At 73.0% G+C, this 56,254-nt stretch carries 50 protein-coding genes and 1 pseudogene (2 of these 51 only partly in view); 25 read left to right on the top strand and 26 right to left on the bottom strand.

All coding sequences use genetic code 11. The features are described 5' to 3' along the window. Positions 1-668 carry the 5' portion of a Uma2 family endonuclease gene (locus ACFY2L_RS29320; protein WP_390823893.1) on the bottom strand. Its footprint begins 82 nt before the window's first position, so 668 of the gene's 750 nt are visible here — the first part of the coding sequence; its start codon is at positions 666-668; its stop codon lies off the left edge, out of view. 269 nt (positions 669-937) lie between these two features. On the opposite strand from ACFY2L_RS29320, the gene ACFY2L_RS29315 reads away from it, so the two are divergent. The 3 genes from ACFY2L_RS29315 to ACFY2L_RS29305 are packed head-to-tail and all read left to right on the top strand — an operon-like array spanning position 938 to position 2,871. Further along, positions 938-1,489: an RNA polymerase sigma factor gene (locus tag ACFY2L_RS29315; protein ID WP_390660482.1), complete on the top strand. Its 552-nt coding sequence runs from the start codon at positions 938-940 to the stop codon at positions 1,487-1,489. After that, on the top strand, positions 1,486-2,553 hold the full coding sequence (locus ACFY2L_RS29310; protein WP_390660481.1) for a hypothetical protein: 1,068 nt from the start codon (positions 1,486-1,488) through the stop codon (positions 2,551-2,553). The genes ACFY2L_RS29315 and ACFY2L_RS29310 overlap by 4 nt, the downstream gene beginning before the upstream one ends. 3 nt (positions 2,554-2,556) lie before the next feature. Beyond that, positions 2,557-2,871, top strand: coding sequence for a GntR family transcriptional regulator (locus ACFY2L_RS29305; RefSeq protein WP_390660480.1), 315 nt, complete (start codon positions 2,557-2,559; stop codon positions 2,869-2,871). 60 nt (positions 2,872-2,931) lie between these two features. Here the strand turns inward: ACFY2L_RS29305 and ACFY2L_RS29300 are convergent, their stop codons facing one another. The 3 genes from ACFY2L_RS29300 to ACFY2L_RS29290 all read right to left on the bottom strand — a co-directional run bounded on the left by ACFY2L_RS29300 (position 2,932) and on the right by ACFY2L_RS29290 (position 4,809). After that, a complete protein-coding gene (locus ACFY2L_RS29300; protein WP_390823892.1) occupies positions 2,932-3,612 on the bottom strand; it encodes a hypothetical protein in 681 nt (226 codons plus the stop codon). A 170-nt stretch (positions 3,613-3,782) separates the two neighbouring features. Then, positions 3,783-3,986 (bottom strand): DUF397 domain-containing protein, encoded by a 204-nt coding sequence (locus ACFY2L_RS29295; RefSeq protein ID WP_390660478.1) that lies wholly within the window; start codon positions 3,984-3,986, stop codon positions 3,783-3,785. Beyond that, a complete protein-coding gene (locus tag ACFY2L_RS29290; RefSeq protein ID WP_390660477.1) occupies positions 3,976-4,809 on the bottom strand; it encodes a Scr1 family TA system antitoxin-like transcriptional regulator in 834 nt (277 codons plus the stop codon). The genes ACFY2L_RS29295 and ACFY2L_RS29290 overlap by 11 nt, the downstream gene beginning before the upstream one ends. A gap of 121 nt (positions 4,810-4,930) precedes the next feature. On the opposite strand from ACFY2L_RS29290, the gene ACFY2L_RS29285 reads away from it, so the two are divergent. Continuing rightward, positions 4,931-5,152 (top strand): hypothetical protein, encoded by a 222-nt coding sequence (locus ACFY2L_RS29285; RefSeq protein WP_390660476.1) that lies wholly within the window; start codon positions 4,931-4,933, stop codon positions 5,150-5,152. 185 nt (positions 5,153-5,337) lie between these two features. Here ACFY2L_RS29285 and ACFY2L_RS29280 read toward each other — a convergent pair whose 3' ends face one another. Beyond that, positions 5,338-6,003 carry a methyltransferase domain-containing protein gene (locus tag ACFY2L_RS29280; RefSeq protein WP_390660475.1) on the bottom strand — a complete coding sequence of 222 codons (666 nt, stop codon included), beginning with the start codon at positions 6,001-6,003 and terminating at the stop codon, positions 5,338-5,340. Next, positions 6,000-8,366, bottom strand: a complete 2,367-nt coding sequence (locus ACFY2L_RS29275; protein WP_390823891.1) for a WD40 repeat domain-containing protein — start codon at positions 8,364-8,366, stop codon at positions 6,000-6,002. The genes ACFY2L_RS29280 and ACFY2L_RS29275 overlap by 4 nt, the downstream gene beginning before the upstream one ends. Before the next feature lie 187 nt (positions 8,367-8,553). On the opposite strand from ACFY2L_RS29275, the gene ACFY2L_RS29270 reads away from it, so the two are divergent. From ACFY2L_RS29270 to ACFY2L_RS29255, 4 genes are all read left to right on the top strand, one after another. After that, positions 8,554-9,681 carry an NADH:flavin oxidoreductase gene (locus ACFY2L_RS29270; RefSeq protein ID WP_390660473.1) on the top strand — a complete coding sequence of 376 codons (1,128 nt, stop codon included), beginning with the start codon at positions 8,554-8,556 and terminating at the stop codon, positions 9,679-9,681. Between the two features lie 28 nt (positions 9,682-9,709). Next, positions 9,710-10,564 (top strand): metallophosphoesterase family protein, encoded by an 855-nt coding sequence (locus tag ACFY2L_RS29265; RefSeq protein ID WP_390823890.1) that lies wholly within the window; start codon positions 9,710-9,712, stop codon positions 10,562-10,564. 130 nt (positions 10,565-10,694) lie between these two features. Continuing rightward, positions 10,695-12,167, top strand: coding sequence for an MFS transporter (locus ACFY2L_RS29260; RefSeq protein ID WP_390823889.1), 1,473 nt, complete (start codon positions 10,695-10,697; stop codon positions 12,165-12,167). 116 nt (positions 12,168-12,283) lie between these two features. After that, positions 12,284-13,810 carry a carboxylesterase/lipase family protein gene (locus ACFY2L_RS29255; protein WP_390660470.1) on the top strand — a complete coding sequence of 509 codons (1,527 nt, stop codon included), beginning with the start codon at positions 12,284-12,286 and terminating at the stop codon, positions 13,808-13,810. A gap of 63 nt (positions 13,811-13,873) precedes the next feature. On the opposite strand, the gene ACFY2L_RS29250 is transcribed toward ACFY2L_RS29255, so the two are convergent. Further along, positions 13,874-14,440 (bottom strand): hypothetical protein, encoded by a 567-nt coding sequence (locus ACFY2L_RS29250; protein WP_390660469.1) that lies wholly within the window; start codon positions 14,438-14,440, stop codon positions 13,874-13,876. Positions 14,441-14,619: 179 nt separating this feature from the next. Here ACFY2L_RS29250 and ACFY2L_RS29245 point away from each other — a divergent pair, with 179 nt between their 5' ends. Continuing rightward, positions 14,620-16,101, top strand: coding sequence for a subtype B tannase (locus ACFY2L_RS29245; protein WP_390823911.1), 1,482 nt, complete (start codon positions 14,620-14,622; stop codon positions 16,099-16,101). Between the two features lie 87 nt (positions 16,102-16,188). Here the strand turns inward: ACFY2L_RS29245 and ACFY2L_RS29240 are convergent, their stop codons facing one another. The 3 genes from ACFY2L_RS29240 to ACFY2L_RS29230 are packed head-to-tail and all read right to left on the bottom strand — an operon-like array spanning position 16,189 to position 19,476. Next, positions 16,189-17,589 carry a PTS transporter subunit EIIC gene (locus tag ACFY2L_RS29240; RefSeq protein ID WP_390823888.1) on the bottom strand — a complete coding sequence of 467 codons (1,401 nt, stop codon included), beginning with the start codon at positions 17,587-17,589 and terminating at the stop codon, positions 16,189-16,191. Positions 17,590-17,605: 16 nt separating this feature from the next. Continuing rightward, complete coding sequence (murQ, locus tag ACFY2L_RS29235; RefSeq protein WP_390660467.1) at positions 17,606-18,529, bottom strand: N-acetylmuramic acid 6-phosphate etherase; 924 nt, start codon at positions 18,527-18,529, stop codon at positions 17,606-17,608. A gap of 38 nt (positions 18,530-18,567) precedes the next feature. Beyond that, on the bottom strand, positions 18,568-19,476 hold the full coding sequence (locus tag ACFY2L_RS29230; protein ID WP_390660466.1) for a MurR/RpiR family transcriptional regulator: 909 nt from the start codon (positions 19,474-19,476) through the stop codon (positions 18,568-18,570). Between the two features lie 54 nt (positions 19,477-19,530). On the opposite strand from ACFY2L_RS29230, the gene ACFY2L_RS29225 reads away from it, so the two are divergent. Further along, positions 19,531-19,926: a hypothetical protein gene (locus ACFY2L_RS29225; RefSeq protein WP_390660465.1), complete on the top strand. Its 396-nt coding sequence runs from the start codon at positions 19,531-19,533 to the stop codon at positions 19,924-19,926. Between the two features lie 7 nt (positions 19,927-19,933). Next, a complete protein-coding gene (locus ACFY2L_RS29220; protein ID WP_390823887.1) occupies positions 19,934-20,215 on the top strand; it encodes a DUF4031 domain-containing protein in 282 nt (93 codons plus the stop codon). Here the strand turns inward: ACFY2L_RS29220 and ACFY2L_RS29215 are convergent. The 3 genes and pseudogenes from ACFY2L_RS29215 to ACFY2L_RS29205 form a co-directional block, all read right to left on the bottom strand. Next, positions 20,205-20,969: a hypothetical protein gene (locus ACFY2L_RS29215; protein ID WP_390823886.1), complete on the bottom strand. Its 765-nt coding sequence runs from the start codon at positions 20,967-20,969 to the stop codon at positions 20,205-20,207. The two genes, ACFY2L_RS29220 and ACFY2L_RS29215, sit on opposite strands and share 11 nt — an antisense overlap. A 142-nt stretch (positions 20,970-21,111) precedes the next feature. Beyond that, positions 21,112-21,591, bottom strand: a pseudogene (locus ACFY2L_RS29210) (GNAT family N-acetyltransferase); the annotation flags it as partial. Between the two features lie 5 nt (positions 21,592-21,596). Continuing rightward, positions 21,597-22,244, bottom strand: coding sequence for a hypothetical protein (locus ACFY2L_RS29205; protein WP_390823885.1), 648 nt, complete (start codon positions 22,242-22,244; stop codon positions 21,597-21,599). Between the two features lie 127 nt (positions 22,245-22,371). On the opposite strand from ACFY2L_RS29205, the gene ACFY2L_RS29200 reads away from it, so the two are divergent. Then, positions 22,372-23,064, top strand: coding sequence for a copper homeostasis protein CutC (locus tag ACFY2L_RS29200; protein WP_390660460.1), 693 nt, complete (start codon positions 22,372-22,374; stop codon positions 23,062-23,064). Positions 23,065-23,206: 142 nt separating this feature from the next. Here the strand turns inward: ACFY2L_RS29200 and ACFY2L_RS29195 are convergent, their stop codons facing one another. Then, positions 23,207-25,330 (bottom strand): HelD family protein, encoded by a 2,124-nt coding sequence (locus ACFY2L_RS29195; protein ID WP_390823916.1) that lies wholly within the window; start codon positions 25,328-25,330, stop codon positions 23,207-23,209. Between the two features lie 240 nt (positions 25,331-25,570). On the opposite strand from ACFY2L_RS29195, the gene ACFY2L_RS29190 reads away from it, so the two are divergent. The 3 genes from ACFY2L_RS29190 to ACFY2L_RS29180 are packed head-to-tail and all read left to right on the top strand — an operon-like array spanning position 25,571 to position 28,027. After that, positions 25,571-26,146 (top strand): IS607 family transposase, encoded by a 576-nt coding sequence (locus ACFY2L_RS29190; protein ID WP_390823884.1) that lies wholly within the window; start codon positions 25,571-25,573, stop codon positions 26,144-26,146. Then, positions 26,139-27,848: an IS200/IS605 family accessory protein TnpB-related protein gene (locus tag ACFY2L_RS29185; RefSeq protein ID WP_390660459.1), complete on the top strand. Its 1,710-nt coding sequence runs from the start codon at positions 26,139-26,141 to the stop codon at positions 27,846-27,848. The genes ACFY2L_RS29190 and ACFY2L_RS29185 overlap by 8 nt, the downstream gene beginning before the upstream one ends. Further along, on the top strand, positions 27,845-28,027 hold the full coding sequence (locus tag ACFY2L_RS29180) for a hypothetical protein (RefSeq protein ID WP_390660458.1): 183 nt from the start codon (positions 27,845-27,847) through the stop codon (positions 28,025-28,027). Before ACFY2L_RS29185 ends, ACFY2L_RS29180 begins: the two co-directional genes overlap by 4 nt. Positions 28,028-28,031: 4 nt before the next feature. Here the strand turns inward: ACFY2L_RS29180 and ACFY2L_RS29175 are convergent, their stop codons facing one another. Further along, positions 28,032-29,675: a DNA repair helicase XPB gene (locus ACFY2L_RS29175; RefSeq protein ID WP_390660457.1), complete on the bottom strand. Its 1,644-nt coding sequence runs from the start codon at positions 29,673-29,675 to the stop codon at positions 28,032-28,034. Positions 29,676-29,805: 130 nt separating this feature from the next. Here ACFY2L_RS29175 and ACFY2L_RS29170 point away from each other — a divergent pair, with 130 nt between their 5' ends. Next, entirely contained in the window at positions 29,806-30,351 is a 546-nt protein-coding gene (locus ACFY2L_RS29170; protein WP_390660456.1) for a hypothetical protein, read from the top strand. 231 nt (positions 30,352-30,582) lie between these two features. Here the strand turns inward: ACFY2L_RS29170 and ACFY2L_RS29165 are convergent, their stop codons facing one another. Beyond that, a complete protein-coding gene (locus ACFY2L_RS29165) occupies positions 30,583-33,246 on the bottom strand; it encodes a helicase-associated domain-containing protein (protein ID WP_390823883.1) in 2,664 nt (887 codons plus the stop codon). A gap of 111 nt (positions 33,247-33,357) precedes the next feature. On the opposite strand from ACFY2L_RS29165, the gene ACFY2L_RS29160 reads away from it, so the two are divergent. Both ACFY2L_RS29160 and ACFY2L_RS29155 read left to right on the top strand, forming a co-directional pair. Next, positions 33,358-34,365 (top strand): hypothetical protein, encoded by a 1,008-nt coding sequence (locus ACFY2L_RS29160; protein ID WP_390823882.1) that lies wholly within the window; start codon positions 33,358-33,360, stop codon positions 34,363-34,365. A gap of 50 nt (positions 34,366-34,415) precedes the next feature. Next, positions 34,416-35,054, top strand: a complete 639-nt coding sequence (locus ACFY2L_RS29155) for an HAD family hydrolase (RefSeq protein WP_390660453.1) — start codon at positions 34,416-34,418, stop codon at positions 35,052-35,054. Here ACFY2L_RS29155 and ACFY2L_RS29150 read toward each other — a convergent pair. Continuing rightward, complete coding sequence (locus tag ACFY2L_RS29150) at positions 35,024-35,281, bottom strand: hypothetical protein (RefSeq protein ID WP_390823881.1); 258 nt, start codon at positions 35,279-35,281, stop codon at positions 35,024-35,026. The two genes, ACFY2L_RS29155 and ACFY2L_RS29150, sit on opposite strands and share 31 nt — an antisense overlap. Before the next feature lie 179 nt (positions 35,282-35,460). Here ACFY2L_RS29150 and ACFY2L_RS29145 point away from each other — a divergent pair, with 179 nt between their 5' ends. After that, entirely contained in the window at positions 35,461-35,844 is a 384-nt protein-coding gene (locus ACFY2L_RS29145) for a cold-shock protein (RefSeq protein WP_390660451.1), read from the top strand. Between the two features lie 3 nt (positions 35,845-35,847). Here ACFY2L_RS29145 and ACFY2L_RS29140 read toward each other — a convergent pair whose 3' ends face one another. From ACFY2L_RS29140 to ACFY2L_RS29125, 4 genes are all read right to left on the bottom strand, one after another. Further along, positions 35,848-36,702: a 1,4-dihydroxy-6-naphthoate synthase gene (locus tag ACFY2L_RS29140; RefSeq protein ID WP_390660450.1), complete on the bottom strand. Its 855-nt coding sequence runs from the start codon at positions 36,700-36,702 to the stop codon at positions 35,848-35,850. Further along, on the bottom strand, positions 36,689-37,396 hold the full coding sequence (locus ACFY2L_RS29135; protein WP_390660449.1) for a futalosine hydrolase: 708 nt from the start codon (positions 37,394-37,396) through the stop codon (positions 36,689-36,691). Before ACFY2L_RS29135 ends, ACFY2L_RS29140 begins: the two co-directional genes overlap by 14 nt. A gap of 23 nt (positions 37,397-37,419) precedes the next feature. After that, on the bottom strand, positions 37,420-37,932 hold the full coding sequence (locus tag ACFY2L_RS29130) for a DUF2771 domain-containing protein (RefSeq protein ID WP_390660448.1): 513 nt from the start codon (positions 37,930-37,932) through the stop codon (positions 37,420-37,422). A gap of 75 nt (positions 37,933-38,007) precedes the next feature. After that, positions 38,008-39,441 carry an MFS transporter gene (locus tag ACFY2L_RS29125; protein WP_390660447.1) on the bottom strand — a complete coding sequence of 478 codons (1,434 nt, stop codon included), beginning with the start codon at positions 39,439-39,441 and terminating at the stop codon, positions 38,008-38,010. 325 nt (positions 39,442-39,766) lie between these two features. Here ACFY2L_RS29125 and ACFY2L_RS29120 point away from each other — a divergent pair, with 325 nt between their 5' ends. Together ACFY2L_RS29120 and ACFY2L_RS29115 are read left to right on the top strand one after the other, a co-directional pair. After that, positions 39,767-40,693: a DUF3027 domain-containing protein gene (locus ACFY2L_RS29120; protein WP_390660446.1), complete on the top strand. Its 927-nt coding sequence runs from the start codon at positions 39,767-39,769 to the stop codon at positions 40,691-40,693. Between the two features lie 704 nt (positions 40,694-41,397). After that, the gene (locus ACFY2L_RS29115) at positions 41,398-44,523 is read left to right on the top strand and encodes a sacsin N-terminal ATP-binding-like domain-containing protein (protein ID WP_390823880.1); all 3,126 of its coding nucleotides are present in this window, start codon (positions 41,398-41,400) and stop codon (positions 44,521-44,523) included. Positions 44,524-44,722: 199 nt separating this feature from the next. On the opposite strand, the gene ACFY2L_RS29110 is transcribed toward ACFY2L_RS29115, so the two are convergent. From ACFY2L_RS29110 to ACFY2L_RS29100, 3 genes are read right to left on the bottom strand one after another with little or no spacing between them, the layout of a single operon-like run. Further along, positions 44,723-45,079: a DUF6086 family protein gene (locus ACFY2L_RS29110; protein ID WP_390660444.1), complete on the bottom strand. Its 357-nt coding sequence runs from the start codon at positions 45,077-45,079 to the stop codon at positions 44,723-44,725. Positions 45,080-45,082: 3 nt separating this feature from the next. Beyond that, positions 45,083-45,313: a hypothetical protein gene (locus ACFY2L_RS29105; RefSeq protein WP_390660443.1), complete on the bottom strand. Its 231-nt coding sequence runs from the start codon at positions 45,311-45,313 to the stop codon at positions 45,083-45,085. After that, positions 45,310-48,774, bottom strand: a complete 3,465-nt coding sequence (locus ACFY2L_RS29100) for a colicin E3/pyocin S6 family cytotoxin (protein ID WP_390823879.1) — start codon at positions 48,772-48,774, stop codon at positions 45,310-45,312. Before ACFY2L_RS29100 ends, ACFY2L_RS29105 begins: the two co-directional genes overlap by 4 nt. 473 nt (positions 48,775-49,247) lie before the next feature. Between ACFY2L_RS29100 and ACFY2L_RS29095 the strand changes: the two genes are divergently transcribed. From ACFY2L_RS29095 to ACFY2L_RS29080, 4 genes are all read left to right on the top strand, one after another. Further along, positions 49,248-49,754 carry a hypothetical protein gene (locus ACFY2L_RS29095; RefSeq protein ID WP_390823878.1) on the top strand — a complete coding sequence of 169 codons (507 nt, stop codon included), beginning with the start codon at positions 49,248-49,250 and terminating at the stop codon, positions 49,752-49,754. Positions 49,755-49,827: 73 nt separating this feature from the next. After that, positions 49,828-51,402 carry an FG-GAP-like repeat-containing protein gene (locus ACFY2L_RS29090; RefSeq protein WP_390660440.1) on the top strand — a complete coding sequence of 525 codons (1,575 nt, stop codon included), beginning with the start codon at positions 49,828-49,830 and terminating at the stop codon, positions 51,400-51,402. Positions 51,403-51,595: 193 nt separating this feature from the next. Continuing rightward, positions 51,596-52,522 (top strand): hypothetical protein, encoded by a 927-nt coding sequence (locus ACFY2L_RS29085; protein WP_390660439.1) that lies wholly within the window; start codon positions 51,596-51,598, stop codon positions 52,520-52,522. A 153-nt stretch (positions 52,523-52,675) separates the two neighbouring features. After that, entirely contained in the window at positions 52,676-53,476 is an 801-nt protein-coding gene (locus tag ACFY2L_RS29080; protein ID WP_390823877.1) for a hypothetical protein, read from the top strand. A gap of 13 nt (positions 53,477-53,489) precedes the next feature. Here the strand turns inward: ACFY2L_RS29080 and ACFY2L_RS29075 are convergent, their stop codons facing one another. Beyond that, entirely contained in the window at positions 53,490-55,856 is a 2,367-nt protein-coding gene (locus tag ACFY2L_RS29075; protein ID WP_390823876.1) for a cation-translocating P-type ATPase, read from the bottom strand. Positions 55,857-55,961: 105 nt separating this feature from the next. Further along, on the bottom strand, positions 55,962-56,254 hold the 3' portion of the coding sequence (locus ACFY2L_RS29070) for a DUF2530 domain-containing protein (protein WP_390823875.1). It continues 22 nt past the right edge of the window; 293 of the gene's 315 nt are visible here — the last part of the coding sequence; its start codon lies beyond the right edge, outside the window; its stop codon occupies positions 55,962-55,964.

Below are 56,254 nucleotides of genomic sequence, written 5' to 3'. Positions count from 1 at the left end.
TAGGAGTCGCACTGCTGATGGCGGCCGCCCTTGGGCTCGCTGTGGACGACGACCGTGTTGTTGTCGCGGTCGATGAGCAGGTAGACGGGAATCTCGGCCACGGCGTATCCGAGGGGCGTGTCGATGCGGTCGCGCTGGTCGGTGTCCCGGTCATGGGAGGTGATCTCGACGGCCATGAGGGCGCCGTGGGTATCAGACCATGGCGTCGCCTCCTCCGTCAGACGGCGGTGGAGGAGGGCGGCCGGGCTGTGAACGGGGGTGGGCAGGCCTGCGGTGAGGGCGGCGAGGAGCGTCTCCTCGGTGGCCCCGCGCGCGAACCACTCCTCCACCAGCGGCGCGAGGCGCACGCATTCGGCGGCGGACAGAGACGGGACGGGGACCGTGCGACCGAGAGCGGCGAGAAGGATGTGGGCGCGGGAACGGGTCGGGCGGCCGGCCGGGGCCGGTGGCTGGTCCGGCTGTGGTACGTGACCTCGTACGAACGTCACCCACCAGCCGTCGTCACGTGCCGTACGGGACCACCACGATCGGGTGATCCAGCGTGAGTCGCCGTCGCCCGCCGTCGCCCGCTCCCGACCCCGCCTCAGATGCCCCGCCGCCTGGATCCTGTTGAGCGCGGTCCGCAGCGCGCACTGCCCGTACGGCAGCGTCTTGGCCAGCGTCTTCACGCAGATGTCGGCACCGTCGGGCAGCCGGCCGACGTACGCGGCGACGGCGCCTGTCGGGGGCTGTTTGCGCCATCCGCACCGTAGACGTCCGTGACTTTCCGTCGCAACTCGGTCGCTGAAAGTCAACTCCAAGGGCGGGCGGGTGGGTTGAGAGCCACCACCCGTTCCTTGCAAAGAGGGCTCGGGGCTGGACGCTTGAGCTTCGGGCTGTAATCGGGAGCGGGGTGGGGACACAAACAGGGTGCGAGCGTCAGCGGAAGGGAGACCCTGTGGGTGAGGTCGCGAGTGAGTGGTCGCGCTTCGAGGCGGAGTACCGGGTCTCGTACCAGGCAGTGGTCAGGTACCTGACGCGCAGACTCCCCCAGGCTTTGGTCGACGATGCCACCTCCGAGGTCTTCGTCATCGCCTGGGAGCGTTGGCCGACGAGACGCGGCACCGCCCTGCCGTGGCTGTACGGCATCGCCCGCAGGGTGGTCGCCAACGCGCGCCGCTCTCAGGGGCGGGCGGACCGACTGGCCGACCGGTTACGCAGAGAAGAGGGGGCCTCCACCGACGCGCCGGGTGCGGACAGCGAGGTACTCGAACGCATGGGCGCCGCCCGCATCCTCGCACGGCTGCCGGAGCCAGACCGCGAGGTGCTGATGCTCGTCTCCTGGGACGGCCTCGACGCGCGTGAGGCGGCCCAGGCGCTCGGATGCAGCAAGGCCGCCTTCGCCGTACGTCTGCACAGGGCGCGGCGGAGACTGGAGCAGGAACTGACCAAGGAAGCGCCTGCGGTTACCGGCCATCGCCCTGTGACGGCGGAAAGGACTGCGACGTGAAACAAGACGTGGAACGGGTCCGGGAAATCCTGACCACGGACAATGACCCGGCAGGCCTTGTCGGCTGCGGGCAAGTCGCCCTGACGCCGCGAGCGGAGTACACCCTCGATGCTCTGCGGCAGACCCCGCACACGAGGCCCGCACTGCTGGGTCGCCGTCGACTCCTTGTGGGTGCAGCCATCGTAGGCGGGGCGGCAGTGGCTGTGGGCGGCCGTGAGTTCCCCCCAGCGAAGGACGTACCCGCACCGGTCGCCTACACACCCCCCGTGCTGACCCTGCGTCCCGTCGAGAGCCGCTCGACCCGCGCGTTCCTCCTGGCCTTCGCCGAGCGCGTCGAGGCGCTCCGGCCGGAAGCAGCGCAGGGCACCTACCAGTACACGAAGAGCTGGGGCTGGTGGCTCAACACCGCCGGAGACGTTCCGGGAGGCGTCGCGAGCGCCGCCGTTCCCACCGTGACCGAGTCCTGGGTCGCCGAAGACCATTCGGGACGGCGGCGCAGTGCGTACGGCGAACCGCTCTTCCCCGACTCCGCGCAGCGCAAGGACGCAGAGGACGCGGGCCTGGTAGCCGGCACAGGCGTGAAGGACAGGACGTACGGGGCAGGCAAGTTCCCCTTCCCGGAGGGCGGCGCCTGGGCATCCGTCGCTCCGTTTTCCACCGACGTCCGGGCCCTCGCCCGGCAGTTGTCGAAGGTGAGCTGGGACGGCGGGATGATTGTCTACGGCGTGCACGATGCGCTCGGGTACGCGGCAAGGTCCGGCCCGGTGGAGCCTGGGCTGCGCGCCGCCGCACTGCGTGTGCTCGCCGACTTCGCCGACGTGACCGTGGCCGCCACCACGACCTGGCAGGGGCGGCACGCAGTCGCCGTGTCGCAGAGCGAGACGCTGGACGGCAGTACACAGCGTGAATCGGTGCTGTTCGACCCGGAGACAGGCTACCCGGTGGGCACGGAGTCGGCCCTGTTCGGAGACGCGCGACGGCTTCAGGTGTCCGTACCCGCCACCCTTGCTGTGACCGAGATACTGGAGCGAGCCGCTGTGCCGACGATCGACGGGAGGCCCTGAGCCGTGCCGGAGCGGAAATACGACAGGCCCACACGCCTGAAGACGATCGAGTTGCCCGGGTCCACGGCGAGCGACGCGAACCAGGCGCACGAGGACTTTGTCGGCCACATCCGGGCCGGCCTGGCGGAACGCCGCTACGTCTTCGGGGACATCCTGCCGACGGTCTCCGACGTTCGGGACCAGTACGGCCTGCCGGAGGATGACATCCACCGGGCGATCCGGGAGTTGCGCAACGATGGACTGCTCCAACTCCACGACAGTTACCGGGACACGTACTTCCTCGACCCCGGCCCGGACGCCGGCGAGGCCCGCGCCTGACGCCGTGACGGCTGAGCGCCCTGGTCCACGACCAGAGCGCTCGGTCTCGTCGAACTCTGCCTACTGACGGCAGGCCCGGAAGCTGCTGGCCTTGTTGTCGTGGAACGAGTCCACCTGGCTCACCTTCGTCCACGGCTGCTCCCGCCACAGACTGGACGTGAACCAGCCGTCGTAGACCGTGACGATCATTCCCACGTCATCGCGGTCCGGGGTGGTGTTCACCCAGCCGGTGGTCTTGTTGTCGAAGCCGTAGTCGCTGAACCGGATGCCATTGTTGCAGTGCGCGTGGTTCCACTGGAGCCGGCGTCCTCCGAATGCCGAGTACTGGTAGAAGCAGTACCAGCGGTTGTCGTCGGCACCGGCTGGGCAGTTCTCCCAGTCGACCCGCAACTGAGCGGCATCCGTTTCGTTCACTCCCGCGGCCTTCAAAGCCACGGCACTCGAGGCCGGAGCCTTGGTCTCCCCGGGGAGCGGGAAGACCATGGTCGGCTCGCCGCCGCTCCACGAGATCTCGTTGGCGCTGATCTGCACGCCCCCGTTGCCAGTCTCGGTGAGCGTCGCGTCGATCTCCGCCTGCAGCTCCTGCTTCTCGTCGAGCGACAGGGCCCTGATCTCGGGACGGCTGTCGCTCGCCGCGATCGTGGGAAGGACGGGACGCTCCTGGGCCTGGGCTGCCGTACCACCTGTGATCAGTGTGGCGAGGAGGACGACGGTCCCCGCGACTGTCGTTGAGGTGTGCATCGGACGTCGGTTGTGCACCATGAGACTGGCGGAAAGCGGCGGTATGCATCGAATGGAGGAATCGTTCCTTCCGATTCGCCGGTCGTCTCTTCGGTGCGGGATGGCCGGCGGCGGCTGGATCGAGTGCATGCAGAACACGCGACTGAGTCGCATGTTTGACAACCAGTCCGCTAGTTCGAATTGGCTGATACCAGATGTTCGATGAAGGCCGTCCAGGCCTCCGGCTGGAACGCGAGCTTCGGGCCGTGCGGTGCCTTGGAGTCGCGGACGGGGACGAGGGTGGGGTGGCCGAGGGCGACTTCCAGGCAGTCACCGCCCTGGCCGCCGCTGTAGCTCGACTTGTGCCAGGCGCTCAGGTCGTTGTCACGCGTCATGCTCGTAATCCTGCGCCACGGACTTGAGGAGGGCCAGCGAATCCTGCGGCGAAAGTGCCGCAGCCTGGAGGAGGTTGAACATCAGGGTGTGGTGGGCGACGGTGGCGGGGTCGTCCAGCAGCTTGCCCATGTTCGGTGCCTCCACGAAGGAGAGCGGAGGTGCGTCCTCGAACTCCATGAGCTTGAGGGGACCATCCATCGCCGCATGCGCCCCGGCCTCGAATGGCAGCACCTGCACGATGATCCGCCGCTTGTGGGCGAGGTCCAGCACATGACGGATGGCCTCTGCCATGACCGCCCTGCCGCCGACCACTCTGCGGAGCACCGCCTCGTCAAGGATCGCCCACAACAACGGCGTTGTTGGATCGCCGAGGAGGTGCGCTCGTTCGAGTCGGGTGACCACCAGCTCATCGATCTCAGCGTCCTGAGCTGTCGGCTTGTACGCCCGGAAGACCGCCTCTGCGTACGCCCTCGTCTGCAACAGACCTGGAATCAGGAGCTGCGCGTACTGCCTGATCGCCGTGGCGACCGCCTCCGCCTCAGCCGCCTCCGCGAAGTGGTCCGGGTACTTCGACTTGGCCAGGGCCCTGCAGTTGCGTTCGAAGAAGCCGTTCGTGCTCAGGATCTCGTCTATCTGGACGGCGTATTCGAGGTGCAGGCGTCGGGTCCCGGCCTCCAGCTGGCCGATGAACGAGCCGCTCACGAACAGGGGCTCGCCCAGTTCGGCCTGGCTCAGGCCGGCCTTCTCCCTGGCGTGCCGCAGTTCCGCGCCCAGCAGGGCGCGCGGCGACGACGACGGATCGAGGTCCTTCGGTCCTGGCATGGCAACTCCCTGTCACACAAGCGGGATTGTTGGTGTGCCGTCTCTGTCCAGGTTAGAGGGGTGGCGGACACGCTGTGTGGGTAATGGAAACACTCAGCGTGGAGGGAAAGGTGCGATGGAGATGACTATGGGTGACCGGCCCGCGCGGACGGCCCAGGAGGCCCTGGACCAGTTGCGGGAGGCCCTGCGCGAGGCGGGGATCGGGTTGCCGTCCCTGCGGATCGATCCGATCTCGGCCGCGCAGGGGCACCCGTTCGCGCTGATCGACCTGGGCCGCTGCAACCTGGGCGTCGCCTCGCAGCTCGCGGCGGCGCTGAGGCGGACGGGCGGTGACGCCGGATGACGTACGCGCTCGACGCCAGGACCGGGCGGATCGGCGAGGTCATGGGGCAGGTGGGCGGCCGGGTGCAGCTGCGGCCCGTGGGCGGCGGCCGGGAGTGGGACTGCCGGCCGGAGGACCTCGGCGAGGTGTCGTCCGACGCCCTGCTGCGGGAGCGGGTGCGGTCGCTGAACCGGGGTGCCCGTCTCTCAGGCGTAATGGGAGCCGACGGCCGGCTGGCCCGTGTAGTTGGGGCCGGCCGCGGGGTCGGCGCCGACGTAGGTGAAGGGGAGACGGACGGTCCGGCCGCCCCGGAGGGTGAGCAGGTGGTGCCGTGAGTCGTAGGTGAATCCCGCTGCCCGCAGCGCGGACACGGCCGGCCGTCCCGCCGCCGAGCCGTCGGCGCGCCGGATCGAGTCCGGGTCGAAGTGGGCGAGCAGGAGGCCGTCCCCGGCCAGCCAGGAGGCGGCCCTGGTGAGGAGGCCGAGCTGGTCGCCCACGTAGTGCAGCCCGTGGACGCAGGTGATCAGGTCGTACGTCCGGGTCGGCGTCCAGGCCGAGACCGAGGCGACGACCTCCTCCAGGGCGGGCGGGGCCGGCAGGGGGACCAGGGGACCCACCAGGTCCACGGCGGTGAGGACCGCGTCGGCGGGCAGGGCCGGGGCCGCCTCCCGCAGGGCGCGGCCCTCCCCGCTGCACAGGTCCAGCCAGGCCGGTGCGCCGGGGCGGTCCGTCAGCCAGGCGAGGGGGTCGATCCCCAGCTCGCGGGCGTAGCTGTTCACGCCGGTGAGGCCGCGTTCGCGGTTCATGGTGTTGTTGGCGACGACGGAGGACCCTTCCAGCTCGGTCACGGAGACCAGCGCCCGCTTCGTCATACCGCCCCGCCCGGGGAGGCGGGGACCAGGACGGAGACCTCCCGGCCGTGGCCGACCACCAGCCGGCCGTCCGCCGTGGCCAGGACGGCGTGGACGGGGGCGGGGAAGGTGAGGGCGGAGGCGGTCCCGGCGCCGGCCGTCAGGTCGTGGACGGAGAGGGTCTCGGTGCCGTCGGCGGTGATCAGAAGGGTGCCGCCGTCGAGCACCGTCGCCGTCATGCCGCGTATCGCTCCGGCGGGTGCGGGCAGCGGCTCGCCGAGCTGCCGGTGCGTGCGCAGGCTCCAGACGCGGATCGTCGCGTCCCGGCCCGCGGTGACCGCCACGGGGTGTCCGTCCACCACGGTGGTGGTCACCGAGGTCACCCAGTCGGTGTGGCCGGTGAGGGGCTCGCCGATCTGCCGGCCGGTGGTGAGGTCCCACAGCCGCACGGTCTTGTCCCAGCTGCCGGTGACCGCGACCGCGCGCCCGTCCGCGGCCGCGGTGGCGAGGGCGGTGATGCGGCTGGTGTGGCCGGTGAGGGGCAGGCCCAGGGGCTCGCCGGTGGTGAGGTCCCACACCCGCGCGGTGCCGTCCGAGCCGCCGGTCACCGCGACGCCCCACCCGTCGACCCGTGCGGTGGCCAGGGCCAGGATCCGGCCGCTGGGCAGGGCGACGGGCTCACCGGCCGCCCGGCCGGAGACCGGGTCCCAGCGGTGCAGCGTGCCGTCCGGGGCGGCGGTCACCACGACGGGGGAGCCGCCGTCGGCCTCGGCCGCCGCCATCAGGGCGGCCTCGGCGGCGACCGGTTCGCCGATCGGTGATCCGGTGGCCGCGTCCCAGGTGCGGACCGTTCCGTCGGCGCCCGCGGTGACCACGACGGGCCTGCCGCGGAGGGTGGTCGCGGCCACGGCCGCGATCGCTGCGTCATGCCCGCCGGCGGCGGGGAGCGGCGGGCCGCCGGTCTGCGCGAGATCCCAGACGCGCAGGGTGTGGTCGGCGCCGGCGGTGACGGCGACCGGCCGCCCGTCCACGACCGCCGTCGCCACGTCCCACACCTGAGCGGTGTGCCCGTCCAGCGGCTCGCCGACGGGGGTGCCGGTGGCGACGTCCCACACGCGCACGGTCCGGTCCAGGCCGGTGGTCACGGCCCGCACCTGTCCGCCGTCCGTCGTCATCGCGGCGGCCGCCCTGATCCGGTCCGTGTGTCCCGCGAGCCGCTCGCCCTGCGGCACGTCCGTGGCCGCGTCGCGCAGCCGCACGGCGTGGTCCGCGTCGGCGGTGAGCCGTATCGCCCGGCCCGCCACGAGAACCGGCCCCGGGAGAGCCGTCCCGCCGGGGTTCGTGACCGCGGCGCCGGTCGGGTCCAGGGCGGCGGCGGGATGGACGAGCTGCCAGGTCCAGTCCTGTTGCCCGTCGACGTCCCGGGGCCGGCGGATCCGCTGCCCGCGCAGGGCGGCGGTCGTCACGACCCACCCGTCTCCGTCGGTCCGGCAGGTCTCGCCCCGAGCGCCGCGGTCCCACAGCCGCAGCGCGCCGTCGGGCTGCCGCACAAGGCCGACCGGCCGTCCGTCCACCTCCGCGACCTGGGATACGGGGACCACCTCACCGGACCGCCGTCCGCAGGCGGCGGCCAGTTCGCCGGCCACGGCCACCGCCGTCTCCCCGTCGAGGAAGCCGGCCAGTCCGACGGCGTGGAACGCGACGGCGACCAGTCGTCCGCCGACCATGACCGCCGCACCCTCCGTCGCCCCGTCCGCCGAGCCGTCCGGCGGGTCCGAGGGTCCCGGTTCGCCGAGCACCTCTCCGGCCAGGTTCCAGGTCCTCACCGCACCCTCGGCCTCGGCGCGCACGGCGACCGGCTCGTCATGGCGGCCGACGACGATCCGGGCCGGCAGCGCCGAGCCGATCTCGGCACCCGTGGCCACGCTCCACAGCCGCAGGGTCCGGTCGCCCTCCAGGGTCAGCAGCACCGCGCCGAGGCCGTCCAGTTCCGCCGTCTCCACGACGCGGACGCACTCACCGGCCGGGAGTCCCCTCGCCGGGTCGAGCAGGAGCACCCGCTTCTGGCGGCCGAGCCGCTCCAGCAGCAGGGCGACCGCACGGCCGTCCACCGCGGCCGTGGCGATGTGCTCCACCTCGGCGGTCGTCGACGTCCACGCGTCCGCGCGGCAGACCAGCGGGGTATGGAGCTGCCGGCCGGTGACCAGGTCCCAGGTGCGTACCGTGTGGTCCCGGCTGCCCGTCACGGCCACCGCGCGGCCGTCGACGACGGCGGTGGCGACGGCCGTCACCCAGCCCTCGTGACCGGTCAGCGTCCGCAGCAGGCGCGGATCCTCCGGCGCGCCGCCCGTCCTCCATGCCGTCGTCCACCTCGCATCAGCCATGCCCGGAACGCTAACCGGCCCCACTGACAACGCTCCTGGCACCTGGGCGTGTCCGGGATCACAGGGGATCCCCGGGCCGGGCCCGGAATGGCGCGGACGCCGGAGGAGTTCTCGTACAGAAGCGCTTTATGCATGTGCACATACCATCCGGTTTCACATACCGCCGTCACTTCACGAGGAGCCCCACGTGAGCCTCTCCCAGCCCGCTCCCTCCCGCGCCGCCGAGATCCTGTCCCGGCCGGTCTCCCTCAACGGCCTCACCGTCCCGAACCGCATCGCGATGGCGCCCATGACGCGCATGTTCTCGCCGGGCGGCATCCCGGGTGAGGACGTCGTGTCGTACTACGCGCGGCGCGCCGCCGCCGGTGTCGGGCTCATCGTCACCGAGGGGACGTACGTCGGACACGCGTCGGCCGGACAGAGCGACCGGGTGCCCCGGTTCCACGGCGAGGAGCAGCTCGCCGGATGGGCGAAGGTCGCCGACGCCGTGCACGCGGCGGGCGGGACGATCATGCCCCAGCTGTGGCACATCGGGATGGTGCGCAAGCAGGGTGAGCCGCCGTACGCGGACGCCCCGGCCGTCGGCCCCTCCGGCCTGCGGATCGACGGCACCGAGGGCACCGGCAAGGCGATGACCCAGAGCGACCTGGACGACGTCGTCGGCGCGTTCGCCGAGGCCGCGGCCGCCGCCGAGCGCATCGGCTTCGACGGTGTCGAGATCCACGGCGCCCACGGCTACCTCGTCGACCAGTTCCTCTGGGCGGGCACCAACCGCCGTACCGACGCCTACGGCGGCGACCCGGTCGCCCGGACGAAGTTCGCCGCCGAGATCGTCGCGGCCGTCCGCGCGGCCGTCTCGCCGGAGTTCCCGGTCGTCTTCCGGTACTCGCAGTGGAAGCAGGAGGCGTACGACGCCCGGCTCGCCGAGACCCCGGAGGAGCTGGAGGCCATCCTCACGCCGCTCGCCGCCGCCGGCGTCGACGCCTTCCACGCCTCCACCCGCCGTTACTGGCTGCCGGAGTTCGACGGCTCCGACCTCAACCTCGCGGGCTGGACGAAGAAGCTCACCGGGAAGCCCACCATCACCGTCGGCTCGGTCGGCCTGGACGGCGACTTCATCAAGGGCTTCATGGGCGAGGGCTCCGAGGTCAAGGGCATCGACGACCTCCTCGACCGCCTGGAGCGCGACGAGTTCGACCTGGTGGCCGTCGGCCGTGCGCTGTTGCAGGACCCCGAGTGGGCCGCGAAGGTCCTCGCCGGTCGCACCGACGAGCTGAAGCCGTACGACGCCGCCGCGCTGAAGACCCTCAGCTGAGCGCCAACGCGCGGGTGTGGTCCGGGAGATGAGGATCCTTCATCTCTCGGACACCCACATCGAACCGGCCGGCGCCTCGGCCGGCCGTGGTGCCGACGCGACCGCCTCCCTGCGGCTGATGCTCGCCGAGCTCCGTCACCAGCGGGACGTGGACGCGGTCGTCGTCACCGGCGACCTCGCCGACGACGGATCGGCGGAGGCGTACACGACGGTGCGCGAGCTGATCGGCGGCTTCGGGCGCTCCCTCGGCGCGCCGGTCTTCTACACCACCGGCGACCACGACGAGCGCGGCGCCTTCACCGAGGTGCTGGGCAGCGGGCACCCGGAGGCGTCCCGTGAACTGCCCGGCGCCGAGCGGGCCGCCGTCAGCACCGTGGCCGGATGGCGGTTCGTCACGCTCGACTCGCTGGTGCCGGGGGAGGTGTACGGCCGTCTGGGCGCGGGCCGGCTGGACTGGCTGCGGGAGGTGCTGGGCACCCCGTCCGGGCACGGGACGGTCCTCGCCCTCCACCACCCCCCGATCAGTCATCCCGTCTCGGCCACCCAGCAGGTCTTCGGACTGCGCGACGCGGGTGGGCTGGCGGAGGCGATCCGGGGGAGTGACGTACGGGTGGTGCTGGCCGGGCACTTCCATCTCCAGCTCTGCGGATTCCTGGCGTCGGTGCCGGTGTGGGTGACGCCCGGGGTCGTCAACCGCGTCGACCTGACCGCCGCGCCCGGCACGGAGAGGGCCGTGCGCGGGGCGTCGGCGTCGCTGGTGGAGCTGGGCGGGGAGGGCGGGCCGCTGTTCCACACCGTCCACGCCCGCGATCCGCGGGCCCACGAGACGGTCTACGAACTGGACGAGGAGCGGACCCGGCAGCTCATCGAGCTGCGCGGCTGACCATCCGCGGGCCTGGGGCCGCCCAGGCCGTCACGGACGCCGGGATTTCGATTGCTTAACTCAATCAATCTGCATAAGCTTGCTTGAGTCAAGCAGTTCCACTCCCCGCGCATCCGACGGAGGCCCTGCCATGTCCGACGCCCTTGCCCGACCCGCCGCGCCGGGGACCACGGCCCCGCCGAGGTCGAACGCCGTGGTGGCGGTGCTGGCCCTGGCCGGGATCGTCGTCTCGCTGATGCAGACCCTGGTCATCCCGATCGTCCCCGAGCTGCCGAGACTGCTCGACGCGCCCGCCTCCGACACCGCCTGGGCGGTCACCGCCACCCTGCTCGCCGCGGCCGTGGCCACCCCGGTCGTGGGACGGCTCGGGGACATGGCCGGCAAGCGGCGGATGCTGGTGGCCAGCATCCTGATGCTGATCTCGGGCTCGGTGGTCTGCGCCCTCGCCGACTCCCTCGTCCCGATGATCGCCGGCCGCGCCCTGCAGGGCCTCGCGGCGGCCGTGGTGCCGCTGGGCATCAGCATCCTGCGGGACGTCGTCCCCGCCGAGAAGCTCGCCGGCTCGACGGCCGTGATGAGCGCCTCCCTGGGCGTCGGCGGTGCGCTCGGCCTGCCCGCCGCCGCGTTCATCGCGGACAACTGGGACTGGCACATCCTGTTCTGGACCTCCGCCGTCCTCGGCGTGGCCTCCCTCCTCCTCGTCCTGGTGGCCGTCCCCGAGTCGGGGACCCGCACCGGCGGCCGCTTCGACCTCGTCGGCTCGCTCGGCCTCTCGGCCGGACTGGTCGCCCTGCTGCTCGCCGTGTCCAAGGGCGCCGACTGGGGCTGGACCTCCGGCACCACCGTGGGCCTCGCCGCCGCGGCCGTCGTGATCCTGCCGGCCTGGGGATGGTGGGAGCTGAGGGCGAATCAGCCGCTGGTCGACCTGCGCACCACCGCGAAGAAGCAGGTCCTGTTCACCAACCTCGCCTCGATCGCCCTCGGCTTCTCGATGTTCGCGATGTCCCTGGTCCTGCCCCAGCTCCTCCAGTTGCCGGAGCGGACCGGCTACGGCCTGGGCAGGTCGATGCTCACCGTCGGCCTGGTGCTGGCCCCGCAGGGCCTGGTGATGATGGCCATGTCCGCCGTGTCCGCCGGGCTCACCAGGGCCAAGGGCCCCAAGGTCACCCTGATGGCCGGCGCGCTGATCGTCGCCGCGGGCTACGCGCTGAACATCGTGCTCATGAGCGAGGTCTGGCACCTCGTCCTGGTGTCCTGCGTCATCGGCGCCGGCGTCGGCTTCACCTACGGCGCCATGCCCGCCCTGATCATGGGCGCGGTGGACCCCTCCCAGACGGGCGCCGCGAACAGCCTCAACACCCTGATGCGGTCCCTGGGCACCTCCTTCGCCAGCGCCGTCGCCGGCGTCATCCTCGCCCGGATGACCACCGACTTCGGCGGCTACGCCCTCCCCTCGGAGAACGGCTTCAAGATCGTCATGGCCCTCGGCGCCGGAGCGGCCCTCGTCGCCTTCCTCCTCGCCGGCTTCGTCCCGAAGCGCGGGGCCGCCGCGCGGCATCCGGTGGCGGAAGGGGCCGAGGAGGCCGCCCCGGTCCAGACGTGAGCACCAACCGACCTGCTGGAGGCGGCTGTCACCCACACGAGGGGTGACGGCCGCCTCCGGCACTTTCCCCGGGCACCGCCCGTTCCACGAACAGCCAGCGAATACAGGAGTGATCGATGACGACAGCCGAGGCAGCCCTCGTCGTGCGCACCACCGCCGGAGCCGTACGCGGCCGCCGTGAGGACGGTCTGACGGTCTTCCGGGGGATCCCGTTCGCCGCGCCCCCGGTGGGAGAGGCCCGCTTCCAGGCCCCGCGCCCGCCCCGGGCGTGGGACGGCGTCCGTGACGCCCACGCCTTCGGCCCGCCGCCCCCGCAGGAAGCCGGCATCCAGGGGCGCACGGGCGTGCTCGACGCCGCCACGGGCGACGACTGGCTGACGGTGAACGTCTGGACTCCGGACCCCGACGACCAGGCCCGCCGCCCGGTCATGGTGTGGATATACGGCGGCGCGTACAAGCTGGGCCACTCCGGCAGCCCGGGCTACGACGCCCGGCACCTCGCCCGCGCCGGTGACCTGGTCGTCGTCACCCTCAACTACCGCGTCGGCGTGGAGGGGTTCGCGCGCATCGAGGGGGCGCCCGCGAACCGGGGGCTGCTCGACCAGGTGGCCGCGCTGGAGTGGGTGCGGGACAACATCGCGGCGTTCGGCGGGGATCCTGGGCAGGTCACGGTGTTCGGCGAGTCGGCGGGCGCCGGTTCGGTGGCGGCGCTGCTGGCGATGCCCGCCGCGCGGGGCCTGTTCGGGCGGGCGATCGCGCAGAGCGTGCCCGGCACGTTCTTCTCCGACGAACTGGCCCGCGACCTCGCGACCGCGATCGCCACGGAGGCGGGCCTGCGTCCGACGGCCGCCGACCTGGCGGCGGTGGACCCGCGCAAGCTGCCCGAGGCCGGGGCGGCGCTGAGCGCGAAGATGGCGCAGCGGGTGGACCGCTGGGGCCGGGTGGCGCCGACGGTCACGCCCTTCTCCCCGGTGGTGGACGGCGAGGTGCTGCCGACGACCCCCTGGCGGGCGCTGACGGAGGGCGCCGGGCGCGACATCGACCTCCTGACCGGCCACAACGCCCAGGAGTTCCGCCTGTTCCTGGCCCTGGGCGGCACCCTCGGCAGGATCACCGACGAGCAGGCGGCCGCCGTCCTGCGCCTGTTCTCCCCGAGCGGCGAGGACGCGTACCGCGCGGCCTACCCGGACGCGGACGCCGGCGAGCTGTTCGAACGGGTGCAGTCGGACTGGCTGTTCCACATACCCTCCCTGCACCTGGCGGAGGCGCAGGTGGCGGGCGGCGGCCGGGCCCATGTCTACGAACTGACCTGGCAGGCACCGGGCATGGGCGGCACTCTGGGCGCCTGCCACGGCCTGGACATCCCGCTGCTGTTCGGTACGTACGACGCGGATCTGGGGAACCTGCTGTTCGCGGGAGCGGAGGTGACGGCGGAGGCACGCGCGCTGACCTCCCAGTTCCAGACGTCCTGGGCGTCCTTCGCGCGGACCGGCGACCCGGGCTGGCCGGCGTACGACACGGACGGACGGCTGGTGCGGGTCCTGGACGCGGAGCCGAGGACGACCGCCTACCCGGAGGAGACGTCCCGCCGCCTCTGGGAGGGCTACGACTTCCCGCCGCTGCCGTTGCTCGGCGAGGACTAGGACCACGGCGCCGGAGAGGGCCAGGGAGGACCAGGGAGGACCAGGGAGGCCGCGGGCCGCGGGTCAGAGATTGCCGAGGGGTTCGATGTCGACCTTCACCGGGGTGCCCCAGATCCGCAGCACCTCGTAGTCGGTGAACTCGTGCACGAGCCGGTAGGCCATGGCCGGCCGGGACCCGCGGCGCAGGGCGGCGAGATACAGCTCGGCCTCGCGCCGGTCCCGCCGGGGTGTACCGCACAGCTGCCACTCCTGGCCGTTCCACAGCTCCGCCAGCCAGCGCTGCTGGGGCTGGGGCCGGTCGCCCCGGGTGCCGTAGCGGGAGGGGGCGGTGGAGGGCGCGCTCTGGGGGGCCGGGCCGTTGTACTCGGCCCGCCGTGCCGCCCGCCGCCGCGTCTCGCACAGCAGGCACAGATCAGGGGCGGCCTCGTCGACGGGCCCCTGCGGATGTTCGGCGCACCGGGTGGTGGGCGCGGCACTGGCCACGCTCTCGTCCAGCAGCTCCAGGGCACGCCGCAGATCGGCCTTGACCTCGTGCAGCCGTGCGTCGGGCGTGTCGGCGGTCAGGGCATCACCGTGCTCCCCGAGCAGCCGGAGGGCACGACCGAGAGCGGTGAGCTGGGCGTGGTTCATGGCACCCAGGGTAGGGCGGGCGTCCGCCGACGTCGGCTCTCGGCCAACCTGGGACCGCGACCTGTGAGTGTTGACAATTTTGCTGACGATCAAGGGAGGGGGGTGGTAGCAAGAGGCGTCGGTAAGAGCCGCCTACTCAAGAGACGGAAGTGAAGCGAGTGAAGCGCAGAACTGTGGTCATGGGACTCACCGGCGCTGCCGCGGTGCCCGCGGTCGGGTTCGCCACCGGCGCCCGGGCGGCGACCGGGAGCGTCAGGAAGGCGGCCACCGACTCCGCCCTGGTCTTCGACCCGTCCGCCTACACCGAGCAGACCATCGCCATCACCGACACGACCGGCACCGTCCACAGCGTGACGTACCGGTTCCACAAGGTCGCCAGCTACGTGGCCGATCCGGTCGACGCCGCCTACCAGTCCCTCAACGTCAGCGTCCCGGTCGCGATCGACGGCGCCGCCGTGGACGCCTCCGACGCGCCCGTCCTGCTCGCCAACGCCGTCGGCGGTTACATGCCGTCGTCCGTGGCGAACGCCACCGGCATCAGCGCCTCCGGCATGGGCGGCGGCACCAGCCGGCAGGCCCTCGCGCTCGCCGCCGGATACGTCGTCGTCGAGCCCGGCGCCCGGGGCCGTACCCTCGTCGACGCGAACGGCACCTACTACGGCACCGCGCCCGCCGCGATCGTCGACCTCAAGGCGGCGGTGCGGTACCTGAAGGCCAACAAGGGCCGGGTGCCCGGGAACGTGGACCGGATCGTCTCCTCCGGCGTCAGCGCCGGCGGCGCCCTCTCCGCCCTCCTCGGCGCCTCCGGCGACAGTCCGCTGTACCACCCCTACCTGGAGGAGATCGGCGCGGCCGACGCCAGCGACGCCGTCTTCGCCAGCGGCGACTGGTGCCCGATCACCGACCTCGAGCACGCCGACGCCGCCTACGAGTGGAACTGGGGCACCAACCCCCTCGCCTCGGGCGCGAGCGTCGACCCGGCGATCTCCGCCGACCTGAAGGCCCAGTACACCGAGTACCTCGCGGCCCTCAAGCTGCGCGCCCGGGGCCACGGGACCCTCACCGCCCGCAACCTGGACACGTACATCCTGGAGACCTTCCTCCAGCCGTCCGCCACCAGGTACCTCGCGGCCCTGCCGGACGCGGCCCGCGCCGCCTACCTCGCCGCGCACCCCTTCATCACCTGGTCCGCCGGCAAGGCCACCTTCACCTGGGCGGACTTCCTCACCCACGTCGGGGCGCGCAAGAAGAACGCCCCCTCCTTCGACGCGTTCGACCTGTCCACGCCCGAGTGCAACCTCTTCGGCACCGGCACCACCAGGGCCCGCCACTTCACGCTCTACGGCCTCCGCCACGGGGCCGGGGACAGCGCGCGCCTGGACGCCGACATCCCCGCCAGGCTGCACCTGATGAACCCGATGCACCACCTCGTCGACAAGGTCAACCCGCACCGCGCCAGGCACTGGTGGATCCGCGTGGGCACCAAGGACTCCGACACCTCCCTGTCCGTGGTCGCCAACCTCGCCACCCGCCTCACCGAACTCGGCGACGACGTCGACACCTCCTACTACTGGGACGCCGGCCACGGCGCCGACCAGGACCCGGGCGCCTTCATCACCTGGATCGGAAAGGTGACGGGCCACCGGGCCGGGCGCGGCTGAAACCAGCCTCGTCCAGCACCGCCGGCGCCGGGCCCGCCCCGCGCGGCCCGCCGCCGGTGTGCCGACGGCCGCCGCGCGGCGGCCGGGTCAGCCTGCGACGGGACCGACCCGGCCCCGGAAGCCGAAGGCGTAGGTCGCCGCGAAGCCGGTCGCGTAGCCCGTCAGCAGGCCGCCGGCGTAGATCGCCGCCGTCACGCCCAGCCCCCTGTTGCCCGCCAGCAGGGGGAACAGGGCCCAGCCGGACGGGCCGATGGCGGTGGCGCCCACCCGGTCGCCGAGCATCGCGAAGAAACCGATGAACGCCCCGCCCGCCGCGCCGCCCGCGCAGGCCGTCAGGAAGGGGCGGCCCAACGGCAGCGAGACGCCGTAGATCAGGGGCTCGCCGACGCCGAGCAGGCCCGCCGGGAGCGCCGATCTGATCGTCGTGCGCAGGGAAGTGCCGAGGGAGGTGTCGTGGCGCAGGCGGACGTACACCGCGACCGCCGCGCCGACCTGGCCCGCGCCCGCCATCGCCAGCACCGGCAGCAACACGGTGTAGCCCTGCTGCTCGATGAGGGTGGTGTGCAGCGGGATGAGGGCCTGGTGCAGGCCGAGCATCACCAGCGGGAGGAAGAGGGCGCCCAGGACCAGGCCCGCGACGGCGCCCGTCGTCGCCAGCAGCCAGGTCGCCGCCGTGCCGATCGCCTGGGAGACCGCGCCGGCCGCGTACATGATCCCGTACAGCGTGGCCAGGCCCGCGACGAGGACGGTCAGGGCCGGGGTGAGGAGGACGTCGAGGGCGTCCGGGACCCTGCCCCGGCACCACCGCTCGACACGGGTCGCCAGCAGGGCCGCGGCCAGCGCGCCGAGCACTCCGCCCTGACCGGGGGAGAGGGGCACCCCGAACGCCGTCACCTTCGCGACCCCCGGGTACACCACGATCGCCGCGACCGCGCCGCCCAGGACCGGCGTCCCGCCGAACTCCTTGGCCGTGTTGTACCCGACGAACACGGCGATCAGCGCCATGAAGGCGGAGGCGACGGCGGCCAGGGCGGGGGTCAGGCCGGGCAGCCACCCGGCGTTGACCAGCAGGCCGCCCACGCCCGCGAGGATGCCGCAGCCGATGAGCGCGGGGATGAGCGGGACGAAGACGGCCGCCAGCCGGCGCAGCGCGGTCTTGAACGGGGTCGCGTTGCGCCGCCGCCGCTCCTCCCGCAGCTCCTCTCCGCGCGCGGCGAGGCGCCCCGCGGCCGTCAGCCCCTCGAACTCCTCCGTCACCCTCGTCACCACACCCGGTCCCAGCACCACCTGGTACGTGCCGTCGTCCACGACGACCCCGAGCACGCCGGGCAGTGCCCGCAGCGCCCGCTCGTCCGCCCGGGACGGGTCGGCCAGGCCGAGCCGCAGCCGGGTCATGCAGTGGGCGACGGAGGTGACGTTCGCGGGGCCGCCGACCAGCGGGAGGATCGCGGCGGCGAGGTCGTGGGCGCTGTCCTTGGAGGTGTGCACCCACCGAGCGTGCGGCTCAGCCGCCCGCCGCGGCGAGAGCGGCACGCAGATGTCCGCCGGACTCCTCCAGAAGGCGGGCGGCCGCCGGCCCGTCCACGCCGGCCAGCAGCACCAGGATCGCGTGCTTGACCTCGCCGCCGGTGGCCGCGAGAGCCGCCTCGATCTCCTGGTCGCCGGCCCCGGTCGCCAGCGCGACGATCCGCCGTGAGCGGGCGCGCAGCTTCTCGTTCGAGGCGCGGACGTCGACCATCAGGTTCCCGTACGTCTTGCCCAGCCGGATCATCGTGATCGTCGACACCATGTTGAGCACCAGCTTCTGCGCGGTGCCCGCCTTCAGACGGGTGGACCCGGTGAGCAGTTCCGGGCCGACCACGACCTCGATCCCGTGCTCGGCGGCGGCCGCCAGGGCGCTGCCCGCGTTGCAGGCCAGCCCGACGGTGAGCGCGCCGCGGGAGCGGGCGTACTCCACCGCGCCGATCGCGTAGGGGGTGCGGCCGGAGGCGGAGACGCCGATCACCGTGTCATCGGCGGTCAGGCCGAGGCGGGCCAGGTCCGCCTCGGCCAGCTCCCGCGAGTCCTCGGCACCCTCCACGGACGTCATCATCGCCGCCGGGCCGCCCGCGAGGAGCCCGACGACCTGACCGGGGGCGGTGTTGAAGGTGGGCGGGCACTCGGAGGCGTCCAGCACACCGAGGCGTCCGGCGGTCCCGGCGCCGGCGTAGACCAACCGCCCGCCGCGGCCCATGCGTTCCGCGACGGCGTCGACGACGGCGGCGATCCGCGGCAACTGCGCCCCGACGGCGGCCGGTACGCCGGCGTCCTCGCCGTTCATGAGCCGGACGAGGTCGAGGGTGGAAAGCCGGTCGATGTCGGCGAGCTCGGGGCGGAAGGCCTCGGTGGTGAGCGACGCGAGCTGGCTGAGGAGGTCACGGGAGGTCATCGGGAGGGCTCTTTCCAGGGCGGATCCGGTGCGGCAACCTAACGGTGGCGATGCGCCAGCGCCTCGTAGGACGCGGCCAGCGCCGGCCCCGCCGACGCGTACGTCCGCTGGGCCACCCCCACGAACAGACAGTCCACCACCAGCAGCTGCCCCGTGCGCGACGACATCGCCGCCGGCCGCAGTTCGCTCTCCCGTGCGGTGGACGTGGTCAGCACATGATCCGCGTACTGGGTCACCGCGCTCCGCGGCCTGCCGGTGATGGCCACCGTCGTGGCCCCCCGCTCGAACGCCACCCGCAGCGGCTCGATGACGTCCCCGGTGGACCCGGAGTGCGTGATCGCCACGGCGACGTCCCCCGCCCCCAACTGCACGGCGTTCGTCACCGCGAGGTGGGTGTCGCTGTGCGCGTGGGCCAGCAGCCCGATCCGCAGCAGCTTCTGCGTGAGGTCCTGGGCGACCAGCCCGGACGCGCCGACGCCGTACACGTCGATGCGCCGTGCGGCGGCCGCCGCGCCGACCGCCGCCTCCAGTTGGGCGGTGTCCAGCCCGGCGGCGGTGTCGGCGAGGGCCTGCTGCTCGTCGTGGGCGAGTTTGGCGACGACGTCCGCCAGCGGGTCGTCGACGGCGATGTCGGTGGTGAGTGCGGGCGCGCGGCCGGACTGCTGCTGGGCGGCGAGCCCGGCGAGGGCGAGGCGCAGGTCGCGGTAGCCGGGGTAGCCGAGGGCGCGGGCGGTGCGCACGACCGTGGCCTCGCTGGTGCCGGTGCGTTCGGCGAGGCCGGTGACGGTGAGGGCGGCGCAGCCCGCCGGGTCGTTCGCGACGGCTTCGGCGACCCGTTGCATGGAGCGGGTCAGGGAGGGGGCGAGGGTGCGGACCTTGCCGGCGAGCGCGGCGGGCGCCGGACGGAAGGCTTCCGGAGGGAAGGTTTCCTTCGCTTCCTGGGTCACAGGTGAAAGATATTTTCGGCTCGGGGCGGGGTCAAGCACGCGCACAATAGGTGCATGGACCCCTCCCGTGCCCCGATCAGCCCCCTGGAACAGGCGTTGCACGCGGCGCGCGCCCTCGTGCTCGCCGATCTGGCCGCGGGCGAGGTGGCCGCGGCGGACGTGGTGTCGATGGTCGAGGACTCGGTCGTCCAGCGGCGCTGGTGGGTCGAACAGTGGCCGGACGGTGCGGAGTTCCTGCCCGGGCTGGTCGCGCAGGACGTGCAGGACGCGCTCCTCGAACGCTACGGCCGCTGGCCGCTGTGCCCGGTCTGCGGCTCCGGCGATCCGCACGCCCTCGACGTCGAGCCCGAGCTGGGCCGCGATCCGCACTGGGTGTGCCACAAGGCGGGCGTGAAGGTCGCGGCGGTGGGGACGCTGGGGTCGGCGACGGGCGGGGCGCCGTCCTCGTGAGGCCGTCGTGACGATCTACATCGATCCCCCGAACTGGCCGGGCCACGGCCGGATGTGGTCCCACCTGGTCAGCGACGTCTCCTACGACGAACTGCACGGGTTCGCCGAGGGGCTGGGGGTGTCGCGGCGGGCCTTCGAGCGCGACCACTACGACATCCCCTCGCACCGGTACGCCGAGGTGGTGGCCGCCGGCGCGGTCGAGGTCAGCAGCCGTGAGGTGGTGCGGCTGCTGCACGGCGCGGGTCTGCGCCGGCGCAAGCGGGGCGGTGTCGGGGACGTCAGTCGGTGAAGACCGGCTCCAGCGTGTGCCACCAGGCGGTCAGGCTCGCCTGGTCCGGGCCGGTGATCTGGACCAGCGCGGGGCGGTCGTAGTAGCTGCAGAGGAAGACGTACTGGCCGGTGGTCGACAGGAAGCAGACGACGTCGCCCGCCGCCTGGCCGGTGTTGTTCTCGGACCAGCTGCCGCGCACGTTGACCTGGGCCTCGCAGTCGCCCTCCGGCAGGCCGCCGGCGTAGGTCTGGAAGACGCTGTCCCGGTCGGTCTTCGTCGCGTACATCGCGACGCTGGCCTTGCCGGTGCCGGTCACGCCGTACAGGTCGACGGTGGTGACCGTGCAGTACAGGGCGGCCGTGGCGCCCTGCCACACGGTGTGGGAGCAGCTCTCGCGGGACCACTGGTCGGTGTTGAGCGAGTCGCGCAGGTCGTGTTCGGCGGTGGTGAGGCCGTCGTCGGGGCCGCTCCGCGGCTCGGGGCTGGAGTCGGCCGGACCCGGTGTGCCGGCCGGTGGCGGGCCGGAGGGTGCGGTCCGCGGGCTCTCGCCGGCCGGGGAGCGGACGGGCACGGCGGGGCCGCTGCTGGTGGTGTCGGGCGGGTCCGGCTGGTCTCCCCGGGACTGCTGGGCCTGCAGATAGAGGCTGATGAGGGCGATCGCCGTACTGATCACCACGCCGATGATGGTCCAGCGCACCCCCCGCCGGGTGTGCGGGTCCGGCAGTGTCGGGCCGGGCGGCCCCGGTGGCGTGGACGGCCCGTTCTGACTCATGACGCTCCCCCGCTTCCCCCGGCGTACACGGCCCGTGCGCGGTGTGGCCGTGCCGGAAACATCCGCAGTGATTATCCGGAGCGCGTGGGGAGCGGGGCAGGTGAAGGGGCGGAAGATCGCCCCCGGCTACGCCAGGTCCAGGTCAGCCGCGCAGCTCATACGCGTATGCGCCCTCGCCCTCCCAGACCCTGACGAACCCGGCGCGTTCGAGGACGGCCCGGGAGGGGGCGTTGCCGCGTTCGACGGTGGCGAACAGGCGCTGTACGTCGTCCCGGGCCAGCGCCCAGCCGGCCAGCGTGCGCAGCGCCTCGGTGGCGTAGCCGCGGCCCCGGGCGGCCGGCACGAGGTCGTAGCCGATCTCCGTGCGGCCGTCCTCGTCGGGGGCGGCGTGGAAGCCCATGCTGCCGATCGCGCGGCCGTCCTCCCTCCGTACGAGGACGTACAGCCCGAACTCGGGCCGCAGCAGGCCGGCCTCGTGCGCCCTGAACACCATCCCGGCGGCGTCCCGGGTGCCCTCGAACGGCGCGCCGCCGAGCCAGTCGAAGCCGCCGTCGCCGCCCGACCACAGGTCGGCGAGCGTGGTGGGGGAGGCGCCTTCGAGGGTGAGGCGGGGGCCGGGAACGCGGTTCACGAGGTGAGGAGTTCCAGCTCGGCCCGCAGGTTGTAGCGGGCGGTCGGCTCCCACTCGGCCGCCCCGTGGGGAGTCCTGAACAGCCTGGGCAGATCGAGGAGTTGGCGCAGGATCGCGGCGCGGCCGGCCCGGAAGGCGTCGCTGGGCACGAAGTGGTACTCCTCGCGGACGGCGGCGGTGTAGGCGGCGTACGCGGAGGGCGGCGCGGCCAGGATCGCGAGGTCGGCGTCGCACAGGACCTGGCCGTCGCGGTCGTCGTCGGCGGGGTCGTGGGTGACGGTGAGCCGGACCAGCCGGGCGACCTCGGCGGTCCTCGCCCCCGGCACCCCGGCCTCGGACAGGGCCCGTTCGGCCAGACGGGCGGAACGCTCCTCGTTCTCGGAGCGGTCGGGGAGGTAGACGGCGTCGTGGAACCAGGCGGCGAGGCGTACGGCGGCCGGGTCGTCCGCGTACTTCTCCAGTACGTCGATGTGGTCGAGGACCGCGGTGAGGTGGGTGAGGGTGTGGTAGCGGCGCTGGGGTTCCTGCCAGCGGGCGAGGAGGTCGTCGGCGTACGGCGCGGGGTCGGGGCCGTCGGCGTCGGGGGTCCGGGCTGCGTCCAGGGCGTGGGTGAAGCGGGTGCGCAGGGCGTCGAGGTCGGCCATGGCCTCATTCTCTCGCGGGCGGGCGTATGGTGGAATTGGACTAGACAAATGGACTAGACCTCTAGGTCTCCGGCTTCGCTTCCTGGATTTCTGGTCCTCACCCGCAGCCGTCGATGAATGGGGTCCCATGAGCGAGCGTGCACTGCTGGAGGTGATCGCCCTCGACGCCGAGGACGCGATCGCGGCCCGGGCCGGAGGCGCGGACCGCCTCGAACTGGTCACGGACATGGCGGCGGACGGGCTGACCCCGCCGGTGGCGACCTTCGCCGCCGTCCGCGCCGCCGTCGATCTCCCCCTGCGCGTGATGCTGCGGCTGACGGACGGCTTCGCGGCCCAGGACGTCGACCGGCTCGTACGGGCCGCCCGCGAGCTGCGGGAGGCCGGGGCGGTGGAATTCGTCCTCGGGTTCCTCGACGCGGACGGCAGCGTCGACCTGGGTGCCGTGGAGTCGATCGTCGCCGCCCTGGACGACTGCCGCTGGACCTTCCACCGGGCCATCGACCACGCCGCCGACCGGGACGCCCTGCGCAAGCAACTCGCCGACCTGCCCGGCCTCGACACCTACCTCACGGCCGGTTCCGCGGCGGGCGTCGACGAAGGGCTCCCCACCCTTCTCGCCGAAGCGGGGCGGGGCGGGGAGCCGGGGTACGAGCAGCGGCTTCTCGTCGGGGGAGGGCTGCGGCTCGACCACGTACCGCCCCTGCTGGCCGCCGGCCTGAACGCCTTCCACATCGGCGGAGCGGCCAGGCCCGGAGGGTGGGGGGCGGGGGTTTCGGCGGGGGCTGTGGGGGAGTGGCGGAAGGTGCTGGACGGAGGCTGAGCGGTGGGTGGGGCGGTGGTGGACGGAGTTGGTGCCGGCCGGGGGTGGGGTCCGCTTGCCCGCGCTCGCCGGGTGCCGCTGCGCCCACCCGTGCCGCCCCGGCGGCACGACTGCCCACAGCCAGGGCGATCAGCGCCCGCGGCTACGGCGACTGGTGCGCCGTGGCTGTGGCCGTTGCCTGTGGTGACGTCGCGTCCGACCGTGCCGTGTCCTGAGGGGTGAGCTGGGGCGGCAGTGGGGCTGTGTGGGTGATGGTGAGGCCTGAGACTGCACGGGTGAGGGCGACGTAGAGGCGGCGCAGGCCGGTGCGCTCGTCCGGCTCGCCGTCGACCACCGCCCGGGGCTCGTCGAGGACGACGTAGTCGTACTCCAGGCCCTTGGCGAGGGACGCCGGGACCAGGGTCAGCCGGGTCTCGGCGGTGGTCTCCTCGCCGGGGTGGAGGTACGGGACGCCCGCCGCCGTCAGCGCCTCCGCCAGCGCGGGGACGCGGGCGTCGGCGGCGATCAGGCCCGTCGAGCCCTCGTTGCGGAGCAACTCCTCGCAGGCGGCGACCACTTCGGCGGTGTCCGTGACCGTGCGCAGAGCGAAGAAGCCGGGGTTCTCACGCACCGACGCGACCGGCGTGAGGCCGGGCGCGATGTGCGGGAGCAGCCGGGAGGCGTACGTGATGACGTCCGTGGGGACGCGGAAACCGGCCGTCAGCTCCTCGATCACGCCGTCCGCCTTGCCCAGGTGGGCCAGGGCCTCGGCCCAACTCCTCGTCGCCCAGGGCGTGGTGCCCTGCGCCAGATCGCCGAGGACCGTCGCCGAGCCGGTGGAGCAGCGGCGGCCGACGGCCCGGTACTGCATGGGGGAGAGGTCCTGCGCCTCGTCCAGGACCACGTGTCCGAGCGAGTGCGTGCGCTCCACGATGTCCGTCGCCTCGTCGACCAGCACCGCGTCCGCCGCCGACCACCGGGCGGACTTCACGCTCCGCACGGGCTTCGCCCACAGGATCGTCTTCTGCTCGTCCTCGTCGAGGATCCCGTCCGCGTGGACGGCGAGGAACTCCGCGTCGGTGAGCAGCCGCAGGACGAGCTTCGCCGGGTCGACGGGCGGCCAGATCTCCTTCACGGCCGCCTTGACCGCGCTGTTGCGGGCCACCGCGTCCTGCACCCGGTCGTCCGGGGCCTCGCCGGACCGCTCCATCTGCACCAGCACGGCGTGCGCGATGCGCTGCGGCAGGGCGTCACGGGCGGCGCCGTAACGGATGTCCCGGTCGAGCAACTCGCGGACGATGTCCTCCAGTTCGTACGCGGGGACGCGCCAGCGGCGGGAGCCGCGCACGACGACGACCGGCTCGGTGGGCATCCGCACCTGCGCGTAGACGGCCCTCCTCAGCACCTCCGCCATCCTCGCGTCGCCCTTGACGACCGCGGCGGCCGCGTCGTCCGTACCGCGCACCTCGACGTGGGCGACCAGGTCGTCGACCGTCGCCTGGCGGACCGTCAGCTCGCCGAGCGCGGGCAGGACCTGCTCGATGTAGTGGAGGAAGGACCGGTTCGGGCCGATGACGAGGGTGCCGGTGCGGGCCAGCCGCTCCCGGTGGGCGTAGAGGAGGTACGCGACCCGGTGCAGGCCGACGGCCGTCTTCCCGGTGCCCGGGCCCCCCTGCACACAGACCGTCCCGCCGAGCCCGGACCGTACGATCTCGTCCTGCTCCGGCTGGATGGTCGCCACGATGTCGCGCATCGGGCCGACGCGCGGGCGCTCGATCTCCCGCTGGAGGAGCTTGCTGGTGGTGGCCGCCTCGGCGGGGTCGGAGAGGTGCTCGTCCTCGTACGCCGTGAGGTCGCCGCCCGTGTAACCGAAGCGGCGGCGCAGCCCGACGTCCATCGGGTCCTTCTTCGACGCCCGGTAGAACGGCTGCGAGACCGGCGCACGCCAGTCGATCACCATCGGGTCGCCCTCGGCGTCGTGCACATGCCGCCGCCCGATGTAGAAGCGCTCCCCCTCCGCGCCCTCCGCCCGGTCCGCTCCCGGAGCGTGCAGGTAGTCGAGCCGGCCGAAGAACAGCGGGGTGTCGCTGAGATCGGCGAGCGCCTTGATGCGCTCCCCGATCTGCCGCTCCAGGATCTGGGCGTTCACCCAGTTCGCGGTGACGTCGCTGATGTCGAGCGCTTCGACGTCCTCCCGCATGGCCCGCAGGGCGGCCCGGGAGGAGGCGAGGTGGGCGCGTTCGCGGCCGAGGGGGTCGACCGGGGTGTCGTGGGCGGACGTGGACAAGGCGGTGCCTCCGAACCGGCGGAAAGGGGGTGGCGAGAAGCCGTCCGGTTTCCGTCCGGACGGCGGCACTCCGTGAGGGGAGGCGGGCAAGAGCGGAGATTTTAAGGGAGCGGGGGAGGGGGAGGCGAATGGTTTTCCTCCTCCCGGGGGAGACGGCAGCGCCCGAGGGTCTCCACCTGCTTGTCCTCGATGTCGAGTTGATGAGCGTAACCATGCATGAGTGAGTGCCGTTGTCAGAGCATGAATCTGACGGAGTGGGCGAAGACGCAGGGCGTGCATCCGCAGACCGCGTATCGCTGGTTCCGTGACGGGATGTTGCCGGTACCGGCTCAGCGGGTCGGGCCCCGCACAATCCTGGTGAACATCGACGCGAACACCACGCCCGGGGCCGTCGGCGGTCTGGGCCTGTATGCCCGGGTCTCCTCGCACGATCAGAAGAGCGATCTGGAACGCCAGGTCACACGGCTGTCGGCGTGGGCAGCGAAGGCCGGTCACCGGGTTGTCCGTGTTGAGGCGGAGATCGCTTCCGGAATGAACGGCTCCCGTTCCAGGGCCCGGCGTCTGCTGGCCGACCCGCAGGTGATCTGCGTGGTGGTGGAGCACAAAGACCGGCTCGGCCGGATGAACGTCGAGCTGGTCGAGGCCGCCTTGTCCGCGACGGGCCGTCGCCTGCTGGTACTGGACGACGGCGAGGTCGAAGACGACCTGGTGTGCGACATGGTGGAGGTGCTGACCTCGCACTGTGCTCGCCTGTACGGGCGCAGGTCGGCGAAGAACCGCGCCCGCAAGGCCCTGGAAGCCGCCGAACATGGCTGACCTCCGCCCGATCGCCGCGCCGTTCGTCGTTCTCGGCCCGTCCGGTGTGGCGGTGCGTACCCGGCTGAAGGACCTCACACCCGAGGATGAGAAGGTTCTGCGCCTGGTGGGGGCGCACCTGGGCTCGCTCGCCTCGAAGGACCTCAAAGCGCGTTGCATGGACGGCCTGGGGCACTCCGCCGATTCATGGGCGGCCCGTAAGCGCGACCTGACGGCCCAGTCGTCGTCCAGGTGGGCCGGGTCGATCACGAAGGCCACACACGACCAGTGGGCGCTCGCCCGGCGCGGCCAGGCCGCGCACGTGCAGTCCCTCGAAGCCGCTGTCACGACGATCCGGCACCGGTTGTCGCTGCCGGTCCGCCACAAGGGCACCAAGCGGGCTCCCGGCGGCTACCGCTGCGCGCGTGAGTGGTTCAACAAAGCACGCCGCCTGCATGTGCTGGAGGACCGGCTCGAGCAGGTTCGGGCCGACCGCGAAACGGGTCGGGTGCATGTCGTGCGCGGCGGCAGGCGTCTGCTGGGCACCCGCCACCACCTCGACACCGCGCAGCTCACCGAGGCCGAGTGGCGTGAGCGGTGGGAAGCCGGGCGCTGGTTCCTCCAGGCGGACGGCGAGTCGGGGAAAAGGTTCGGCAACGAGACGATCCGCATCACGCCCGAGGGCGAGGTGTCGGTAAGGCTCCCGGCCCCGCTCGCCGGCCTGGCGAACGCCAGGCACGGCCGGTACGTACTCGCTGCGAAGGTCCGGTTCCCTCACCGTGGGCAGGAGTGGGCCGATCGTCTGGAGGCGAACCGGGCGGTCGCCTACCGCATCCACTTCGACACGGGGCGCGGGCGCTGGTACGTGGACGCCTCCTGGCAGATCCCTCCCGCCAAGACCGTCCCGCTCGATGCCGCCCTCGCCGACGGCGTGATCGGTGTAGACACCAACGCCGACCATCTCGCCGCATGGCGCCTGGACACTCACGGCAACCCGATCGGCCGGCCGCGCCGGTTCTTCTACGACCTGTCAGGCAACGCCCAGCACCGCGACGCCCAGGTACGGCACGCCCTCGCACGGCTGCTGAACTGGGCCAAGACCTGCGGTGTCAAGGCCATCGCGGTCGAAGACCTCGACTTCCAGGCCGGGAAGACCCGAGAGAAGCACGGGCGCAAGCGTCGGTTCCGGCAGCTCATCTCCGGCATGCCGACCAGCAAGCTCTGTGCCCGGCTGGCCTCCATGGCCGACGCCACAGCTATCGCGATCATCGCCGTGGACCCGGCCTACACCAGCACGTGGGGCGCCCAGCACTGGCAGAAGCCGATGACCGGCCCCACCCGTAACACCACCCGGCACGATGCGGCGAGCATCGCGATCGGACGACGCGCCCAGGGTCACCCGATTCGGCGACGGACGGCACCGCCCCGTGCACACCAGAGCGATGTGCACGTGCATCGGACCGTCCAGGCCGACCGGCGTGCCCCCGAGCGTGAGGGACCCCGCCCCCGCACTACCGGACCACGGACACGATCCGTGCCGCCGGACGCGGCGCGTACGCGGGCAACCAGGACATCCACAACCGTTCGGGGTGTCCGCAGCGACCAGGTATGGGTCCAAGACTCACTCCTGCTCACTGATGAGGAACGGTACCCGAGTGGTACCCAAAGGGGGACCTGGGACCGATGCCCCCTTTATGTCCCGGATCCCATCATGGAGACATGAGCACAGCGACCCTCACACCAGCCCCCGGTCGCCCGTCCGGAGCGACCCCCCTCTCCAGCGCCCCCCGCCACCCCTTCGGCGACGCCCTCCACGCGATCAGGGTCTTCGTGGGCGCGGCCTTCGACGTGATCATCCTCGGTGAGTACGGCGAGGAGGCCGGAGTCCGCCGCAGGCGGTGACCGGTCAGCTCTCCGCCAGCAGCTCGTCCGCGTCCATGATCCGGTAGGCGTACCCCTGTTCCGCCAGGAACCGCTGCCGGTGGGCGGCGAAGTCCTGGTCGATGGTGTCGCGGGCGACGACCGAGTAGAAGTGGGCCTGATGGCCGTCCGCCTTGGGGCGGAGCACCCGGCCCAGCCGCTGGGCCTCCTCCTGGCGGGAGCCGAAGGTGCCCGACACCTGGATGGCGACCGTCGCCTCGGGCAGGTCGATCGAGAAGTTCGCGACCTTCGACACGACGAGCACGCTGATCTCGCCCTCCCGGAAGGCGTCGAAGAGCTTCTCGCGCTGGGCGTTGGAGGTCTCGCCCTTGATGACCGGCGCCCCCAGGTGCTCGCCCAGCTCGTCCAGCTGGTCGATGTACTGGCCGATGACGAGGATCTGCTGGCCCGCGAAGCGCCGCACGATCGCCTCCGTCACCTTCCGCTTCGTCGCGGTCGTCGCGCAGAAGCGGTACTTCTCCTCCGTCTCGGCGGTCGCGTACGCCAGCCGCTCGGAGTCGGTGAGGTTCACCCGGACCTCGACGCAGTCCGCGGGCGCGATGTACCCCTGCGCCTCGATCTCCTTCCACGGCGCGTCGAACCGCTTGGGACCGATCAGCGAGAACACGTCCGACTCACGGCCGTCCTCCCGGACCAGGGTGGCCGTCAGGCCGAGGCGGCGGCGGGCCTGGAGGTCGGCGGTGAACTTGAAGACCGGCGCCGGGAGCAGGTGCACCTCGTCGTAGACGATCAGGCCCCAGTCCCGGGAGTCGAACAGCTCCAGGTGCGGGTAGACGCCCTTCCGCCTGGTCGTCAGCACCTGGTACGTGGCGATGGTGACCGGGCGGATCTCCTTCTTCGTCCCGCTGTACTCGCCGATCTCGTCCTCGGTCAGCGAGGTCCGCTTCACCAGCTCGTGCTTCCACTGCCGCGCCGAGACCGTGTTCGTGACGAGGATCAGGGTCGTGGACTTCGCCTGGGCCATCGACCCGGCGCCCACCAGCGTCTTCCCCGCCCCGCAGGGCAGGACGACGACCCCGCTCCCGCCGTGCCAGAAGTTCTCCACGGCCTGCTTCTGGTAGGGCCGTAGCGCCCAGCCGTCCTCGGCCAGCTCGATCGGGTGCGCCTCGCCGTCCACGTACCCGGCGAGGTCCTCGGCCGGCCAGCCCAGCTTCAGCAGGGTCTGCTTGATCTGTCCCCGTTCCGAGGGGTGCACCACGACCGTGTCCGGGTCGATCCGGGCGCCCACCAGCGGGGTGATCCGCTTGGAGCGCAGGATCTCCTCCAGCACCGGCCGGTCGGTGGTGGTGAGCACCAGCCCGTGCGCGGGGTGCTTGCTGAGCGTCAGCCGGCCGTAGCGGTCCATCGTCTCGGCGATGTCGACGAGCAGCGCGTGCGGCACCGGGTAGCGGCTGTACTGCACGAGCGCGTCCACCACCTGCTCGGCGTCGTGCCCGGCCGCCCGCGCGTTCCACAGGCCCAGCGGGGTCACCCGGTAGGTGTGGATGTGCTCGGGGGCCCGCTCCAGCTCGGCGAACGGCGCGATGGCCCGACGGCAGTCGTCGGCCTGCTCGTGGTCGACTTCCAGGAGCAGGGTCTTGTCCGACTGGACGATCAGCGGTCCGTTCACGTGGTACGCACATCCTTTCCGAGGCGGCCAAACGTCCAGTGTGCCCCATCCCGCGGGCAACCCCGAGCCCGTCCCAGCGGTCTTGTCGGGGGGAGCCGCGCAGCGCGCGCGGCCCGGTGAGGAGCTCGCGGTGACTTCCGTACGCATCTGGGGACCCGGCGTCGGCGCCGTGGTGGTGCTGGTGGCGACCGGGGCGTGGGCACGCGGTTCGACCGGTGTGGACGCCGGTCTGTGGGACGCCGTACGGCCCGCGATCGAGGACCGGCTCGTGGCGCGGGCCGAGGGGGACGGGTACGGCGAGAGCGAGCCCGCCCTGAAGGCGCGATGGTTCTGCGAGGCGGAGGCGGTGGACCTGCGGGAGGACGAGGGCCGGGTGCGGGCGGGCGTCGACACCCTGTGCGTGGAGTACGGGGTGCGCGACGGCGCCCTGCAGGAGTGCGCCGGCGCGCACGTCCCGCAGGTGATGCGGCTGGAGCGGGACGGCGACGGCGGCGGCTACCGCGTCGTCTCCCAGGAGGAGCCCCCGGACGGCGCCGGCCGGGCCGGCTGGGAGCAGGAGCACTTCGGCGTCCTCGCGGACATCCGGCTCGACGACGCCACGGACCCGGCCGGCCTGGAGACCGCGGCCCGCGCCCACTTCGGCCTGCCCGCGGACACGCCCGTCGGAGACTGCTGACGCCCCTGGCGGAGACGCTGGGTCGTGTCCGCAAAGTCCCGCCTGCCTCGCGACGCCCGGCACGTGCTCTCGCCGCACCGGGCGAAACCCCGGGTACACCCGGTACGAGGCCGTCCGCCCGGCACGCCGGGAGCACGCTCCCCCACGCTCGGCTTCGTTCGCGCGGGAGGGGCCCCCGCGACGCCGCGAGGCCCGCCCTGCGGGCGAACGGCGGGACTTCGCGGACACGACCTAGTCGTCCGCCAGTTCCGCCACGCCCGTGATCCGGTGCAGCGGGTAGGTCCGCACCTCGTCCGCCGTGTGGTCGTACGCCGTCACGAAGCCGCCCTCGACCCGCACCGGCGCGACGACCCGCTGGCTGGCGGCGCCCTCGGCGTTGACGTAGCCGATCCACAGGGCCTCGCCGGTGAGGACGGCGGCCTGCATGGTGGCGAGGGTCTCGGCGGAGCTGGTGCGGGGGAGTTCGCCGGGGGCGAGCGGGGCCGCGGACTGCGAGGGCTTGCGGGGGGCCGTCGAGGCCAGGTCGCCCGCCCGGATGGCGCGGACCGCCGCCGTCAGCAGGGTGGCGTCGGGCACCGGCGGGCCGTCCGGCACCGGCTCGGGGGCCGTGCGGGGCGGGGTGCGGTGGGCGTGGGCGCGGGTGATCAGGACATCGCCCTCGGCGGACTCGGCGGCGGGGGCGTACCCCATCGCGCGCAGGCCCTCCAGGAGCGTCCCGGGGTCCGCCTGGGCCGCCAGCACGGTCGGCGCGAGACGGCGCAGCCGCAGGGCGCCGGCCCGCTTGTCGGCGAGGATCTCGTTCAGCACGGTGTCGTCGTCGCAGCGGACGTACGACGAGGCCGCGCCCACCCGCAGATGACCGTGCCGCCTCGCCACGTCGTCGATCAGATAGGCGAGCGGCTGCGGCACCGGCGTACGTGAGTGCTCGGCGAGGAAGGCGTGCAGGTCGGAGGCGCTGCGGCCGGCGTCCAGGGCTCGGCGTACGGAGGCCGGCGTGAAGCGGTAGACGGTCGCGCCGCCCTTGGACTCCACGTCGGCGAGGACGTCCAGCACTTCGGCGAGCGGGCGCCGCAGCGGGCCGGGGGCCACCGCCGTCAGGTCCGCCTGCAGCAGCACGTGGTCCAGGGGCTCGGGGAGGAGCGGAGCGAGGAGACGGGCGGCGGCCGCGGCGGCGGCCGCCTGTTCGGGCGGGGAGAGAGGGGCGAGAGGGGCGCTCGTGCGGTGGTGGTGGACCGGCAGCTTGTCGCCCGGGCCCTCCGGCTCCTTGCGGGGGCGTCTGTCCGCGGCCGGCGCGCCGATCAGCGCCCGGCCCTGCGCCGAGAGCGCCCCCCGCCCGGTCACGCCCAGCAGCTCGGCCTCCGTCAGCGTCCAGCGGGCCAGCCGCGACCGCAGATCGTCGGCGCCCTGAGAGGCCTGAGAGAGCTGAGAGGCCTGGGTGGTCTGGGTGGTGCCCGGGGTGTTCTGAGCGCCATGAGCGGCCTGCGTGCCCTGTGTGCCCGGGGTGCTCTGGGTGCTCTGGGCCGTCGGGGTGCCCTGCGGTCCCCGCAGCGGTCGCTCCCAGCGCAGCCGGGCCAGCACCGCCTCCGCGTCCGGCGCGGCACCCTCCGGCAGCCCCGCCAGCAGGGCCAGCACCCGGTGCCGCACCTCCGGCGCGGCCGAGCGGTCCAGCCCCGGGCCGAGCGCCGACAGCGCCCGCTCCTTCGCGTCCCGTCCGCCGACCACCCCGGACGTCCGCGTCGCCGCCAGCCACGCCTCGGCGAGCTGCACCCACCGCTCGGCTGCGGGACGCTCCAGCCACTCGTCGTACGCGGGGGTCGGCGCGTACCGCTCGTCGGCCTCGCCGTCGGAGGCGATCAGGCCCGCCGCGTACGCCAGCTCCACCCAGAAGGCCGCGACCGGCTCCGGAAGGTCGAGGGCGACGGCGGTCCGCTTCAGGTCCCGCACGCTCAGCCCGCCGGCCCGCAGCACGGCCGGACCGCCCTCGTCCCACTCCTTCAGCAGTTCCTCCACCGTCGCCAGCGCGGTGTACGCCTGTCCCGCCGCCGTCGCGTCCACGACCTGGGGAGGATGCGTGGCAGCCGGCTCCACGGCGGGCGGCAGCGGCTCGGGCGTACGGTGCGCGCGGCCCGCCCGCAGATGCAGGGCGACCTCGCGGGGCAGGACGACCGTGCCGGGCGCCGTCGGCAGCAGCAGCCCGCGGTCGAGCAGCCAGCGCAGCCGGGGCGCCGGGTCGTGGGTCACCTGGCCGTACGGCGGCCCCCACACCAGCCGTTCCAGGACGTCGAGGGACTCGGCCGGCGCCTCGGAGAGCAGCTTCTTCATCCGCCTGCGGTGGGTGAAGAGCGAGGTCAGCGCCTCCACCGCGGACACGGAGTCGTGCGTGGACGGCAGCCCGGCCGTCGCCACGATCTCCTGGATCCGCCCGGGCGACATCCCCGCCGTCGCCTCCCGCACACTCGGCCCGAGACCCGTCGGCGACGGATGCTGCGGCGACGGCGCGAGCAGCTCACGGGCGGTGCGGACGAGACGGAGGCGGTCGTCGGCACCCCACACCAGGGCCTGCTCGCGCAGGGCGGCCAGGGCGGCGGGCAGCGCTGCCGACACCTCCGGGTCGCGCGCGTCCCCGGCCATCAGGCCGAGCAGTTCGTCGTAGGACGCCGGGTCCCCGGCCACCGCCAGCGCCTCCGCCGTCTGCAGCGCGAACCGGTCGAGGCGCTCCAGCGCCCGTACGACGGAGGCACGGGTGCCGGCGCGGGTGGCGAGCTGGGTGAGGTCGGTGGGGACCGGGGTGATGAGGTCGGGGCGGCTGCGCAGGAGGGCGGCCAGGGAGGCGTCGTCCCTGGCGCGGAGCGCTTCCGCGAGGGACCGCGGGGCCGGGTGGTCCTCGGTGCTCATCTTGCCCACGGTAGCGGGTCCCCTCCGGCGGCCGAGCCGACGTGGTGCGGGTCGGGCCGACGGGTGCCGGGCTGGGCTGGAAGGTCACGTGTGCGCGGTAGCGTCTCCTCCGTGGGGATCGAGAGCGACCAGGTCGTCTACGAGTATCTGAGCCGCGTCGGGGACATCGCCCAGCAACGGCAGTTGTCGTCGGCCACGCGCATGCGGCTGGTGTCCGAGCTGCGCAACGAGATCGACCGGCGCCGGGCCAGGGCTCCCATCGACTCGCCCGCCGCCGTCCGGCGCATCATCGACCGCCTCGGCAGCCCGGACGACGTCGTCGCCGCCGCGGCCGACGACGGGGGCGGTGCGCCACAGACGCCTACGCCCTCCGTGCCCGTGCAGCGGGCCGACGACGAACCGCCGCGGCCGAAGGGCCTGCGGCGGCGGGTGCCCCGGCCCCGCCCGGGCACGCCCGCCGCCTCGTCACCCCCGTCCTCGTCCCCGTCCTCGCCCCCGTCCTCCGGCGTGCCGTTCCCGGCGCAGCGGACCGGGGCGCGCGGACTCGCCGACGAGGTGGGGGCGCCCGACTGGTGGCGGCGCGAGCCGGATGCGTTCGGGGCGGGCGAGGAGGTGCCCGGGTTCGTCGGCGGGGTCGAGATCCCGGACATGCTGAAGCCGCCGCCGCGGGAGAAGGAGCCGGAGCCCGAGGAGGAGACGCCGGCCAGGGCGCAGGAACCCCCGGGCGCCGAGGCGGAGGCCCCCGCCGGTCGCCGCCGCTTCCTGCCCTCCCCGCGCGCCGGCGGCTGGAGCAACCCCCTTCTCCTGCTCGCCGCCGGTGCCCTCGTCGCCGGCGCGGTGCTCGGGAACCTGTTCCTGCTGATCGTCGGGTGGGCCGTGGCCTACGCCTCGCGCCGGCTGACCGACCGGGAGACCAAGCTGGCCGTCGTGTGGCTGCCGGGGCTGTCCGTCGCGGCCGGGCTGGTGTGGCTGTGGGGGCGCGGCGAGGGCCGCTGGGGCGCGCCCATCGCCGAGGGGCACATGAGCGACGCGCTCGCCGACACCTGGCCGTGGGTGGTCCGGGGGGCGGCGGTGGCCTCGGCGCTGTTCCTGGTCTGGCGGTCGCAGCGGCAGCGGTAGGGGGCGGCGGCCGCGGCGGGGAGGGGGTGCTGAACCGGCAGAATGTCCCCATGACCGCCACCTCCGCCGCCCTCACCGTCGGCTTCGACCTCGACATGACCCTCATCGACTCCCGGCCCGGCATCCGCGCCTGCTGGGTCGAACTGTCCGAGCGGACCGGGACGTACGTCGACGCCGACCTGGTGGTCACGCGGCTGGGGCCGCCGCTGCAGGTGGAGATGGCGAACTGGTTCGCGGCGGACGAGATACCGGCGATGTCGGACCTCTACCGCCGGCTCTATCCCGAGTACGCCATCACCGGGACCCTCGCGATGCCCGGCGCGCGGGAGGCGATCGCCGCCGTGCAGGCGGCGGGCGGGCGGGCCGTCGTCGTCACCGCCAAGTGGGAGCCCAACGCCGAGCTGCACATGCGGCACCTGGGCATGGCGCCCGACGCCGTGATCGGCGACCTGTGGGCGGAACAGAAGGCGGACGCCCTGCGCGAGCACGGCGCGTCCGTGTACGTCGGCGACCATGTGGGGGACGTGCGCGGCGCCCGGCTCGCCGAGGCGCTCTCGGTCGCCGTGGCCACGGGGCCGTGCAGCACGGCGGAGCTGACCGAGGCCGGCGCGGACGTCGTCCTGGACGATCTGACGCAGTTCGGGGAGTGGTTCGCGGACTACGAGGGCCGGGCCCCGGCCCGCGCCTGACGCCGGCCCGCCGCGACCGACCGCAGCACACCCGCGCCCGCGATCAGGAACCCGACGCCCATGAGCATGCTCAGTCCGAACATGTACGTCGGAAAAGGCGTCGTACCGAGAAACAGCGGGGCGACCGTGACGAGGGTGGCCACGGCGCCGACGAAGAACACGAGGGCGCCGGCACGGATCAGTCGGTCACCGGGAGCGGCGGAATTCGTTTGGGTTTTGTCACGCACCCGACCAGGGTAGTTCCCAGCGCGAAGGAACAACCGGGCGACGTCTTGTCACCCGCACGAAGACCATTAGCCTTGGTACCGGCGGGTCATGGTCGACCCGCCCCAGTGCTATCAAGAGCCGTTCCACAGCTGTTTTTTTCAGAAGCAAGTTTCCGACGAGTACGAGGACGAGGACAGACGTGCCTACCGGCAAGGTCAAGTGGTTCAACAGCGAGAAGGGCTTCGGCTTTCTCTCCCGCGACGACGGCGGTGACGTCTTCGTCCATTCCTCGGTCCTCCCCGCCGGAGTCGAGACACTGAAGCCGGGCCAGCGAGTGGAGTTCGGCGTCGTCGCCGGACAGCGCGGCGACCAGGCACTCTCCGTCGTCCTCCTCGACCCGACGCCCTCGGTCGCGGCGGCCCAGCGCAAGAAGCCGGACGAACTGGCCTCCATCGTGCAGGACCTGACGACCCTCCTCGAGAACATCACGCCGATGCTCGAGAAGGGCCGCTACCCCGAGAAGACCTCCGGCAAGAAGATCGCCGGGCTGCTGCGGGCGGTCGCCGACCAGCTCGACGTCTGACGCTCAGGGGAAGCGGAGCGCTTCCGGTCCGAGGGGCGGCACCAGCCCCTCGGCCGCCGCGCGCGTGAGGAGTCCCCTGACCGCCGCGTACCCGGCCTCGCCCAGGTCCGCCGTGAACTCGTTGACGTACAGGCCGATGTGCTGGTCGGCGACGGACGGGTCCATCTCCTGGGCGTGTGCCATGACGTAGGGGCGGGAGACCTCGGGGGCGTCCCAGGCGGCGCGCACGGAGGTGCGGATCGCGCCGGCCAGCCCGGTCAGGGTCTCCGCGCCCAGTGAGCGCTTGGCGATGATCGCGCCCAACGGGATGGGCAGGCCCGTCGTGGACTCCCAGTGCTCGCCCATGTCCGCGAGCCGGTGCAGCCCGTAGTTCTGGTACGTGAAGCGGGCCTCGTGGATGACGAGCCCCGCGTCGACCTTGCCGTCCCGCACGGCCGGCATGATCTCGTGGAACGGCATGACGACGATCTCGCCGACCCCGCCGGGGACCGTGTCCGCCGCCCAGAGCCGGAACAGCAGGTACGCCGTCGACCGCTCGCTCGGTACGGCGACCGTGCGCCCGGTGAGTTCGAGCCCCTCCTCCCTGGTCAGCACCAGCGGGCCGCAGCCCCGGCCCAGCGCGCCCCCGCACGGCAGCAGCGCGTACTCGCCGAGGACGTACGGCAGCACGGCGTACGACACCTTCAGTACGTCGAACTCGCCGCGCTCGGCCATGCCGTTGGTGAGGTCGATGTCCGCGAACGTCACGTCGAGCGCGGGCGCGCCCGGCACCCGGCCGTGGGCGAGGGCGTCGAAGACGAAGGTGTCGTTCGGGCACGGGGAGTACGCGATCCGCAGCGGCTGCTCACTGGTGGTCATGTCGGTTCCAACTCTCCAGGACGGGTGCGAGCTTCCCGAACGCCGTCGTCAGCGCGGCCAGCGCGTCGCCGATGCGCCAGGCGGCACGGTCACGGGGGCCCACCGGGTTGGAGACCGCGCGGATCTCCAGACAGGCCGCGCCATGCGCGTCGGCCGCCTCGGCGACCCCGAAGCCCTCCATGGCCTCGGCCAGCGCCCTGGGGTGGCGCTCGCGCAGGACCGCGGCCCGGGCGGCGGTGCCGGTGACCGTGGAGACGGTCAGGACCGTGCCGGTACGGGCACCGGTGGCGTCCGCGGCCTGCCGCACCAGGGACCTGGGCGGGATGTGGGTGACCCTGCCGAAGCCCAGCTCGGTGACCGGCAGGAACCCGCCGGGGCTGTCCGGGCTCTCCGCGCCCAGGTCGGCGACGGTGATCCGGTCGGCGACGACCAGGGAGCCGACGGGGGCCGCGGGAAGGAACCCGCCCCCGATCCCGGCCGACACGACCAGGCCGTAGGGCGTGTCGCGGAGCCTGGCGGCGGTCAGCGCGGCCGCCACGGACGCGGCGGCCAGGGCCGGGCCGACCCCGGCGGCGAGCAGGTCGAAGGTCTCGCCGGTGCGGTACAGGGCCACACCGGGCCCGTGCACCTCCCGGCCGGGCTCCGGGAACGCCCGTGCCACCGCGTCCCGTTCTGCGGGGACCGCGGTGGCCACGAGGATGCGGGCGGCGAACGTGACTAGTCGTCCTTCTTCAGCTTGAACGACCACAGACCGGTCGCGGCCTGGCTGTCCTTCTTGCCGTCGCCGGCCTTGATGGTGACCAGCGTCGAGTCGCCCTGGGCGCCGTACTGGGCGTTGAAGAACACGCTGCCCGGGATGGTGCGGTACGTCTTGTCGCTGTCCTCGGTGAGCGGCTGACCGTTCATCAGGATCGTCCAGCGCTTGTCCGCGATCTCGGGGTCGACACCGAAGCGGACGGTCTCGTCCGGGTCCACGTCGATGGACTTGATGTCCTTGTCGGCCAGGCACTTCGTGAGCGCGGCGGCGGTGAGGGTCTTGCCCTCGCCGCCGCAGGTGGCCTCGGAGCTGACCGAGCTGCGGCCGACGGTGAGCGTGGACAGCGGCGTCGGCTGGTCGCAGGCCGACAGGACGAGCAGTCCGGCGGAAACGGCGCCGGCGGCGGCGACGGCTCGGCGGCGTCGCACAACGCGGTGCACAGAAGCGGCTGCGCCGCGGGGCATCGAGGTCATGGGGCGAAGGCTATCGGGCACGGTCGGCGCTCTCTCTACGTGGGGGGCGGCGTGGCTGTGTGTTACGCCACGGCGTTACGCCACGCGAGGCTTCGCGGGTCCTCCGTGACGGGCCGAGCTGAGCAGTCCGCGGACGGTGGTCAGCCAGCCGAGCGCGATGACCCCGGCGGCCAGGCACAGGCCCGCCGTGCCGTTCAGCGGCATCACGATGCCGATGGCGCCGCCCAGCACCCAGGACATCTGCAGCATGGTCTCCGAGCGCGCGAACGCCGAGGTGCGCACCAGCTCGGGCACGTCCCGCTGGATCAGCGCGTCCAGTGACAGCTTGGCCAGCGCCTGGGAGAACCCGGCGCACGCGGCCAGGCACGCCACCAGGACCGCGCCGAAGAAGACCGCCGCCGTGATCGCCACGCCCAGCACGAACGCGAGCACCGTCACGATGATGATCTCCGGCGCCCGTGACCGCAGCCACGCCCCCACCGCCGTACCGAGCGCGTTGCCCGCGCCGGCCGCGACGGCCACCATGCCCAGCGACACGGCGGCGCTGGACCCCGTCAGCGGGTGCTCGCGCAGCAGGAAGGCGAGGAAGAAGGTCAGGAAGCCGGACAGCCAGCGCAGCGCGGCGTTGGCGCCGAGGGCGTGCGTGACGGCGATGCCGACGGTCCTCAGGCCGGGGCGTTTGACCGGCTGCCGGTGCGGCCCGTGCAGATGCTGCTCGTCCGCCGCCAGCAGCGCCACGTCCTCGCCCTTGGCCGAGTCGACCTTCGGGGGGAGGGAGAAGGACAGGAACATGCCCGCGATGAAGATCACGAAGGCGCCGTAGAGCGGCCATCGCTCCCCGAGCGCGTGCAGCCCGGCCCCCACGGGCGCCGCCACCCCGGTGGCGAGGAGCCCGCCGAGGGTGACGCGCGAGTTGGCCTTCACGAGGGAGAAGCGGGGCGGCAGGAGACGCGGGACCACGGCGCTCCGTACGACGCCGTACGCCTTCGACGCGACCAGCACGCCCAGGGCGGCCGGGTAGAGCTGGAGACTGCCGGTGGCGACCGCCCCGGCGATGATCAGCGCGAGCAGGGCGCGGGCGAGCATCGACCCGGCCATGGCGGCCCGGCGGCCGTGCGGGAGCTTGTCGAGGAGGGGGCCGATCACCGGGGCGAGGACCGTGAAGGGCGCCATGGTGATGGCGAGGTAGAGCGCGACGCGGCCGCGGGCCTCGTCGGTGGGCACCGAGAAGAAGACGGTCGACGCGAGCGCGACGGTGATCATCACGTCCCCGGCGCCGTTCACGGCGTGCAGCTCGATCAGCTTGCCGAGGCCGGACTCGCCGGCGCCGTGCGCGTGCGTGGCCTTCCTGATGCCGCGGGCGGTGCCGGTGAAGGGCAGGTGCAGGGCACGCCCGATCGCGCGGACGGACCCGCCTACCCGGCCCGAACCGCCGATCCGGCTCCTCCCCTTGAACCCCCTCGTCCCACCGGTCCCGGTGGCACCTTGGGGTGCTTTCGCGGCTGCCACTCCGTCATAGTGCCCCGAGAAAGGCGTGCGTAGTGCGGTCACCGCGCGGATGGAGGGGATCCGGTGATCGGATGGAGGGGGTCCGGCGCGGGGAAACCTCCCGTCGGTGTAGGCCGAGCGTCCGGGAACAGGTAGCGTGCGTAGCGCGCCGTGGCGATCGTTCTCGGCCGCGCGCCTCCCGGCCATCCCGCAGAATGGATGACAGCAGGTGCGCCCGAGCGCGATCGGGCGCGGACGTCGACGCGGTCCTGCGGTCCGCTCCGTCCGCACCCGCCGCCTTCAGGCCGGCGCACCCGAGAGACGGCGTAGGAGAGAAGCGATACCTGTGAGCGCAGCGACCACGCGAAGCCGCACCCCCGACCGCCTGTGCGCCGAGGCCGTCGACCTCGCCCGCGCCGCAGCCGAGGAGGCCGCCGCGCCCGGCGTGGTCGGCGAACACGCCGGGGTGCTCGCCGAGGGTGACCGGGTCGTCACGCACTACTTCGAGTGCAAGGAGCTGGGCTACCGCGGCTGGCGCTGGGCGGTGACGGTGGCCCGGGCCTCCCGCGCGAAGATCGTCACCCTGGACGAGGTGGTGCTCCTGCCCGGCCCGGACGCGGTCCTGGCCCCCGAGTGGGTCCCGTGGAGCGAGCGCCTGCGCCCCGGCGACATGGGCCCGGGCGATCTGCTGCCCACCGACGCCGAGGACCTGCGCCTGGAGCCCGGCTACTCCGGCGAGGAGGAACCGCCGCCGAACGCGCCCGTCTCGCACGAGATGGCGGAGCTGGTGGAGGCGGAGGACGCGGAGGTGACGGCGGCCCCGCCGGCCGCCCTGCCCACGATCCCGACACGGGGCTCGATCGCGGCGGTGGCGGAGGAACTGGGACTGCGCCGCGCCCGGGTCCTCTCCCGCTACGGCCTGCACACCGCCGCCGACCGCTGGGAGGAGGCCTTCGGGGCCAAGACCCCCATGGCCCAGGCGGCTCCCGCGACCTGCGTCAGCTGTGGCTTCCTCCAGCCCATCGGCGGCTCCCTCGGCCAGGCCTTCGGCGTCTGCGCCAACGAGTTCTCCCCGGCGGACGGCCGGGTGGTGTCACTGGCGTACGGCTGCGGCGGCCACTCGGAGGCCGCGGTCATGCCGAAGCCCCCGCAGCCGGCCCCGCCGGTGATCGACGAGACGAGGGTGGACCCGTTCCCCCTGCGCCCGGCGGCGGACTCCGGCTCGGTCCCGGTCGTCTCCGACGAGGACGCGGCGGAGCTGGGGCACTCGTAGGGCTGGTGGCGGCGGTGCTGTCGTCGCCCGGCGGCGGCTGTTTGTCGTCGTGGGGTCCTCTCGCGTGCGTGGTGCCGAGCCGAGTGTGGGGCGCGTGCTTCGGAGGCGGGTGCCCGCAGGTCGGGCGGTGGGCTGCGGTTCGGTCCGGGTTGTCTTCGGTGAGGGGGCGCGGGGAGCTGGGGCACTCGTAGGGCTGGTGCCGGCGGTGCTGTCGTCGCCCGGCGGCGGCTGCTTGTCGTCGTGGGGTCCTCGCGCGTGAGTGCCGCCGAGTCGAGCGTGGGGCGCGTGCTTCGGAGGCGGGCGCCCGCAGGTCGGGCGGTGGGCTGCGGTTCGGTCCGGGTTGTCTTCGGTGAGGGCGTGGCGGAGCTGGGGCACTCGGTAGGGCCTGTGGTGACGGTGGCGCGGTCGCCCGCGAGGCGGCCGCACGGCGTCGTGGGGCCGCTTCCGCGTGAGTGACGCCGAGCCGAGTGTGGGGCGCGTGCTCTGGGGGCGGGCGTCCGGAAGTCGGGCGGTGGGCTGCGGTTCGGTCCGGGGTGGTGTCGTCGTGCGGGGGCGGTCGCGCGGCGTGGCGGGGGAGCGTGCCTCGGGGGGCCGCCCGGCAGGTCGTGCCGGGCTGCGGGCGGTGCGGCGGGAGCGCGGACGCCGGGCGGGCCGGCCGGCTGCGTCGCGGTACCTTCTTGGTCACGTCGATGAGGAGAGCCAACGTGAGCAAGTTCGTGCGGCCGGCGGCCGAAGGCGCGGACCCCTTCGGGACCGCCCGCCTCAGGCGAGGCGTGCTCGACGCCTGGGCCACCAGTCCGGCCCGTTTCCGCGAGGACGCCAACGCCGAGGAGGATCTCGTCCTCGGCGGCTACCGTGACCGCCTCGTCGTGGAGCTCGCCCAGAACGCGGCCGACGCCGCGGCGAGGGCGGGCGTCCCCGGACGGCTGCGTCTCACCCTCCGGGACGGCGTCCTCGTCGCCGCCAACACCGGCGCCCCGCTGGACGCCGCCGGTGTCGAGTCCCTCGCCACCCTGCGCGCCTCCGCCAAGCGCGACGCCCCGCAGGCCGCCGTGGGCCGCTTCGGCGTCGGCTTCGCCGCCGTCCTCGCCGTCACCGACGAGCCCGCCGTCGTCGGCCGGCACGGCGGCGTCCGCTGGTCCCTGCCGGAGGCCCGCGAGCTGGCCTCCGAGACCGCCCGCCACAGCCCCGGCCTCGGCGACGAGATCCGGCGCCGCGACGGGCACGTACCGCTGCTGCGCCTGCCGTTCGCCGCCCAGGGCACCGCACCGGACCCGTACGACACCGCCGTCATCCTCCCCCTGCGCGACACCGCCGCCGCCGACCTGGCCGAGCGTCTCCTCACCGCCGTCGACGACGCCCTCCTGCTCGCCCTGCCGGGCCTGGACGAGGTCGTGACCGAGATCGGCGACGGCACCCCGCGCACCCTGCGCCGCTCCGCCGAGGGCGCCTTCACCGTCGTGGAGGACTCCCTCGCCGGCACCACCCGCTGGCGTACCACCGCCGCGCACGGCCCCCTCACCCCCGACCTCCTCGCCGACCGCCCGGTCGAGGAGCGGCTGCGGCCGCACTGGTCGGTCACCTGGGCCGTCCCCGTGGACGAGCACGGCGCTCCCGCGCGGCCCCGCACCAGCCCCGTCGTGCACGCCCCCACCCCCAGCGACGAGCCCCTCGGCGTCCCCGCCCTGCTCATCGCCTCCTTCCCGCTCGACACCACCCGCCGGCACGCCGCGCCCGGCCCGCTGACCGACCACCTCGTGCAGCGCGCCGCGGACGCCTACACCGGACTCCTCGCCGACTGGCGGCCCGTGTCCCCCGGCGTCATCGACCTCGTGCCCGGACCGCTCGGCAAGGGCGAGCTGGACGGGGCCCTGCGCCGGGCCGTCCTCGACCGTCTGCCGAGGACCGCCTTCCTGCCGCCCGCCGTCGAGCCCGTCAAGGACGAGGACGACCTCCCCGAGGCCCTGCGCCCCCGGGACGCCGAGGTCGTCGAGGGCGCGGGCGCCGACACCGTACGGGTCCTCGCCGAGGTGCTGCCGACCCTGCTGCCCGCCGGTCTGGAGCGCCGCGTCGAGCTGCGCACCCTGGGGGTCGCCCGCATCCCGCTCGCCGACGCGATCGACCGCCTCGCCGGCCTGGAGAAGGACCCGGAGTGGTGGCACCGGCTCTACGACAGCCTCGCCGGCGTCGACCCGGACCGCCTCTCCGGCCTGCCCGTGCCCCTGGCCGACGGCCGTACGACCATCGGCCCCCGCCAGGTCCTGCTGCCCACCCCGGACGCGGCGAGCGCCGACCCCGACGTCCTCGCCCGGCTCGGCCTCAAGGTCGCCCACCCGGACGCCGCGCACCCCCTCCTGGAGAAGCTCGGCGCCCTGCCGGCCACGCCCCGGGCCGTGCTCACCACCCCGCAGGTGCGGGCCGCGGTGGCCGCGTCCCTGGACGACGACGGCGGCGCCTGGGACGACCGGGACACCCCGGACGCCGAGGAGCTCGCCGACACCGTCCTCGCCCTCGTCCGTGACGCGGGCCTCGAACCCGGCGACGAGCCCTGGCTGGGCGCCCTCGCCCTGCCCGACGAGGACGGAGAACTGGTCCCGGCGGGCGAACTCGTCCTGCCCGGCAGCCCGTTCGCGTCGGTGATCCGCGAGGACGAACTGGCCGCGGTGGACGGCGAACTGGCGGAGAAGTGGGGCGAGGGACCGCTCGCCGCGGTCGGCGTGCTGGCCGGCTTCGCGCTCGTCCGGGCCACGGACGTGGTCCTCGACCCCGACGAACTGGAGCCGCGCGAGGGCGACTTCGCCGAGCCGGACGACGCGGGCCTGCTGGACGCGGTGGACGTGTGGTGCGAGGACATCCTCGACCGGTTCCCCGACTCGCCGGTCCCGCCGGTAGCCACCGAACTCGTCGCCGTCCGCGACCTCGACCTCGTCGACGACGACCGCTGGCCGCAGGCCCTCGCCATGCTCGCCCAGCCGCCCCTGCGCGACGCCCTCACCCAGCCGGTGCGGATCCTGCTGCCCGACGGCACCCACGAGGTCGTCCGCCCCTACACGGCCTGGTGGCTGCGCGGTCACCCGGTCCTCGACGGCCGCCGCCCCGCCGGCCTGCTGGCCGCCGGCGGCGACCCGCTCCTGCACGGCCTGTACGACGAGGCCGACGCCACCGGCTTCGACGACGAGCAGGTCCTGCGGGCGCTGGGCGTGCGGACGTCGGTGGCGGCACTGCTGGACGAGCCGGGTGGCGCGGCCGAACTCCTAGACCGCCTCGCGGACCCCGACCGGCCCGTCGGCGCCGCCCAACTGCATGGGCTCTACAGCGCGCTGGCCGAGCTGGACCCGGAGCAGGTGACCCTGCCGGACGAGCTGCGGGCCGTGGTCGACGGGCGCGTGGAGGTCGTGGACGCGGCCGACGCGGTGGTCGTCGACTCACCCGACCTGCTCCCCTTCACGGAGGGCGTCCCGCTGCTTCCCGTACGGCCGTCCCGGGCCGCGGAGCTGGCCGAACTGTTCCAGGTGCGGCGGCTGAGCGAGTCGGTGACGGGCGAGGTCGACTCCGAGGGCACCGAGCACGAGGTCCCCGACCCGGTGCGGGTCCTGCTGGGCCCGCGCACTCCGGACACCTACGTCGAGCACGACGAACTCGTCGTCGACGGCGTCGAGATCGACTGGCGCCTGACCCACGACGGCGTCCTGCACGCCGCGACCCTGGAGGGCGTCGCGGCGGGCCTCGCCTGGGCGGCGCGTCAGTGGCCCCGGCGGTTCGAGGTGGCGGCACTGCTGGAGGACCCGTCCCGCACGGGCGAACTGGCCCGCGACCGCTGGTTCGACTGAGACGGGCATATTCCGCCGGGCTGAGCCGGGCCGGCTGACCTGAGCCGGGCTGACCTGGGTCGGGTCGGGCTCGGTACCGGTGAGCTGCCGGTGGTGGTCCCGCAGCGCCAGGAGTCGGCCGGGCGGGCACCACACCGGCGGGGCGCGGTCACGGGAAAGGCCGCCCCGTCCGGACGACTCCGGCGGGGCGGCCCTGCGTTCACCCCATGGAGCGGGCGAGAGCGGTCTTCTCCCGTCCCAGGGACGCCTCGTGCTCGGGCCTCAGGACGAGGGTGCCGCCCGTCCGCTCCACCAGCACGAGCGAGGTGACCAACAGGCCGTGCACGAGACCGTGGATCACCTCATTGCGGGTGGCGGCGTAGTGGTCGTACAGCCGCTCGGTGAAGGTGAGCAGCGCGGCCGGGTCCACCTCGCAGCCGCCCTCCGGGGTGGGTGTCAGACCGGACGGCACCCCGAGGAACCCGGTCGCTCCCCCGGCCAGAGCCTCGTACAGCCGGCCGCTGTGGTAGCCCGCGTCCCAGACCGTCTCGTCACCGCACTCGAAGGGGTGGCTCATGTGTCAGTCCGCCTCCGGTTCCAGGAAGTAGTCGTACTTCTCCAGGTCGAGCGCGACACCGGTCAGCAGCCGGAACCGCTCGGCGTGCTCCTGCTTCAGCGGATACACGTCGGCCAGCTGCTCCGCCGGCATCCCCAGGAGTGCACCGAAGGCTTCCGCACCGACCGCGGTAACGTCGGTGGACAGGTCGGGGAAGTCCTCGTCCTTCCCGTAGCGGGTCAGCAGGAATCTCACTTCTCCACCTCTCTGGTCTTGTCACGGGGCTTGGTCTGGACCCCGGTGTCCGGGTCGAACTCCCCAATGTGCTTGCCGTTCTTGTTGTACTTCTCGACCGTGCCGTGCTGGGAGTCCCACTCGTAGATCTCCCCGGTCTTGGGGTCCTTCCAGCGCTTGCGCAGACCGCCGCCGCCCTGCACCGGCGTCTTCGGCTTCGCCCGCGCGGCGTTGGGGAAGGCCGGCAGCTTGCTCGGCGCGGGCTTCGGCCCGGTCTGCGCCTTCTGGACGGCGTTGTTCTTGCTCTGCGCCTCGCGCAGCGCCTGGCCCAGGCCGTCGTTGAAGCGACCCACACCGTCGGCCGTGGTGAAGCCGCCGGAGACGATCAGGGTCGTACTGGCGGCGATGGCCGGGGCGCCCGCGAAACAGCCGACGCCGGTGATGCACAGGACACCGCCCGCGAGGTCGCCGCCGCCTCCCACGCCCATCATCAGGATGCCGGTGCCGGTCTCGGCGAGCCCCACCCAGACGTCCTTGTTGGTGAGTATCGCCTCACCGTAGGTGGCGACGGTGTCCGCCGTGTCCTCCAGCCAGTCCGGGATCCAGTCGTCGTCGTCACCGGAGTCGTCCGGTGCCTCCTCACTCTGCGCCTTGCGCCAGGCCTCCTCCGTCCTGCGGTACTCGGCCTCCTCCTCGCGCTGCTTGGTGATCACGGTGTTGAGGGCCTCCAGCGACGCCTTGTCGGCCGCCGCGGACTCCTTGCCCGCCGCCGTCGCCGACGCCCGTGCCTCCCGGGCCGCGCTCCATGCCTCGTCGGCGGAGCCCTGGGCCCAGTTCGCCGCCCGCTGCGCATGGGTGGCCGACTCCACGGCCCGGGCCGCGGCCGCGTGGGCGTCGGCCTCCGCGGCACGGGCGGTGCGGGCCGAGGCGGCGGCCTTCGCCGCGGACGTCTCCGCCTCCTTGGCGGCCTTGTCGGCGTCGTTCGCGTACCCCCGGGCGGCCTTCGCCGACGCGTCCGCCTGCTTGGCGTACTCGGCGGCCTCGGCGGCGGCCTTACGGGCCGTGGCGGCCACCTTGCCGGCCTCCGCCGCGTTCTTCTGCGCGGTGGCGGCCACGGACGCGGCCTCGGAGATCATCTGCTGCAGCAGGGCGACATGGCCGGCGGCGAGCTGGTCCTTGCGCTGCGCCTGGTAATGGCCGTGCTGGATGAAGGCGTGCAGTTGCGGGTCCGGGCCCTCCAGCGCGATCCGCGCCGCGGCCTTGACCTCGGGTCCACCGCTGTCGATGAGCTGCGCGGCGCGTACCCGCTCGTCCTCGGTGCGGGCCGCGTACTGGCCGTCGGTGACGAAGTCGCGGTACCGCTCCACGGAACCGGAGCTCAGCGCGGCGCGTCCGGCCGACTGCACGCTGGGGCCCCCGCCGGAGACCACCTTGGAGATGTAGACGCGCAGGTCGTCCGCCACCGCCGCGTACTGGCCGTCCTTCAGGAACGAGCTGATCGTGGCCGTGTCACCGGCCAGTGCCTGCTCGGCCCCGCTGCGGATGCCGTCCGACGGAGACTCCAGGGCCAGCGTCTCCACCCGGGACCGCTCGTCCTGCCGGGCGGCCTCGACGCGGCCGGAGCGGACGTACGACACCACGGCGGCGGTGCCGCCGGAAAGCGCCTCCCCGGCCGCCGTGCGGCTCCAGGGTCCACGGCTCTTCAGCGTGCGCAGCGCCAGGTCACGGCCTTCGTCGGCCACCTTCTCCAGATCGGCGTCCTGCGCGGAGGCGGCCGTGCCCAGTCGCCGGGCATCCGCCTCGAGGCCAGCCGAGGCCTGCGCCACGCGATCCTGTGCCGCTCGCTGCCGCTCGGCCTCCGCCTTGAGCTGCCGGGCGCGCTCGACAGCTTCGTTCGTGCGGGCGGTCAGTTCCTCCGCCTCGATCTGACGGGCGAGCGTGAACACCGACTTGGCCTTGGCGACGGCACCGCTCGCGGTGTCGGCCGCGTCCTTGGCCGCCTTGGCGTGCGCGGTCGCCTGGGCCGCCGCCTTCGCGGCGTCCTCGGCGTGGTCGGCAGCCTCGTTGGCCGCCTTGGCCGCGTTCTCCGCGTGCGTGGCGGCCGCGTTGGCCGCGTCACGTGCCTCGCTGGCGGCGGTGGCCGCCTTGCGGGCGAGGCTCTCCGCGGCGTTCGCGGCGCGGGTGGCCTCCGCGGCCTGGGCCCGCGCCGCCGAGGCGGCGGCACTGGCCTCGTCGGAGTGGACGCCGGCCTGGTCGGCGTAGCGGCTGGCGTCGGACGCGGCACTCGCGGCGGCGTTGGCGTTGCCGCCCGCGCTCGCCGCGGCCCTCGCAGCGTCTCCGGCCGCGGTCGCGGCGACACCGGCCTGGTTGGCCGCGTCCGCCGCGAGCCGGGCACCCTTGGCCGCGGCGTTGGCGTCGTCGGCGGCCTTGCGGGCCGCGGCCGCCTTGGAGTGGTCGGCCGCCGCGTCCGCGGCCGCCCCGCGGGCCCGGCTGGCGGCCTGGGCGGCCCCGGTGGCCGCGGCAGCCGCCTGGGTGGCCGCCGACGCGGCGGTGCGGGCCGAGTTGTTGGCGGCGCGGGCCGCGTCGATGGCCTGCTGGGCCGCCGCCGCGGCCTGGTTGGCGGCGGTGGCCGCCCGGGACGCGGCGGACGCGGCGCGCACCGAGTCCTTGCGGGCCGCCTCCGTCTCGTTCGCGGCCTTCTGCGCGGCCTCCTTCGCCAGGGCCGAGGCCGCGATGGCCCGAGCCGAGGCGTCCTTGGCCGCTTCGGTCTCCGCCTTCGCCTGCCGGCCGGCCTCCTTCGCCTGTGCTGCGAGCTGGGCGATCGTGGCGCGTTCCTGGTCGCGTGATCGGGCCACGTATTGGCCCACCTGCAAGAACTCGCGGATGTCGGCGGCCGTGCCCTCCAGGGCGACCCGGCCGGCGGCACGGACGTTGGGCCCGCCCGTGCTCATGATCTGCACGAGCTGGACGCGTTCGTCCTCCTCGCGCTGGGTGTACTGGCCGTCGTTGAGGAAGGCGGTCATGTCGGCGGCCGTACCGGCCAGCGCGGCGCGGCCGGCCTTCTGCACGCCGGGGCCGCCCGCGTCGACGATCTGGGTGATGCGCACGCGCTGGTCCTGCTCGAGCGGTGCTTTCCAGCCGTCCTTCAGGAAGATGTTCAGGTCCTCCGGCGTCCCGGCCAGCGCCTTGCGGGCGGCCTCCTGAAGACCGCGCCCGCCGAGGCTGGCGACCTGCGCGGTCTGCACCCGTTCGTCCTGGTACGCCGTTTCGGACGCGACGTCGGTGAGGAAGTGGCGTACGTCGTCGTCGCCACCGGTGAGGGCGACCTCCGCCGCGGCCCGCAGGCCGGGTCCGCCCGTCTTCCACAGGTGCAGCACCCGGCCGCGGTCCGTGTACGTGCCGCTCGCCGAGGAGCCGTCGCCGCCCGTGGCGTCGGCGGCCGACGCCGGAGCGGTGCCGAGCAGGCCGGCGGCGATCGCCATGGGCAGGACGCTCAGAGCGGTTCCGCGTATCAGGCGTTTTGCTTTTCCGGTGGTATCGAGCTGGTCAGTTCTTCGATTCACTGGGTACCTGTCTGTCAATCGGCGACGACCCCCGAAAAGCGAGTCGCCGAGGTCGACGGGTAAGCATAGCCCTCGCTTTCCCGGCATCGTTCGGAATCCGGTCGCAGGCTTCGGTCCGGACGTTCGTCAAAGCCATGTTGACGTTGGTCGGAACCATGTCTAGGCTATGGCCTGACTTTGCTTCGGTAGTGCCCGGCCTGACCAGCTGCGGCGGAGACCGAGCTCGTATCTTCAGGGGGGTTGAACGGGGACCCGGTGCGCCTCTCCGCAACGGGCTGACCAGGGCGCACAGGGCGGCCATGCGTGGTCGCGGCCCAGTCACGCACATTTATTCACCAGTATCCTGGCGGGGGTCTCGCGCTGCGAGGAGCCGCGCCGGAAGGGACTCTTCGGTGCCTTTCCGTGCCCGAAATCTCATTGTCTCCGGAATTGTGGCCGCGGGTGCCATGCTCACCGGTATTTCGGTGGTTTACGCCGATGATCCACCGCAGTCTCCGTCGGACTCGAATCCGCCCGTCGCGGTCGAGGACTACGGTTATCCCGGCGCCGACCGAATTCTCGCTGAAAAGGGTATCAAGCTGAAGAAGGGCGACGGTCGTATTCTGCTGGCCGAGTGCGGCCCGAATGCACAGCAGATCCGGGTACTGACCCGCAGGGACGACTCCGTCAACCGGGCCGGCACCTACTGCTTCCAGGCGACCGGGAAGACCGGACGCCTCACCCTCGAACTTCCCCAGGTCTTCGCGGTCGAGGCGGCCGCGGACCATCCGGTCAGCGCCGACCTGACGGCGGGCGGCAAGACCACCTCGGTCGATGTGCCCAAGGGGGGCTTCGAGTCCGTCGGCGAGGCGTCCGGCGGCGCACCCTCGGTGCTCGTGGAGCTCCGTGTGACCGGCTGACCGGCCGCCGCGCACCACCCTCCGTACGCCAGGCAGACACCCGGACTCCGGGATTCGAGATGCGAGGATTTTCGTGAAAGACGCCCGTCCGCGCAGGACGCGCATGGTGTGGGCCACCGGACTGGCGGCCGCCGGTCTGACGACCGGTCTGCTGTCCGCGGCCCCGGCCCAGTCCGTCGTCGGCGACCAGGTCGCGGACGGCGCCGATCAGTCCACGGTCAAGGTCCACGTCGGTGTCGGCACCGACGGCGAACGCGCCTGCTCCGGGACCCTTGTCGACGCCCAGTGGGTCCTCACCGCCGCGAGCTGCTTCGCCGCCGACCCCCAGCAGGCGACCACGCTCACCAAGGGCGCCCCGCCCTTCACCACCGTGGTGACCGCCGACGGCAACAAGCCCTCGGCGAAGGCCCAGCGGGACCAGAAGGTCCAGGAGATCGTGCCCTACCCGGGCCGCGACCTCGTCATGGCCCGCTTCAACCCGGTCAGCGCCGACGACGCGCTGGGCGGTCCGTTCCCGGACATCGGCTCCGCCACGGTCAGCGAGACCGCCCCGGCCCAGGGGGACCAGCTCAGGACTGTCGGCTACGGCCGTACCGCGCTCGAGTGGACCCCGGCGCGCGTCCACACCGGAGCCTTCGGTGTGGACCTGGTCAACCCGACGACCCTGGCGCTCTCTCCGGCCTCCGCCGGGGCGGCCCTGTGCAAGGGCGACGCCGGCGGGCCGGTGCTCAACGCCTCCGGCCGGGTCGTCGGCGTGGTCAGCCGGTCCTGGGACGCCGGCTGCCTCAACTCGCAGGAGACCCGTACCGGTGCCGTCGCCACACGGGTCGACGACATCGCGGACTGGGTCCAGCAGGTCCGGCTCAGCTCCCGGCAGAAGCAGATCACCGACGTCATGACGGCGGCCGACTTCGACGGGGACGGCCGTACGGACGTCGCCTCGCTCATGAAGCCCGGGTACGCCCAGGTGTTCCACGGCAGGGCGGACGGGACGCTGCAGTTCGGGGGCAGCCTGGCGGCGGTCGGGCGCAGCACCCAGAAACGGCTCATCGCTGGTGACTTCATCGGTGACCGCAGGGTCGAAATGATCTCGGTCGAAAGTGACGGCGACCTCGTCCTGCACAGTCAGAACCGCCGCCCGTGGCCCCCGAATCTGCTCGAGCGAACTCCCCTGTGGACCGACGCCACGTGGAAGGACGGCTTGCCCGTCGCCAGCCTGAGGACCGGCACCGCCGGCCGCGACACCCTGCTCTTCCAGTGGCCCGACGGCTCCCTCTACACCTACAAGCGGGACGCCGAAGGCAACCTGGTGAACCAGAAGAAGTCGATGTGGCCGGACAAGACGTGGAAGAAGAAGCTGATCGCGACGGCCGACTTCACCGGTGACGGCCGCGACGACATCGCCGCCGTCGCGACTGACGGTTCGCTGCACCTCTACGCCGGGAAGCCCGACGGGACGTTCGACAAGGCCCGCTCGATGTGGCCGGACAAGACCTGGAGCGGCATGCGCGTCGTCCTCGGCGGTGACTTCGACGGCGACGGCAAGGCCGACCTCGCCGCCGTGACGACCGCGGGTGACCTGCGTCTGTACACGGGCGACGGCAAGGGCGCGCTCGCGGCCGGCAAGTCCATGTGGCCGAAGGTCTAGCCGTACCGTCCGCGCGCGGGAGGGCCGGTGGCGGATGGGTCGTCAGAAAATCTTCCTTACTTCGTACAACCATTAACATCCGTCACGGATCTGATCCGACGAGCCAACAGGCTCCACGATCACTTGGGCCCTGTCTGAAGACGAGCCGCAGGGAACGCCTGCTGCAGGGTCCTCATCTCCACCGGGGGATTGCATGCGCATCCGTGCCACCCTGGCCGCCGTCACCGGCGCCTTGGCCCTCTCCGCTGTCGTCGTGCCGGCCGCCCAGGCCGACACGTCCGACAAGGCCGAGTCTCTCGCCGCGGTTCAGGCCCTCCACCAGGCCGCCTCGGCCAGGACCACGTTCACCGGTGAGACCGCCGACGCGGACGAGCCGTACCCGCTGGCTGTCACCTTCTCCAGCGTGAAGATCAACAGCGGCAAGCCGATCGTCGCCGGCACCACCAACAAGGTCACCGTTCCCGTGACCTACAAGGTCACCCACCCCGAGGACCTCGACCTGAACGCGGACGAGGTCTGGATGGACGTCTTCATCTACCGAGGTGAGTTCGACGACCCGTCGGCCAGCACCCTGGTCGGGGACAACTGGCCCACCTGCACCGCGGTGACGACGACCGTCGCCAACTGCAAGGGCACCATCGACATCCTCCCGGGCGAGGAGCTGTCGAACGCCGACGCCACCACGTGGAAGGCGGCCGGATACGTCATCGACTGGAACGACCAGGACCCGTTCGCCGAGGACATCGACATCACGAAGGTCGGTTACGCCGAGCAGGACGGCCTCGCCACCACCAAGCTCCAGCGCTACTCCAAGCTCACCGTCAACGCCTCCCCGGAGCCGGTGAAGAAGGGCGCGACCATCACGGTCACGGGCAAGCTGTCCCGCGCCAACTGGGACGACAACCAGTACCACGGCTACGCGGGCCAGTCGGTGAAGCTGCAGTACCGCAAGAAGGGCAGCACCACCTACACCACCCTGAAGACCATCACCACCAGCTCCACCGGCACCCTGAAGACCACGGTCAAGGCGTCGGCGGACGGCTACTTCCGCTACAGCTTCGCGGGCACCTCGACCACCCCGGCGGTCACCACCGCGGGTGACTTCGTCGACGTGCGGTAACACCCGGGGCAAGGTCCCGGGCACGGTGTGAGGAGAGGGGAGGCTTCTTCCCCTCTCCTTACCCTTTTCCGTACAACTCCCCCCGGACGTCACGGATCTCACTCAACGAGTCAACAGACTCCGAGATCACTTCTCTCCTCATGGGGAACGCACATGCGCATACGCGCCCTCGTCCTCGCCGCCTCCGGCGCCGTGGCCCTCTCCGCCCTCGCCGTTCCGGCCGCGCAGGCCGCCCCGGCAGGCCCCGCCGTCACCTTCTCGAACGTCAAGGTCAACAGCGGCAAGAACATCGTGGTCGGCTCCACGACGCAGGTCACGGTCACGGCGACCTACACCGTGACCAAGCCCTCGACCCTGGACCCGGCCTCCCTCGGCACCGCGCCGGTCCTGTACCGGGGCGCCACCGTCGGCCTGGAGTCCGACGACCTCATCGGCGGTGACGACGCCGGCACCTGCACCACGTCCTCCTCGACGGTCCTGCAGTGCACCGCCAGGATCCAGTTCCGTCCGGCGTCCTCCGACGAGGACCTCGACCTCGTCAACAGCGAGGCCGGCAGCTGGAAGCTGGGTGCCGTCGCGGCCAACGAGAGCGGCGGGCGCACCTGGCAGGGCGACCTCGGCACCACCAAGCTCCAGCGCAAGGCCACCCTCACCACCGACGCCTCCCCGGAGCCGGTGAAGAAGGGCAGGACCCTCACGGTCACGGGCAAGCTGGCCCGCGCCAACTGGGACACCAACACCTACGCCGGTTACGCCACCCAGCCGGTGAAGCTGCAGTTCAAGAAGAAGGGCGCCACCGCCTACACCACCCTGAAGACCATCACCACCAGCTCCACCGGCACCCTGAAGACCACGGTCACGGCCTCCGCCGACGGCTACTTCCGCTACGTCTTCGCCGGCACCACGACGACCGCTCCGGTCAGCTCGGCCGCCGACTTCGTCGACGTCCAGTAAGCGGGGACGGCTCCTACACGGGGAAACGGCGGTCGACCCACTTCCACAGGAACTCCAGGGCGACCGCCGCCCCCACCGCGATGCCCACGGCCAGCCACGGCATCGCCATCCCCACGAGCCGGAGCGCGAAGAAGTCCTGCAGCCACGGCACCGCCAGCACCAGCAGGAACCCCGCGCCCATCGAGGCCACCAGCAGCGCCCGCCACCAGGTGTAGGGCCGGGCGACGATCGCCAGCACCCACATGGAGATCAGGAACAGGGTGAGCGTCGCGGCACTGGTCTCGGCCTCCAGCGCCCCCTCACCGGTGTAGTGATGACGGGCGGCCAGATACGACACGAAGGTGGCCGCGCCCGCCACCACCCCGCCCGGGACCGAGTACCGCATCACCCGCCGGACGAAGTGCGGCCGCGCCCGCTCCTTGTTGGGGGCGAGGGCGAGGAAGAAGGCCGGGACGCCGATGGTGAGGGTGGACAGCAGGGTCACGTGCCGGGGCAGGAACGGGTACTCGACCTGCCAGCACACCACCAGCAGCGCCAGCAGCACCGAGTAGACCGTCTTCACCAGGAACAGGGTCGCCACGCGTGTGATGTTGCCGATCACCCGCCGGCCCTCCGCCACCACCGACGGAAGCGTGGCGAAGCTGTTGTTCAGCAGCACGATCTGCGCGACCGCCCGGGTGGCCTCCGACCCGGACCCCATCGCCACGCCGATGTCCGCGTCCTTCAGCGCGAGCACGTCGTTGACGCCGTCGCCGGTCATCGCCACCGTGTGCCCCCGGGCCTGCAGCGCCCCGACCATGTCCCGCTTCTGCCGCGGGGTGACCCGCCCGAAGACCGTGCCCGCGTCGAGGGCCGAGGCCATCTCCTCCCGGTCGGCGGGCAGCCGCCGCGCGTCGACCGTACGGCCGTTCAGCCCCAGCTTGGCGGCCACCGCCCCCACCGACACCGCGTTGTCCCCGGAGATCACCTTGGCCTGCACGTTCTGCTCGGCGAAGTAGCGCAGGGTGTCGGCGGCGTCGGAGCGCAGCCGCTGTTCCAGCACGACGAGGGCGACCGGCCCCGCCCCCTTGGCCACATCGGGATCGTCCAGGTCCCGGACGGCCCGCGCGAGCAGCAGCACCCGCAGGCCCCGCTCGTTGAGCCGCCCGGTCTCGGCGAGAGCCGGGTCGCCGTCGTCCAGCAGCACGTCGGGCGCCCCCAGCAGCCAGGTGCTGCTCTCGCCGTTGCCCTCGCTGAAAGTGGCGCCGCTGTACTTGCGGGCGGAGGAGAAGGGCAGGGACTCGGTGCAGCGCCACTCCTCGGCGTCCGGGTAGGCGTCGATGATCGCCCGCAGGGACGGGTTCGGCCGCGGGTCGGACTCCCCGAGCGCCCCCAGCACCTGCCGTACGTACGTCTCGTCGGAGCCGTCGAGGGTGCGCAGTGCGGTGACGTCCATGCCGCCCTCGGTGAGGGTGCCGGTCTTGTCCAGGCAGACGGTGTCGACGCGGGCGAGGCCCTCGATGGCGGGCAGCTCCTGCACCAGGCACTGCCGCCGGCCGAGCCGGATCACACCGATGGCGAAGGCCACCGAGGTGAGCAGCACCAGCCCTTCCGGGACCATCGGGACGATCCCGCCGACGGTCCGGGCGATGGACCCCTTGAGGTCGTTGTCCTTCACGAACAGCTGGGTGACGACCAGTCCGAGCGCGGCCGGGATCATCATCCATGTCACGTACTTGAGGATCGTGGAGATGCCGGTGCGCAGCTCGGAGTGGACCAGGGTGAACCGGGAGGCCTCCTCGGCGAGCTGGGCGGCATAGGCCTCGCGGCCGACCCGGGTGGCCCGGAAGGCGCCGCCGCCCGCGACGACGAAACTCCCCGACATCACCCGGTCGCCCGGCCGTTTCACCACCGGGTCCGCCTCACCCGTCAGCAGTGACTCGTCGATCTCCAGCCCGTCCGCCTCGACGCACACCCCGTCCACGACGGCCTTGTCGCCGGGGCCGATCTCGACGAGGTCGTCCAGGACGAGGTCGGAGGTGGACACCTCGACCGCCTCCCCGTCCCGCCGCACGGTGGGCCGGACCTCCCCGATCACGGCGAGGGAGTCCAGGGTCTGCTTGGCCCGCCACTCCTGGATGATCCCGATCCCGGTGTTGGCGAGGATGACGAAGCCGAAGAGGCCGTCCTGGAAGGGGGCGACGACGAGCACGATCAGCCAGAGGACGCCGATGATCGCGTTGAACCGGGTGAAGACGTTCGCCCGGACGATCTCCCCGACGGATCGGCTGCTGCGTACGGGTACGTCGTTGACCTGACCGCGTGCGACGCGCTCCGCCACCTCGGCGGCGGTGAGTCCGGTGGCCGCCGGCGCGCTGGCGGGTGCGTCGGTATGGGGCATGGAATCGACGGTACGTGCGGATCTGGGGGTGCACCCCCCGAAGTCGCCGAAGATCCGACCTGGGGAGGACGGGGGGAGGGCGGGGGTGGTACGCCGGTCGTACGGCTACTCGGCGGGAGCCTGCTCGGACTTCTCCGCCTGCCCGGACTTCTCCGCCCGCTCGCCCTCGGCCGCCGCCGCCCGGGCCCGCTTGATCGCCGCGTCGCGCCGGCGGGTGATCCGGATACCGAGCAGGCCCAGCGCGCTCCCGGCCAGGCAGGTCCACAGCCACCACAGATGGCCGTGGTCGTCGAACCAGCCGTAGAAGGGGAGCTGTACGAGGAAGAGGACGAACCAGATGATCGTGCCGCCGGTGATGACCGGGACCACGGGCCCTTCCAGGGGCTCGGGCGCCTCAT

The organism is Streptomyces sp. NPDC001381, assembly GCF_042895685.1.
GTDB lineage: Bacteria > Actinomycetota > Actinomycetes > Streptomycetales > Streptomycetaceae > Streptomyces.
Note: the sequence above shows the minus strand (reverse complement) of the source record. Positions and strands in the feature narration are given on the sequence as shown.

Excerpts from the sequence above, each read along its gene's own strand:
- ACFY2L_RS29300 (WP_390823892.1), bottom strand. The coding sequence starts at position 3,612 with ATGCACACCTCAACGACAGTCGCGGGGACCGTCGTCCTCCTCGCCACA.
- ACFY2L_RS29295 (WP_390660478.1), bottom strand. The coding sequence starts at position 3,986 with ATGACGCGTGACAACGACCTGAGCGCCTGGCACAAGTCGAGCTACAGC.
- ACFY2L_RS29290 (WP_390660477.1), bottom strand. The coding sequence starts at position 4,809 with ATGCCAGGACCGAAGGACCTCGATCCGTCGTCGTCGCCGCGCGCCCTG.
- ACFY2L_RS29285 (WP_390660476.1), top strand. The coding sequence starts at position 4,931 with ATGACTATGGGTGACCGGCCCGCGCGGACGGCCCAGGAGGCCCTGGAC.
- ACFY2L_RS29280 (WP_390660475.1), bottom strand. The coding sequence starts at position 6,003 with ATGACGAAGCGGGCGCTGGTCTCCGTGACCGAGCTGGAAGGGTCCTCC.
- ACFY2L_RS29275 (WP_390823891.1), bottom strand. The coding sequence starts at position 8,366 with ATGGCTGATGCGAGGTGGACGACGGCATGGAGGACGGGCGGCGCGCCG.
- ACFY2L_RS29265 (WP_390823890.1), top strand. The coding sequence starts at position 9,710 with ATGAGGATCCTTCATCTCTCGGACACCCACATCGAACCGGCCGGCGCC.
- ACFY2L_RS29260 (WP_390823889.1), top strand. The coding sequence starts at position 10,695 with ATGTCCGACGCCCTTGCCCGACCCGCCGCGCCGGGGACCACGGCCCCG.
- ACFY2L_RS29255 (WP_390660470.1), top strand. The coding sequence starts at position 12,284 with ATGACGACAGCCGAGGCAGCCCTCGTCGTGCGCACCACCGCCGGAGCC.
- ACFY2L_RS29250 (WP_390660469.1), bottom strand. The coding sequence starts at position 14,440 with ATGAACCACGCCCAGCTCACCGCTCTCGGTCGTGCCCTCCGGCTGCTC.
- ACFY2L_RS29245 (WP_390823911.1), top strand. The coding sequence starts at position 14,620 with ATGGGACTCACCGGCGCTGCCGCGGTGCCCGCGGTCGGGTTCGCCACC.
- murQ (WP_390660467.1), bottom strand. The coding sequence starts at position 18,529 with ATGACCTCCCGTGACCTCCTCAGCCAGCTCGCGTCGCTCACCACCGAG.
- ACFY2L_RS29225 (WP_390660465.1), top strand. The coding sequence starts at position 19,531 with ATGGACCCCTCCCGTGCCCCGATCAGCCCCCTGGAACAGGCGTTGCAC.
- ACFY2L_RS29215 (WP_390823886.1), bottom strand. The coding sequence starts at position 20,969 with ATGAGTCAGAACGGGCCGTCCACGCCACCGGGGCCGCCCGGCCCGACA.
- ACFY2L_RS29205 (WP_390823885.1), bottom strand. The coding sequence starts at position 22,244 with ATGGCCGACCTCGACGCCCTGCGCACCCGCTTCACCCACGCCCTGGAC.
- ACFY2L_RS29200 (WP_390660460.1), top strand. The coding sequence starts at position 22,372 with ATGAGCGAGCGTGCACTGCTGGAGGTGATCGCCCTCGACGCCGAGGAC.
- ACFY2L_RS29190 (WP_390823884.1), top strand. The coding sequence starts at position 25,571 with ATGAATCTGACGGAGTGGGCGAAGACGCAGGGCGTGCATCCGCAGACC.
- ACFY2L_RS29185 (WP_390660459.1), top strand. The coding sequence starts at position 26,139 with ATGGCTGACCTCCGCCCGATCGCCGCGCCGTTCGTCGTTCTCGGCCCG.
- ACFY2L_RS29180 (WP_390660458.1), top strand. The coding sequence starts at position 27,845 with ATGAGCACAGCGACCCTCACACCAGCCCCCGGTCGCCCGTCCGGAGCG.
- ACFY2L_RS29165 (WP_390823883.1), bottom strand. The coding sequence starts at position 33,246 with ATGAGCACCGAGGACCACCCGGCCCCGCGGTCCCTCGCGGAAGCGCTC.
- ACFY2L_RS29155 (WP_390660453.1), top strand. The coding sequence starts at position 34,416 with ATGACCGCCACCTCCGCCGCCCTCACCGTCGGCTTCGACCTCGACATG.
- ACFY2L_RS29140 (WP_390660450.1), bottom strand. The coding sequence starts at position 36,702 with ATGACCACCAGTGAGCAGCCGCTGCGGATCGCGTACTCCCCGTGCCCG.
- ACFY2L_RS29130 (WP_390660448.1), bottom strand. The coding sequence starts at position 37,932 with ATGACCTCGATGCCCCGCGGCGCAGCCGCTTCTGTGCACCGCGTTGTG.
- ACFY2L_RS29110 (WP_390660444.1), bottom strand. The coding sequence starts at position 45,079 with ATGAGCCACCCCTTCGAGTGCGGTGACGAGACGGTCTGGGACGCGGGC.
- ACFY2L_RS29100 (WP_390823879.1), bottom strand. The coding sequence starts at position 48,774 with ATGGCGATCGCCGCCGGCCTGCTCGGCACCGCTCCGGCGTCGGCCGCC.
- ACFY2L_RS29085 (WP_390660439.1), top strand. The coding sequence starts at position 51,596 with ATGCGCATCCGTGCCACCCTGGCCGCCGTCACCGGCGCCTTGGCCCTC.
- ACFY2L_RS29080 (WP_390823877.1), top strand. The coding sequence starts at position 52,676 with ATGCGCATACGCGCCCTCGTCCTCGCCGCCTCCGGCGCCGTGGCCCTC.
- ACFY2L_RS29075 (WP_390823876.1), bottom strand. The coding sequence starts at position 55,856 with ATGCCCCATACCGACGCACCCGCCAGCGCGCCGGCGGCCACCGGACTC.